Source organism: Mesobacillus sp. (assembly GCF_057785455.1).
The window spans coordinates 173,014-216,835 of sequence record NZ_JBYNSB010000001.1; the positions used below are offsets into that span (position 1 = coordinate 173,014).

At 44.0% G+C, this 43,822-nt stretch carries 40 protein-coding genes and 1 other annotated feature (1 of these 41 cut by a window edge); of the genes, 13 read left to right on the forward strand and 27 right to left on the reverse strand.

Annotation, left to right across the window (positions count from 1 at the left end; genetic code table 11):
* The 5 genes from AC3EBE_RS00820 to AC3EBE_RS00840 all read right to left on the reverse strand — a co-directional run.
* Positions 1-513, reverse strand: the 5' portion of a protein-coding gene (locus AC3EBE_RS00820) for a DUF1444 domain-containing protein (protein WP_488593134.1). The gene continues 282 nt to the left of window position 1, outside the view; only the first 513 of its 795 coding nucleotides appear in the window; its start codon is at positions 511-513; its stop codon lies off the left edge, out of view.
* 78 nt (positions 514-591) lie between these two features.
* The gene (locus tag AC3EBE_RS00825; protein WP_488593135.1) at positions 592-906 is read right to left on the reverse strand and encodes a thioredoxin family protein; all 315 of its coding nucleotides are present in this window, start codon (positions 904-906) and stop codon (positions 592-594) included.
* 160 nt (positions 907-1,066) lie between these two features.
* Positions 1,067-1,570: a hypothetical protein gene (locus AC3EBE_RS00830; protein ID WP_488593136.1), complete on the reverse strand. Its 504-nt coding sequence runs from the start codon at positions 1,568-1,570 to the stop codon at positions 1,067-1,069.
* A gap of 186 nt (positions 1,571-1,756) precedes the next feature.
* Positions 1,757-2,272, reverse strand: a complete 516-nt coding sequence (locus AC3EBE_RS00835) for a DUF84 family protein (protein WP_488593137.1) — start codon at positions 2,270-2,272, stop codon at positions 1,757-1,759.
* A 64-nt stretch (positions 2,273-2,336) separates the two neighbouring features.
* Positions 2,337-3,410 carry a M42 family metallopeptidase gene (locus tag AC3EBE_RS00840; RefSeq protein WP_488593175.1) on the reverse strand — a complete coding sequence of 358 codons (1,074 nt, stop codon included), beginning with the start codon at positions 3,408-3,410 and terminating at the stop codon, positions 2,337-2,339.
* A gap of 679 nt (positions 3,411-4,089) precedes the next feature.
* Between AC3EBE_RS00840 and AC3EBE_RS00845 the strand changes: the two genes are divergently transcribed.
* On the forward strand, positions 4,090-4,404 hold the full coding sequence (locus AC3EBE_RS00845; protein ID WP_488593138.1) for a PepSY domain-containing protein: 315 nt from the start codon (positions 4,090-4,092) through the stop codon (positions 4,402-4,404).
* 17 nt (positions 4,405-4,421) lie between these two features.
* Here AC3EBE_RS00845 and AC3EBE_RS00850 read toward each other — a convergent pair whose 3' ends face one another.
* On the reverse strand, positions 4,422-5,261 hold the full coding sequence (locus AC3EBE_RS00850) for a YtnP family quorum-quenching lactonase (RefSeq protein ID WP_488593139.1): 840 nt from the start codon (positions 5,259-5,261) through the stop codon (positions 4,422-4,424).
* A 152-nt stretch (positions 5,262-5,413) separates the two neighbouring features.
* The gene (gene trmB / locus AC3EBE_RS00855) at positions 5,414-6,061 is read right to left on the reverse strand and encodes a tRNA (guanosine(46)-N7)-methyltransferase TrmB (RefSeq protein WP_488593140.1); all 648 of its coding nucleotides are present in this window, start codon (positions 6,059-6,061) and stop codon (positions 5,414-5,416) included.
* An 807-nt stretch (positions 6,062-6,868) separates the two neighbouring features.
* Here trmB and AC3EBE_RS00860 point away from each other — a divergent pair.
* Positions 6,869-7,147, forward strand: coding sequence for a YtzH-like family protein (locus AC3EBE_RS00860; protein WP_488593141.1), 279 nt, complete (start codon positions 6,869-6,871; stop codon positions 7,145-7,147).
* A gap of 294 nt (positions 7,148-7,441) precedes the next feature.
* On the opposite strand, the gene AC3EBE_RS00865 is transcribed toward AC3EBE_RS00860, so the two are convergent.
* The 5 genes from AC3EBE_RS00865 to thpR all read right to left on the reverse strand — a co-directional run bounded on the left by AC3EBE_RS00865 (position 7,442) and on the right by thpR (position 13,220).
* Positions 7,442-8,215 carry a phosphotransferase gene (locus tag AC3EBE_RS00865; protein WP_488593142.1) on the reverse strand — a complete coding sequence of 258 codons (774 nt, stop codon included), beginning with the start codon at positions 8,213-8,215 and terminating at the stop codon, positions 7,442-7,444.
* Positions 8,216-8,508: 293 nt separating this feature from the next.
* Positions 8,509-10,659 (reverse strand): type I pullulanase, encoded by a 2,151-nt coding sequence (pulA, locus tag AC3EBE_RS00870; protein ID WP_488593143.1) that lies wholly within the window; start codon positions 10,657-10,659, stop codon positions 8,509-8,511.
* On the reverse strand, positions 10,646-11,626 hold the full coding sequence (locus AC3EBE_RS00875; protein ID WP_488593144.1) for a diacylglycerol/lipid kinase family protein: 981 nt from the start codon (positions 11,624-11,626) through the stop codon (positions 10,646-10,648). Before AC3EBE_RS00875 ends, pulA begins: the two co-directional genes overlap by 14 nt.
* Before the next feature lie 44 nt (positions 11,627-11,670).
* A complete protein-coding gene (locus AC3EBE_RS00880; RefSeq protein ID WP_488593145.1) occupies positions 11,671-12,612 on the reverse strand; it encodes an NERD domain-containing protein in 942 nt (313 codons plus the stop codon).
* Between the two features lie 29 nt (positions 12,613-12,641).
* Positions 12,642-13,220: an RNA 2',3'-cyclic phosphodiesterase gene (thpR, locus tag AC3EBE_RS00885; RefSeq protein WP_488593146.1), complete on the reverse strand. Its 579-nt coding sequence runs from the start codon at positions 13,218-13,220 to the stop codon at positions 12,642-12,644.
* Between the two features lie 244 nt (positions 13,221-13,464).
* Between thpR and cysK the strand changes: the two genes are divergently transcribed.
* Complete coding sequence (gene cysK, locus AC3EBE_RS00890) at positions 13,465-14,400, forward strand: cysteine synthase A (protein WP_488593147.1); 936 nt, start codon at positions 13,465-13,467, stop codon at positions 14,398-14,400.
* A 63-nt stretch (positions 14,401-14,463) separates the two neighbouring features.
* On the opposite strand, the gene speD is transcribed toward cysK, so the two are convergent.
* From speD to pepV, 3 genes are all read right to left on the reverse strand, one after another.
* On the reverse strand, positions 14,464-15,312 hold the full coding sequence (gene speD / locus AC3EBE_RS00895; RefSeq protein ID WP_488593148.1) for an adenosylmethionine decarboxylase: 849 nt from the start codon (positions 15,310-15,312) through the stop codon (positions 14,464-14,466).
* A gap of 265 nt (positions 15,313-15,577) precedes the next feature.
* Positions 15,578-16,432 (reverse strand): D-amino-acid transaminase, encoded by an 855-nt coding sequence (gene dat / locus AC3EBE_RS00900; RefSeq protein ID WP_488593149.1) that lies wholly within the window; start codon positions 16,430-16,432, stop codon positions 15,578-15,580.
* A 97-nt stretch (positions 16,433-16,529) separates the two neighbouring features.
* Entirely contained in the window at positions 16,530-17,945 is a 1,416-nt protein-coding gene (gene pepV / locus AC3EBE_RS00905; RefSeq protein ID WP_488593150.1) for a dipeptidase PepV, read from the reverse strand.
* Positions 17,946-18,711: 766 nt separating this feature from the next.
* Between pepV and AC3EBE_RS00910 the strand changes: the two genes are divergently transcribed.
* Complete coding sequence (locus AC3EBE_RS00910; protein ID WP_207500860.1) at positions 18,712-18,933, forward strand: DeoR family transcriptional regulator; 222 nt, start codon at positions 18,712-18,714, stop codon at positions 18,931-18,933.
* Between the two features lie 67 nt (positions 18,934-19,000).
* On the opposite strand, the gene AC3EBE_RS00915 is transcribed toward AC3EBE_RS00910, so the two are convergent.
* Positions 19,001-19,717 carry a pseudouridine synthase gene (locus AC3EBE_RS00915; RefSeq protein ID WP_488593151.1) on the reverse strand — a complete coding sequence of 239 codons (717 nt, stop codon included), beginning with the start codon at positions 19,715-19,717 and terminating at the stop codon, positions 19,001-19,003.
* A gap of 106 nt (positions 19,718-19,823) precedes the next feature.
* Here AC3EBE_RS00915 and AC3EBE_RS00920 point away from each other — a divergent pair, with 106 nt between their 5' ends.
* Complete coding sequence (locus tag AC3EBE_RS00920; protein WP_488593152.1) at positions 19,824-20,066, forward strand: hypothetical protein; 243 nt, start codon at positions 19,824-19,826, stop codon at positions 20,064-20,066.
* A 45-nt stretch (positions 20,067-20,111) separates the two neighbouring features.
* Here the strand turns inward: AC3EBE_RS00920 and AC3EBE_RS00925 are convergent, their stop codons facing one another.
* A complete protein-coding gene (locus tag AC3EBE_RS00925; RefSeq protein ID WP_488593153.1) occupies positions 20,112-21,737 on the reverse strand; it encodes a putative polysaccharide biosynthesis protein in 1,626 nt (541 codons plus the stop codon).
* A gap of 282 nt (positions 21,738-22,019) precedes the next feature.
* Between AC3EBE_RS00925 and AC3EBE_RS00930 the strand changes: the two genes are divergently transcribed.
* Positions 22,020-23,291, forward strand: a complete 1,272-nt coding sequence (locus AC3EBE_RS00930) for a BaiN/RdsA family NAD(P)/FAD-dependent oxidoreductase (RefSeq protein ID WP_488593176.1) — start codon at positions 22,020-22,022, stop codon at positions 23,289-23,291.
* 214 nt (positions 23,292-23,505) lie between these two features.
* On the opposite strand, the gene AC3EBE_RS00935 is transcribed toward AC3EBE_RS00930, so the two are convergent.
* The 6 genes from AC3EBE_RS00935 to AC3EBE_RS00960 all read right to left on the reverse strand — a co-directional run bounded on the left by AC3EBE_RS00935 (position 23,506) and on the right by AC3EBE_RS00960 (position 32,183).
* Complete coding sequence (locus AC3EBE_RS00935) at positions 23,506-23,691, reverse strand: sporulation protein Cse60 (RefSeq protein WP_488593154.1); 186 nt, start codon at positions 23,689-23,691, stop codon at positions 23,506-23,508.
* Positions 23,692-23,857: 166 nt separating this feature from the next.
* Entirely contained in the window at positions 23,858-24,169 is a 312-nt protein-coding gene (locus AC3EBE_RS00940; RefSeq protein ID WP_488593155.1) for a rhodanese-like domain-containing protein, read from the reverse strand.
* Positions 24,170-24,474: 305 nt separating this feature from the next.
* Complete coding sequence (gene leuS / locus AC3EBE_RS00945; RefSeq protein WP_488593156.1) at positions 24,475-26,889, reverse strand: leucine--tRNA ligase; 2,415 nt, start codon at positions 26,887-26,889, stop codon at positions 24,475-24,477.
* A 128-nt stretch (positions 26,890-27,017) separates the two neighbouring features.
* Positions 27,018-27,235, reverse strand: a binding site (T-box leader).
* Positions 27,236-27,670: 435 nt separating this feature from the next.
* The gene (locus tag AC3EBE_RS00950) at positions 27,671-28,996 is read right to left on the reverse strand and encodes a (Fe-S)-binding protein (RefSeq protein ID WP_488593157.1); all 1,326 of its coding nucleotides are present in this window, start codon (positions 28,994-28,996) and stop codon (positions 27,671-27,673) included.
* A complete protein-coding gene (gene glcD, locus AC3EBE_RS00955) occupies positions 28,993-30,405 on the reverse strand; it encodes a glycolate oxidase subunit GlcD (RefSeq protein ID WP_488593158.1) in 1,413 nt (470 codons plus the stop codon). The genes AC3EBE_RS00950 and glcD overlap by 4 nt, the downstream gene beginning before the upstream one ends.
* Positions 30,406-30,488: 83 nt before the next feature.
* Entirely contained in the window at positions 30,489-32,183 is a 1,695-nt protein-coding gene (locus AC3EBE_RS00960; RefSeq protein WP_488593159.1) for an L-lactate permease, read from the reverse strand.
* A gap of 319 nt (positions 32,184-32,502) precedes the next feature.
* Here AC3EBE_RS00960 and AC3EBE_RS00965 point away from each other — a divergent pair, with 319 nt between their 5' ends.
* The 4 genes from AC3EBE_RS00965 to AC3EBE_RS00980 all read left to right on the forward strand — a co-directional run bounded on the left by AC3EBE_RS00965 (position 32,503) and on the right by AC3EBE_RS00980 (position 36,310).
* Positions 32,503-33,234: a FadR/GntR family transcriptional regulator gene (locus AC3EBE_RS00965; RefSeq protein ID WP_488593160.1), complete on the forward strand. Its 732-nt coding sequence runs from the start codon at positions 32,503-32,505 to the stop codon at positions 33,232-33,234.
* A gap of 179 nt (positions 33,235-33,413) precedes the next feature.
* The gene (locus tag AC3EBE_RS00970) at positions 33,414-34,130 is read left to right on the forward strand and encodes a (Fe-S)-binding protein (RefSeq protein ID WP_488593161.1); all 717 of its coding nucleotides are present in this window, start codon (positions 33,414-33,416) and stop codon (positions 34,128-34,130) included.
* Between the two features lie 33 nt (positions 34,131-34,163).
* Positions 34,164-35,594: a LutB/LldF family L-lactate oxidation iron-sulfur protein gene (locus AC3EBE_RS00975; RefSeq protein ID WP_488593162.1), complete on the forward strand. Its 1,431-nt coding sequence runs from the start codon at positions 34,164-34,166 to the stop codon at positions 35,592-35,594.
* Positions 35,588-36,310 carry a LutC/YkgG family protein gene (locus AC3EBE_RS00980; protein ID WP_488593177.1) on the forward strand — a complete coding sequence of 241 codons (723 nt, stop codon included), beginning with the start codon at positions 35,588-35,590 and terminating at the stop codon, positions 36,308-36,310. Before AC3EBE_RS00975 ends, AC3EBE_RS00980 begins: the two co-directional genes overlap by 7 nt.
* Before the next feature lie 82 nt (positions 36,311-36,392).
* On the opposite strand, the gene AC3EBE_RS00985 is transcribed toward AC3EBE_RS00980, so the two are convergent.
* From AC3EBE_RS00985 to AC3EBE_RS00995, 3 genes are all read right to left on the reverse strand, one after another.
* On the reverse strand, positions 36,393-37,169 hold the full coding sequence (locus AC3EBE_RS00985; RefSeq protein ID WP_488593178.1) for a 3-hydroxybutyrate dehydrogenase: 777 nt from the start codon (positions 37,167-37,169) through the stop codon (positions 36,393-36,395).
* A 43-nt stretch (positions 37,170-37,212) separates the two neighbouring features.
* Positions 37,213-38,532, reverse strand: coding sequence for a GntP family permease (locus AC3EBE_RS00990; protein WP_488593163.1), 1,320 nt, complete (start codon positions 38,530-38,532; stop codon positions 37,213-37,215).
* Between the two features lie 379 nt (positions 38,533-38,911).
* The gene (locus tag AC3EBE_RS00995) at positions 38,912-40,276 is read right to left on the reverse strand and encodes a sigma-54 interaction domain-containing protein (protein WP_488593179.1); all 1,365 of its coding nucleotides are present in this window, start codon (positions 40,274-40,276) and stop codon (positions 38,912-38,914) included.
* Between the two features lie 169 nt (positions 40,277-40,445).
* Here AC3EBE_RS00995 and AC3EBE_RS01000 point away from each other — a divergent pair, with 169 nt between their 5' ends.
* Positions 40,446-41,042 carry a class I SAM-dependent methyltransferase gene (locus tag AC3EBE_RS01000; RefSeq protein ID WP_488593164.1) on the forward strand — a complete coding sequence of 199 codons (597 nt, stop codon included), beginning with the start codon at positions 40,446-40,448 and terminating at the stop codon, positions 41,040-41,042.
* Positions 41,043-41,293: 251 nt separating this feature from the next.
* Positions 41,294-41,464 carry a hypothetical protein gene (locus tag AC3EBE_RS01005; protein WP_488593165.1) on the forward strand — a complete coding sequence of 57 codons (171 nt, stop codon included), beginning with the start codon at positions 41,294-41,296 and terminating at the stop codon, positions 41,462-41,464.
* A gap of 181 nt (positions 41,465-41,645) precedes the next feature.
* Here AC3EBE_RS01005 and pdxR read toward each other — a convergent pair whose 3' ends face one another.
* Positions 41,646-43,049: a MocR-like pyridoxine biosynthesis transcription factor PdxR gene (pdxR, locus tag AC3EBE_RS01010; protein ID WP_488593166.1), complete on the reverse strand. Its 1,404-nt coding sequence runs from the start codon at positions 43,047-43,049 to the stop codon at positions 41,646-41,648.
* Between the two features lie 102 nt (positions 43,050-43,151).
* Between pdxR and AC3EBE_RS01015 the strand changes: the two genes are divergently transcribed.
* Positions 43,152-43,595, forward strand: coding sequence for a GNAT family N-acetyltransferase (locus AC3EBE_RS01015; RefSeq protein ID WP_488593167.1), 444 nt, complete (start codon positions 43,152-43,154; stop codon positions 43,593-43,595).
* The last annotated feature ends 227 nt before the right edge of the window (positions 43,596-43,822 follow it).

Here is a 43,822-nt window from a genome sequence, read left to right on the forward strand (position 1 = left end):
ATAAAAGGTATTGCCAGCAACACGGTCTTCCTTTACATCAACAGACAGCGAGCGGACATTAAACAAAGCAGTTTCCCTTACCTGCTTTTCTGACCAGCCTTCTTTGTTGAGCAGCTTAGAATCAACCAGCCTGTATGTGCTGCCAAGATCGAGTGCATAATAGATTCTTGTTTCGGCTGTATGGCCATCATAAAGAAACGGAACACCCTCTTCCGCTTCCGCAGGGAAAGACGTTGAACGTATGACAGGGAAAATATTCTTCTCCTTGCCAGACAGCTCTAGCTTGCTTTCCATTGCCTGCAGACCTTCTGTTACATAATAGACGACTTCATCTATCGCTTTTTCTTTTCGTTCATGCCATTTAGCTATAATACCAGGCAATGCAATTGTGATTCCACGCCCTGTATGTATATTTTCAATTCTGAGCTGGTCCTTTTCACGATCATAGGTGAATGACCGATCATGATGCTGCAAGCGCTCTTCCAGCTCTTTACGCATTTTTCTGCTATCCACGTTATCCCTCCATGTCCTTAGGAATATCTCTACATTTTACATGAAAGTTCCCTCCACCTCAAAGATGGAGGGAACAGATTATGCCAATCCTTCAATAAAGTTCTCGATTTCCTGCTGGGTCTTTCTGTTCTTGCTGACAAAACGGCCAAGTTCTTTTCCGTTTTCAAATGCAATGAAGCTAGGAATTCCAAAAACATCAAGCTGAATGCAGAGATCAAGGAAGTCGTCCCGATCGACTGACACGAATTGATACTCGTTGTATTTAGTTTCGATTTCTGGCAGCACAGGCTCGATTACCCGGCAATCAGGGCACCAGCCGGCTGTGAATAAAAATATATGTTTCCCATCGTTTTTCAACGCTTCAAACTGTTCCATTGATTCTAAGTTTCTCATGGCTTTTCCTCCTGAAAGAATACAATTAGATACCTTTATTGTAAACATGTGCATCCAAAAAAGGAAATAATCCGTTCTGTCATATAATGGTTATGATACCACTGGAAGCCTGCGCACGACATATTAGATCTACAAAAAAACGCCATCACAAAGGAGGCGTTTACTTTATATTTACTGAGTTGGCGATTGTCATCATCGTTGCAGCATCTTTTTGGATATCATCTGTTTCGGTAGTGAGCTTGACACCGCCGATTCCCACAATCAGCTGATAGTGATCTTCCTTTAGCTTCTTGACGAGCATATAGCCGAACTCGCCATTATCATTATATGTTTCATTGGCGTCCCACTCTTTTTGCTGCTTCATTGTAGACTCATAAACTACTTTGCTGTCCGCCTTTTCATGCTGATTATAGAAAAGGATATAAGTGCGCGAATTATTCTTAAGCAAGATATTATTAGGTTTTTCCTCTTTTATTTCCACTCCGAAAGGGAGATGATAATCTATGTCTTTTGTACTATTATTAGCAGTTTCCGCTTTCGCTTCAAAAACATTTTTTACTGCCTCATTCGCTTTCTCTTTATCTTCAGAAAATGAGGAGGAACAAGCACTAAGCAGAAAAACTCCTATTATAACAAGCCCAAATGACCTAATGAAATTTATCATACTATTTTCCTCCTTGCCAAGGACTCAACCACTCCTTTTCTATCATACCTTTCTTGGTAATTAAGTGACAAGGCTTGTACAGCAAAAAATGTTGGAAAATATACTATTTTTCTGAAATTTGTCGATTCCTTCACCACTTTAAAGCGCCGGGGGTCAGACCCCCGGTGCTTTAAAGTACTAAAGTATTCAGTTATTTCTTGCTTTATATTCGTATTGGCCTGCGAGCAGCTTCATGACGTGTGTGAACATCTCGCTGCGGTTCACTTGTCCATTGGTAAACACGCCTACTGCGCCTTCGTTTTTCCGGACATTTTGTTTCCTGGCGTATTCATCCATGACTGGGCCCAACTCTGTTCCTGCTAATACTTTTTCTGCGACCTCCTCCGGCAGCGGCAGCCTCGCACCTCCGGCAATGATTGGTTCCATTCCGTTCACAGCAAGTGCTCCCCAATTGCAGAGCATCAAGCCATGGGCTGTTGGCTGGACACCTCCCTCCAGTCCAATTCCAATATCCGCTCCGGCCTTTTCAGCGGCAGCAAGTGCCCGGTTGACTGCCCCCTGGACCGTTTCCTCGTCAGACATTGGCTGAGCACTCACCCCCGAATCAGCATCTACTGCTACAAATTCCACCTGTTGATCTTTAAAAGCCTCTTTAACTGCTGTAATTTTTGCAGGATTTTTTGAACCAATTGCTATTCTCATGATGGTATTTCCCTTCCCTTCTTTTCCATAAAAAAGAGGCAGTTTTAAGCTGCCCCCTCTGTTATTAGCTATTGCTTTTAATAGTTTCCACAGTCGTCTTATCGCATGCCTTGACCAGCTTCACGAGCAATTCTTTTGCTGCAGCATAGTCATCGACATGAATCATCGATGCCGCTGTATGGATATAACGGGAACAAATGCCAATAACCGCACTTGGAATGCCTTCATTTGAAGTATGGACTCTTCCGGCATCAGTGCCGCCCTGGGAAACGAAATATTGATAAGGGATATTATGCGTTTCAGCCATATCGAGAATGAACTCTCTCATGCCGCGGTGGGTAACCATTGAACGGTCCAGAATCCTTAACAATGTCCCTTTGCCAAGCTGGCCGAATTCATTCTTATCCCCTGACATATCATTAGCAGGACTTGCATCCAGAGCAAAGAAAATGTCCGGATCAATCATGTTCGCTGCTGTCTGTGCACCTCTTAGGCCTACTTCTTCCTGGACAGTAGCGCCTGAATATAGCATGTTTGGAAGCTGGATATCCTTTGTTTCCTTCAATAATTCAATCGCCAGCCCGCAGCCATAACGGTTATCCCATGCCTTCGCAAGAATTTTCTTCTCGTTGGCCATCGGTGTGAAAGGACAAATCGGCAAGATTTGCTGTCCCGGTTTGATGCCAATCCTGATTGCATCTTCCTTATCATCTGCTCCGATATCAATCAGCATATTCTTGATTTCCATCGGCTTGTTGCGCTTTGATTCATCCAGCAGGTGCGGAGGAATCGAACCGATTACACCAGTTACAGGCCCATTTTTCGTAATGATCTGGACGCGCTGTGCCAACAGCACCTGGCTCCACCATCCACCCAGCGTCTGGAATCTGATCATCCCGTTCTTTGTGATAGAAGTGACCATGAACCCTACTTCGTCCATATGTCCCGCAACCATGATTTTCGGGCCGTTCAGGTCACCCTTTTTCACTCCGAATACACTTCCGAGCTTATCCTGGATCAGTTCATCAGAATATTGTCCCAGCTGTTCGCGCATAAAGCTGCGGACAGCATGCTCATTACCCGGTGCACCAGGCAATTCAGTCAATGTCTTGAAAAGGCTTAATGTTTGCTCGTTCATCATTCTGCTCCTTTTAAAAAAATTTAGATTTCCTAAAGATTATGTATATAAAGTATTTTACAGATTATCGGTTATCCACGCCAGTATTTATCTATTTTTCAGGCTCTTTTCTATAACTTTGTTACTTTTAATATAGTCTGTAATAAGACTCTCTTTTCTTAAAAGGGAACCTTATAATGCTTTGTATAGGGTTTTGTAATAAATATCTGTTGATTTTCGTTCCAGGCGCTTCGCTTTCCTCTGAAGAATTATGAAAAAGCCCAAATGCCGGCTTTTTCATAAGCAAATTCTTCTTGGGGCGTGCGGTGAGCCTCCTCGTCGCTTCGCTTCTGCGGGGTCTCACCTGCCCGCTATATCCCGAAGGAGTCTGCGCGCCTTCCACCACAATCAACAGGATCATAATTCAATATTAGTGAAAAGCAACAATCTCTGCTAAAACAGCTATTTTTTATTATGGCTATGTTAAAAAAATCTGTTGATTTACGCTCCAGCACCTCAATCAACAGGATTTATTAAAATAGTTCCAATCCTTATATAGCCTGTCTAAAAGAACAAGTAAAATGCAAATCCAGATAATCGTACTTAGTCTTTCTCCTTCTGCATTTATTATCGCTTTGCTCCGTCCTGCTGATTTGATATGATGGAGTTAACTGAAATTTATGCTTGGAGGTCCGTGATCATGAATTGGAAAACCTTCTTAATTGGCGTCGGTGCCGGGCTGGCGGGCGCTTATGCTGTCAGGGAACTTGCTGCTCAAAAAGAAACAGTTTCTGCTGACAAAGTACTGCAGCAGGCAAAAGCAGCTTTTAAAAAATCAGGTCCAATCAGCGGTTCATGGATTAATATGACCGCAGAGCCATATTCAAAACACCCAATTGAATACCAGGTATACAAGGGCGGAATCTCGCGCAATGCTGACGGGAAAGTCGAGCAATATGAATTTATCGCTGATGCTGCAACCGGCGCGATCCTGGATGCATACCCTTTAAATTAAGACCTGCTGATGCAGGTCTATTTTTTTCGTTCAACAGCTTCTTGGATTTTGCCTTCGTCATCAAGCTTGATGGCACGATATACCGCATCATGGTAAAAAGTAAACCATGCTTTCCTGCTGATCCCATATTCAAGCCATTTTTCCTTGGCAAAAATAGAATCCATCGGATAATCATCATATGCCATGACCCAGAGCGGATTTTGGTGGGCATGCGTCGGCATGATGTCAGCCATATGGACAACCGTCACATCTTCATCCTCAATGATGATGATGCTATGTCCATCACTATGCCCGCCAGTGTGCACCATTTTAATTGGACCAAAAGTCCATTCTTTTTCGAAAGCCTCTACCTGAGTTTCAATTCCCTGCCAGTTCTCTTTCCAGTATGTACTTTTTGAACGGATATTAGGATGCCGCATCTCATCCCATTCTACCTGGGATGTAATGATTTTAGCATTTGGAAATACAGAGACAGTCTCTCCATCAGCCACCTTTGTCAGTCCGCAGGCATGATCGAAATGCATATGCGTCATCAACACGTAATCGATATCTCCTGGCTTAAGGCCTAATTTATTCAGATCTGATTCAAGACCGGATTCTTCGAGGACGCCAAAATTGCGCTTTTGTTTGTCATTCAGCTTTCCATTTCCCATTCCACTTTCAATGAGAAAAACTTTCCCGGCTGCCTTGAACAGGATGGGATCTGTTCTTAGCTCAATTTGGTTCTTATCATTTACTTCATACTTTCGGGACCAGAGCGGTTTTGGCACTACCCCGAACATGGCACCGCCATCAAGATGTGTGACTCCGCCGTTTAGCCATGTAAGCGCAATATTCTTCAATTCCAGCTTTTCCATTGCCATCCCCCTTTTAATTTGCATAATCAACATTACCTCGTCCATTGTACCATTTGATTTTTTAATTTTTAAATAATTCAGCTTTGGATGAATGATTTTGCCTCGTTTTTACAGAATTCAAAAAACCGGCCAAAATTATTGGCCGGCTCAGTTTATTTTTCAGATTGGAATTGTACTTCACAGCGGTAAATCCGGCTGCCTCTTGAGGAGAATTTCTCTTCGTACTCCGTCATGATATTGCCTTCATAATCGCTGTTATGGAGATCCAGGCTTACATATTTAAGCAGCATCCCATAGTGAGAGAAGCTGACAAGCGAGTATTCAAACAATCCCTGGTTATCTGTTTTGAAGTGGATTTCCCCATTCTTGATCAGGATTGCTTCATATACTTCAAGGAAGGAGTTGAAAGTCAGACGTCGCTTTTCATGGCGTGTTTTAGGCCATGGATCGGAGAAGTTCAAATATACCCGGCTGACATCGCCGCTTTCAAAATATTTAACAAGCTCTGCTCCATTTACATTCATCAGCTTAACGTTTGGCAGCTCTGCTTCGATTAAGCGGTCAAGCGCGCTGACAATGACGCTTTCCTGCAGCTCGATGCCGATGTAATTAATGTCAGGATTCGCTTTTGCCATTCCTGTAATGAACTGTCCCTTGCCTGTTCCGATTTCAATGTGGAGCGGCTGGTCCTTTTCGAATGCCTCTCCCCATTTTCCGCGGAACGATTCAGGCTCCTGAATGACATAATTGGAGTATTGCTGCAATTTATCTTTTGCCCAAGGCTTATTTCTTAATCTCATCGTTACACCTCTGTACTAGTTTCATTCGTTTCAAACGATATCATGCAACCCATATGTTTTCAAGGTGAAATTTATCTCCATCCAATAATAAAATCCGCTGATGAATTGTTATAAGAGGCCTCCCCAAGACAATTCATTCCCAAAAACGCCGGTGAATTGTTATCAGAGGCAGCTCCAAGACAATTCATTCACAAAAACGCCGGTGAATTGTTTCAAGAGGCAGCTCCAAGACAATTCATTCCCAAAAAACGCCGGTGAATTGTTATAAGAGGCAGCTCCAAGACAATTCAATCACAAAAACCATCATTGAATTGTTATAAGAGGCAGCTCCAAGACAATTCATTCGCAAAAACCACCATTGAATTGTTATAAGAGGCCTCTCCAAGACAATTCATTCCCAAAAAAAGCCGGTGAATTGTTATAAGAGGCAGCTCCAAGACAATTCATTCGCAAAAACCATCATTGAATTGTTATAAGAGGCAGCTCCAAGACAATTCATTCCCAAAAAACGCCGGTGAATTGTTATAAGAGGCCTCTCCAAGACAATTCAATCACAAAAACCACCATTGAATTGTTATAAGAGGCCTCTCCAAGACAATTCATTCGCGATAAACGCTGAGGAATTGTTTTGGCTAGATCATAAAGATAATTCATTCCGCAAAACGCTTGCGAACTGCCTCAAGCTCCCACTCATTACAAACAAGTAATGCGCTTCCAGCAGCTGTTTTAAATCGAAAACATGTATAAACACAAAAAGGAATCCACACTATAAAGGTGAATTCCTTTTAAGATGAAAGGGTGATCAGTGTGCCGTTAAGCCACCATGACCAGGTAAATTTATTAAAGGATATATTAAGCAACCAGCAGACTGACTGCTGCGGTTCGGTTGCGGAGTATCAGCAATTGGAACGTCTCATTAAATCGTTGATGGTCAACACAAATGTTGACGGAAATATTAAGTCCATTCTCCAGGACATCTATCACTACAGCCAAAACGGAATCAACGCTTCTGATTTGGAGGAGCATATCCAGACAAATCAGGGGCAATTATCCCAATGGGTAGATGATATCGGACAGTTTTCATAAAAAAAGCGGAAGCGTCTTGTTTTAAAGGAACGTCGACTAACAACGCCACGTCCTGTGGCAACGTCGACGTCAGCCCATCCTGGGCAAGTCCGACAGGCATAAGACGAACCGCGAGGACGCAGTTCCCCAGCCAGGCAACTACCCCGAATAAACTTCATGGCTGCCTTGCGACGCGGCGGTAGCCGTGGGAGCAACTAGCTTCTTCGAATATTCATCATGGGTCGGCTTATGACCCGAGGGGCTAGACGCTTGAGCTGGACACCTCTATGCGGAAATAAATATATTTTGAAAAAATTAAAAAAGTGCTTTTAAAAATTCAATCCATTTTTCCATTTCTGGAATCCGGTTTTGATTCTTATGCCATTGGATAGACGAAAGCGATTGCGCAAACGCATACCACTTCATCCTTTGCCTAAGATTTTCAGTGAGGCTGATGCCATACATTTCAAGCCAGCTTTCCCATGCTTCTTCTGGTATGTAGGAGTATAACAGAAGCCCGAGATCAATGGCGGGATCAGCAATCATTGCGCCGTCCCAGTCGATTAAATACAACTGGTTGTCTTCCGTAAGCAGCCAGTTGTTATGGTTTACATCACAATGGCAGACAACCTTCTCATGATGATCAACATTCCCTACATTTTCAGCAAGAAATTTCATTGCTTCCTTCACAGCCGGCTTTCCCCATAGTTCTTTATCCAGCTCATTATTCAATGCATCCAGGATCATTTCTGGCTGCAACGGGCTTTTTCCAAGCCTCGTCAGCATTCCAAGCAAGGGGTCTGAAGCATGGATCTTCTTCAAAAGCTTTGCCACCCGATCGTCATTCATGTCGCCAGGCTTAAGCTCCCTTCCGTTCATCCATTGCTGCGCAGTTATGACATCTCCGTTTTCTAACCTTTTTGTCCAAACAAGCTTGGGTACGATTCCTTCTGCGGAGAGTACAGCAAGAAAAGGGGACGAATTACGTTTTAAAAACAGCCTTTGTTCATCATGCTGTGCAAAATAAGCAGCACCTGTTGCGCCGCCAGCCGGAACGATTTCCCAATCCTGTCCAAATAAATGTTCCAAAGTTAGTCACCTTCAATTTATCACTATTTCCATTATGCTAAAAAACCGGAAATGTATCTATCAAATATAAATTCACTGCTGTTCTTATATCGGAAATAAAAAGACAGCTATTGATAGAAAAATACATACAATAGCTATCTTATAAATTTTATCTCCAGAGGCTTCCTTCGTCAACCCCATCCGCCTCAATTTAATATTGTGAAAAAGTTATCAGAAGTAAATCCTTCACCAAGCCGCACGAAACGATTGATATGCAAACAGCATTCGATGCGGTTTAATACCCAAGACGTCTGTTACTTCGCCATCACCATAAGTGACCAGGGCTCCAATAATACTTGATCTCCTTCAATATGCCTGATTGGTTCTGCCATTGCTTTTTCATGGTCGGCAAGAACATTCCATCTTGCATCTTCCGGCAGCTGCACAAGCTGCTGTGACTGGGAAGGGTTGAAAAATACCACTATTCCCCCCCATTCTCCAAGATGGCTGACATCGTGCAATGAATACCCAGTCAGTGGTGACTGCACTGCCAAAAAGGCTATATGCTGCCGTATTTGTTCACTGTCAGGGAACCGGAACGCTGCATTTTCTTTGCGGATTTGGATGAGTCCTTTGATGTACTCGACATTATCCAGATTTTCATCCCGGCGGTCCCAGTCCATCCAATTCACATCATCCGGAGAACGGTAGCTGTTTCCGCTCCCTTTTTTCGTCCGAAAAAACTCCTGGCCACTGTGGAGGAATGGAATTCCCTGTGAGAGAATCACCATCGAGGTTGCCAGCCTGTGCTTCTTTTTCAAAATGACCTCATCTTCATCCGGTTCTGAAATCTTCAGCTTATCCCATAAGGTATGATTGTCATGGGATTCAATGTAGTTGACGGATTGCGTTGGCTGGAGGAATAAACCATTCCTGCGTTTGCCTATGCCGGCACTTCCGGCGAAGACTTGCTTTGCCGCTTCAAGATACCGTTCATTGCCCAAAGCATAGCCCTTATCATAAATATTAAAGGTGCTTCCCTTAATGGAGTCGCGGAACCAGTCATTGAACTGTCCAATCCTTGGCAGCTTAGCCTGATTCGCGATATTCGCTTTTTGGTCAGGAGGAAGCGGTGTATTAAGGTCCCAGCCTTCGCCGATAATCAGGATGCTGCTGTCGATTTCATTCACAGCCCTCCTGACAGCGTCCATTGTTTCCACATCCAAAATCCCCATCAAATCGAAGCGGAAACCATCTATGTCATATTCTTTAAGCCAGTACAGAACTGAATCAACAATGAATTTCCTCGCCATCAGCCTTTCTGAGGCAAAATCATTCCCGACCCCTGTTCCATTGGAAGGAAGTCCATGTTCATTATGGCGGAAATAGTATCCTGGCACGATTTTTTCAAACGGAGAATCCTCACGCACATACACATGATTGTAAACAACATCCATGATGATTCTAAGCTTCTCGCCATGTACGGCTGAAATCAGCTGCTTCAGTTCTCTAATCCGGCAATAAGGATCTTCAGGCCTGGTCGCATAGCTGCCTTCAGGTGCATTGAAATGGACAGGGTTATAGCCCCAGTTGTAGGAACTCCAGCGGTCAAGCTCGTCTACCTCCTCATAATCATGGAAAGGAAGGAATTCTATGTGAGTGACGCCAAGGCTTTTAATATATGAAAGGGCAGTTGGAATCCCCTTCTTGCTGACGGTTCCGGTTTCAGCTGCGCCAAGATACAACCCCTTATTGCTTGCTCCGCTATTTGGATGAATCGTCAAATCCCTGATGTGGGTCTCGTATATGACAGCATCCGTCGGCGAGCTGAATTCCGGAAGAACCGCCTTAGGAACAACGGTTTTCACATGGTCAATAATCACGCCATATTCTCCATTCACAGTCAAAGCGACTGCATATGGGTCGACAGCCTCCCGCCATTCTAGGTTAATGCATACCAGGAAAGTATAGCGGTATAATTCCAGGTCACGATCCACCTCTACACTCCAGACGCCTTTATCCATCCGTTTCATCGAGATAAGCTCATGGCTGCTTTCTTCATCTTTGAACAGCTTTAATTTCACCTTTGAAGCAGTGGGAGCCCAAAGATTGAATACCGAACTCCCTGAAGAATAGGACACTCCAAGGTCTTTTCCGCTGTAAAAAAACATTGAGTCAAATTCTTCGGTACGGATGACAGCGCCTATTTGCAGATCCGTTTCTCCGCCGTGGTCGTCGGAAATTGTATACTGTCTGCCTATTTCCAATTCAATGCTGACAGAACAAAAGTACTTCACATCGTGCTCAAGAAAAACCTTTTCTTCAATTGCCAATGGCAAATCTACGCCTTCTCCCTTTATACGGAACTCCTTTGCGGAACCTTCAAAATAAGAATATGGCAGCAATATAGTAATATTGTGGATTCGATCGAGATAGGCGTTAAACTTTCGGTCAATGGCAATCATCTATTTTCAACTCCTCGGTATGCCCTGTAATGCCGGTCCCTGAAAAAATAGTCAATGCATCTGGACACGCCTGGATATTCAGTGGTGCAAATCCAATCACTTCCCCATCTGCGTGGGCCGGAACATCTTGCTTGGTGTTGATTGTAATGGACTTCCCGGTAAATTGTTCGACTTCCTTGAATGATGTATGTTTCCCCCAAAACACACTGATGAAAATCATCAGAAGCTTCCATCTTGATATATTATGGACAACTGTTACATCAAGAAGGCCATCGTGAGCCAGGGCAGCAGGAGCAATTTTCATGCCTCCCCCATAATATGGCTGATTCGAAACGGTTACAAACCAGGCTGCATCGTATTTGTATACTATCCCGTCCACCGTCAATTCGACGGGAGTGACTCTATATGTCAATAATTTCTTGATCAGGATGTATACATAGACCAGCCTTCCCAAAGAAAACCGATTAAGGAGCCGTTTCATTTCCGATTCATTTGCCTCTTTTGCCACAACAGCATCGAAGCCTACACCCATATTATTCATAAAGTATGTTTCCTGTAATTCATTGTGCTGAATTTTCCCGAGATCAATGGGATGGCCGGGCTGGCGAATATTTTTCGCCAATAATTGAAGGGCTTCGGCAGGCTTCTTTGGAATCGCAAACCCTCTGGAGAAATCATTCCCCGAGCCGCCAGGGATAAAGCCGATTGTAACGTGGTGAAAACCTGCCACACCGTTCACGACCTCATGAAGCGTCCCGTCTCCGCCAACTGCAACAATAACCGCGGTTTTGCCATTGGATTTCCTGGCAAGCGAGGACGCAATCTCTCTTGCGTGTCCGGGATATTCGGTAAAAAAAGCCAGGAAACTGATTTTACTGATACTCACACTCTTCTCTATGTTTCTCCAAATCTCCCTGCAGCTCCCATTTTTAGCATGGGGATTCACTATAAAATAGATTGGCTCCATTTAATCGACCTTCTTAATTTTCGTTTTTTGGTCTATTCTCCCACTCAAAGCCTTCTGACCGAAGTTGTCTGGCAATATTGCAATAGAACCTGTGCCGCTTTTAATTGCATATGCTTCAATGGGGATTTCATTCCTCTTTGTACCGTAAACCATTCATTGAAATTTCTTTTTTCAATAAACTGGACACCATATGGAGGCTGCGGATAATCAAAATAGCCATTCCGGCTCATCAGCAGCTTCTGTACAGGGAGCTCGACATCATGCAAATCGAATAGCGACTTGACGATTGTCTCCGTCCTCTCCAGCGCAATCAGCGGGTTAAGGATTTTCATTTGCTGATCCTTCGTTTTCTTTATCCAAAAACGGTCCTTGGAACCTACAAATACCGAGTCATTTTCAGCTTCGCAAATTGCAATGCAGATGGCAGCAGCTGGTGTAATCATGATGATTTCTGCCTCGACTGGTGCCTTTTTTAATAAGAAAATAGGTTTGTATAAAATGAGGAAGGTATCAGGAAATCGCTGGAGCAGGAACTTCAATGTTGCATCTGTGGCATACTCCCTGCCGATGAAGGATCTTTCTGTCAGAGTTGAACTTGCCCACTTTAACTGGAACGGCAGCAGCTGGTCCAGGAAATGATGCTTTAAATCATCTTCCGTTTTTATCCTCCCCAGCTGTTCCGGTTCCAGCGGTCCCATCAGGCTGTCCTGCTCATCTTCAGAGGGCATAGGAGCCATATCAAGCTCTGAATCCATTGTTTCAGGCTGTCTGACTATACTTTTAATTTTTTGAAAAAAAGGGTTGGACTTATCCACCGCCTGCTGCTTAATTCCTTCAGATGGCAGTTGTTGAGGCTCAGGATTTTCCCATTTATTCTTCAGGCCTGCCCATTGCTTTTTCTTGAGGCGCACGTACCTTGCCGGGTAGAGGTAAATATCCTGTGCATAACGCGATACGTAGTCCTGGAGTTTGATTAATTGTGCCATATGCAACCTTCCTTTTAACACTGCTACTCCTAATTTTCAGGATGAGAAGCAAGCGGGAATATGGTAATTGGTTCGTATTTTGGACTTTTCCCTAAATGAGTCCTGTACAAAACGACTCTGTCAGCAGTAAATTTAATTTTTTCAGACTGGAAAGGATTAATGCTTTCGAGCATTTGATATGTAAATGGTGCCTCGCCTGTCCATTTTCTCGCCAGCGTTATATGCGGGCTGAACGGGCGTGTCTCCAATTCAAAGCCTGCACTGAGACAAGAGGAGAATACCGTCTCCCTTACATTCTTCAAGCTGGATGATTCCTCAGCGCCTGCCCAGAAAATCCTTGGTGAATCCTTTCGGCCAAAAATCCCCAGGTGATCTAAGACAAGTTCAAAACCAGAATGTTTTGTCAGTGCTGATTGGATCAGCTTGCTGGATTCCTCTAATTTGGATTGGTCAGCATTCCCGAGAAAGGCCAGTGTAATATGTAGATCCTGCGGGTGAACCCATGTTTTGAAAGGCAATTCCGCCTTCAGATTTTCGATCCGGTCCTTGAGCTGTTCTTTTACCTCGTCTGGCAATTGAACTGCGTAGAAAAAATGAGCGTTTTCCATTGGTCAGCATCCTTTCCGAGTCCACTTGCATTTATTTTAGCAAATGGCATGTCCTAATGGCAGATTTTCCTTCATTTGTTTTAATCCCTACAAGTTGATAGGAATAGTTCATTTTTGTATGATAAGAGAGAAGCTTACATTATTTTTCATTTGCCTATATTTAAATATTCACGATACGTGAAATGTGAAAACATCATTATGTAAATACTAACGTAGGAACATCACAGCAAGGAGGCTGTTTGCCATGAAAGTTGTCAATGATATCGCTGCATTGATCGGAGAAACCCCTATTTTAAAATTAAATCGCCTGGCCCCTGAAGGCGGCGCTTCAGTCTATTTAAAACTGGAATATTTCAACCCTAGCAAGAGTGTAAAAGACAGGGCAGCCTACAACATGATCATCACAGCAGAAAAAGAAGGCAAATTGAAGCCCGGAGCAACAATCATCGAGCCGACGAGCGGCAATACAGGGATCGGTCTCGCTATGAATGCTGCAGCCAGAGGGTATAAAGCAATTCTTGTCATGCCAGATACCATGACGGAAGAGCGCATCAACCTGCTGAAGGCGTATGGAGCAGAGGTTGTGCTGACTCCCGGCGATGAGAAGATGCCAGGCTCGATAAAGAAAGCAGAGGAGCTTTTAAAAGAGATTCCAAACAGCTTCATGCCAATGCAGTTTGAGAATGGCGCCAATCCAGATGCCCACAGACATACAACCGCACTTGAGATCATCGAAGCCATGAAGGAATTGAACAAGCCGCTGAGCGCTTTTGTCGCAACGGCAGGAACTGGCGGCACCATCACTGGCACAGGGGAGGCATTGAAGGAAGAATATCCAGATCTGCATGTCCATGTCGTCGAGCCTGCAGGGTCTCCGGTTCTTTCCGGCGGGAAACCAGGCAAGCATAAGCTCGTAGGCACAAGCCCAGGATTCATCCCTAAAATCCTTAATCAGGACGTTTATGAAAAAATCCATAAAATCGAGGATGAAGATGCCTACGAAACAGCGCGAAGACTGGCGAAAGAAGAAGGCATCCTGGTCGGCCCTTCATCAGGGGCGGCGGCCTTTGCAGCGATCAATGTCGCAAAACAGCTGAAGCCTGATGAGGTAGTCATTTGCATCGCCTGCGATACTGGCGAAAGATACCTCTCCAGTGACCTGTTCAGATTTGAAGACTGATGGATGAAAAATATTAAAGCTGCGGGAAAGATATCCCGCAGCTTTCTTTATGAGTTATTTATTTTAATTATCCTCGTTCTCTTCTTCATCCTCAAACATTGTGCCGGAATGGAGTGTCATCCCTGAAACAATCTCTTCCATTTCTGCCTGGAGGCTCTCGGTGATTTCTTCTCTTTCCTCAGGCGACAAGGAGTCCTTAGTGTAACCGAATAGGTAGTTGTTCAGGTCGAACTCGCGGAGTTTACACTTAGTGTGGAAAATATTCTCCTGGTACACATTCACGTCAACCATATCAAATTGGCTCTTGATATTGTCAGGAATGTAGTTTTGGATTGAGCTGATATCATGGTCGATGAACAGCTTATTTCCATCCTTATCCCTTGTAAAGCCCCTTACTTTATAATCGATTGTCATGACATCAGTTTCGAAGGAGTGAATCAAATAATTCAGTGCCTTTAGCGGCGAAATCTCACCACAGGTTGATACGTCGATATCCGCCCTGAATGTACTGATGCCTTCATCGGGATGGAACTCTGGATACGTATGGACTGTGATATGGCTTTTATCCAGCTGCAGCACAACATTGTCAGGCAGAGGTCCTGGCGATTCATCATACGCTTCATCAGGAACCTCGACGACCGGACCCTCGGAAACAAGAATCGTCACACTTGCACCTTGAGGGACATAATCCTGCTTGGCCACATTCAGGACATGTGCACCTATGATGTCCGCTACATGGGTGAGGATTTTTGTCAGCCGGTCCGCATTATATTGCTCATCGATATATTCAAGATAAGCCTCCCGCTCTTCCTTCGTCTTCGTATAGCAAATATCATACATATTGAAACTCAATGATTTCGTCAGGTTATTGAAGCCATGCAATTCAATATGCTGTTCTGAAGTTATTTTCATCTGTGTTCCCCCTGTTCGGTATTCTGCTATGTGTCTGTAATCGAACAAAAGACAGTCTTAAAGCAGGTAAATGCTGATTTAAATATTTTTATGATACCCATTCCTGCCAATAAAAAACAAAGCAGCATAGAAAACCTTATCGTCTAAAGAGGAAATCTCGTTGTTCGTGCATGGGATGATTTTTGTGGATTCGTAATATACAGTTTATGTTGTTTTGAAAAAGAAAAGCCTGCAGCATGGATTTCATGCTGCAGGCTTGCTAAGGTTAAATTTGTCCGCATTGCTTTTCAATTTCTGCCTTGAATAAAACCTGAAGCTGTTTGGTCAACGGTCCCGGCTCTCCATTGCCAACCGGCTTGCCTTCTATTTCAATCACAGGCATCACTTCGACGGTTGTACCTGATGAAAAGACCTCATCAGCTGCAAACAGTTCATCAAGGGTATAGGCTCTTTCCTCAAAAGGTATTTGCTCATTTCCGCAAATTTCAAGCACCTTCTGTCTGGAAATCCCGTTCAGGATATGATTATCCGCAGGATGGGTGATGATGACTCCATCCTTGATAATCGAGATATTTGAATGGCTTCCTTCCGTTACCGTTTCGCCTCGGTGCAGGATGGCTTCGAAGCAACCACCCTCAGCCGCTTTTTGCTTGGAAAGCAGGTTGCCGAGAAGATTAAGACTCTTGATATCGCAGCGAAGCCAGCGGATATCCTCATCCAGGATTGTACGAACGCCCTTTTCCATTGCTTCCTCAGGACGAGGCACCTTTCGAGTGTATGCCACGAAAGTCGGAGCGACATCTGCTCCAGGGAACACATGGTTCCGCGGAGAAGTCCCACGCGTGAATTGCATGTACACAGTTCCCGTTTCCAGCTCGTTCTTGGTGATAAGCTCTTCCAGCTTTGCTTCCAGTTCCGCAGGAGTGTAAGGAAGCGTCAGCCTGATTTTTTCAGCACTCTCCACAAGACGCTGCAAATGCTCCCTGCCAGTAAACATCTTGCCATTATAAACCCGAATCACCTCATAAACACCATCACCAAACTGATAGCCACGATCCTCAATATCCACCTTCGCAGACACCCGATCCAACACCTGACCATCCACAATCACAAACTCCATACCTATTCCCTCCAATCCTTTATCACACCACAGCAGTGGGGGTCAGACCCCCACTGCTTTAACGCATTACTGTGCCGGGGGTCTGACCCCCGGTGCTTTAACGTGCTAATTCGTAAATGGCTTGTGCGTATATTGCTGTTGCTTTTATTAAGTCTTCGATAATCATATATTCATCTTTCTGGTGAGCGATGTCTGGTCTGCCTGGGAACAGTGGTCCGAAGGCTACGCCAGATTTGAGCGACCTTGCGTACGTGCCGCCTCCGATTGAGATTAGTTCTGCTTTTTCCCCAGTCTGCTCCTCGTACACTTTCTTCAGTGTCTGGATCAGGAAGTCCTTTTCATCAACATGATGCGGGTTTGAGTTAGAGAAATTCTCGATTACGAGTCCTTCTTCCTCCAGTACGCCATTCAGGATTCCCTTCGTTTTTTCCAGATTTGTTGTTACAGGGTAGCGCATATTCAATCCTGCGCGCCCTCCTTTTTCAGCTGAATACGATAGCTTTCCAACATTGATTGTCAAATCACCGGTGATATCATCCGAATAGGCGACGCCGAGCTCCTTGCCTCGTGAGTCCTTGCCAAGATACTTAGAAACAAACTGGAAGTATTTGTCGCTGTTTCCGTCGAGGTTCAGCTGGGAAAGGAAATTCGCCATCAAAAGGCCGGCATTCTTGCCGTTATCCGGTTCCATTCCGTGAGCCGAGACACCTTCAAGTTCGAGGATCAGCTGGCCGTTTTCGACAAATGCCTTACCCTGGAGCTCGTATTGCTTTTTATGATCCTCAAATCGCTGTACAAGATCCGTCTGGCCCTGCAGGACATTCAGGACGGCACGTGCAAAATCGGGCACCATGTTATACCGTCTGCCCGAAGAGAATTCGGCAACTTCAACATCGGATTCAGCTTTATCAGCTCCTGAAGATTTATAAACTAGATCATAATCCGCGATCCCTTTTTCAGCATAAATAATCGGGAAGTCTGCATCAGGCGCAAAACCCATCGCCGGCATTTCTTCATGCTCGAAATAGTGGTCAACACAGCGCCAATCACTTTCTTCATCGGTTCCAATGATCATGCGCACACGCTTATTAAGCGGAAGCCCCAATTCCTTAACTATTTTCATTGCATAATAGGCAGCCATCGTTGGCCCCTTATCATCAATTGCGCCGCGGGCATAGATCTTGCCATCGCGAATTTCCGCACCATACGGATCGCTTGACCAGCCATCTCCCTCAGGCACAACATCAACATGGCAAAGGATACCCACGATTTCCTCACCCTGTCCAAATTCAAGATGGCCCGCAAGATTGCCGACATTCTTGGCTGTAAAACCATCCTTTTCACCCAGGTTAAGCAGAAAGTCCAATGCCTCCTTTACACCTTCACCAAGGGGAGCTTCTGGTGCAGCATTTTCTTCATCAAGCACACTCTTGATCTTAAGCAGTTCCTGAGCGTCTTTGATCAATTCAGACTCTCTTTTTTCTACTTCCTTCATCCAATCAATTGAAGCCATTTGAACATACCTCCTATATTGCCGGCTATGTATTTCGGTTTCTCTAAAGGTGTTATTCCCTTTAAAAAAATGGTTAAGCAGCAGCGATAATATTATTGTACCTCAAATCCCTGCTTACTCCCTTTTTTAAAAACTTGAATCCATTTTACTCTTAATGAATGTGGTTCGTAAACTGTGTGGGTGAGGAATGTTTTTAACTGGAGGCAGCTATATGATTAATGACTATCTTGCGTTTCTAACAGCACTCTGACTTCCTCTACGATTAGAGGCTTCATAGGTAACCTTTTTTCTGCAGTTAGCAGATATTTTGGGCATCTGTCTGCTCCTATGGTGACCTCTTTTTCCAGTTACCTGATTTCCCTCACACCGATGGCTTTTACACATTATCCGCCCCCAATTTTCACCGCACCATCCCTCTCAAAAAAGAATAAATTGTTAATAAGCAATACTCTTTTCTAAATTTTCAAACTTCTGTCATATTTAGCCTGTTTAAAACCATATCGTTATGTATAGAGAATAATAGAAAGGAGAAATTTAATTATTAAGTTATTAATTTTTTGTAAAATACAGTGAATTATCTGGCATTTTATTTTGATTAGAGTTAAAATAGTCCAAAAGGTAGGACATCTTATATCCGCCTTTTAAAAAGGACGCTAAAGGGAGTGTCTGGAAAGAAGAAAACTACATACTTGAGGATTCGTCTTCAATCAGTTGTCGGTTGCAGGAAAATGACAAGGGGTTTAAATAAAGGATAGGGAGTGGTTGTTTGAAACCTTCGACTAACCGGATGATAAACCGCATCAAATCCATCTACATGTTCATATGTCAGAATGGTACTGTCACAACTCAAGATCTTGTAGAGGAATTTGGGATCACACCTCGTACCATCCAGAGGGATTTAAACGTCCTGGCTTATAACGACTTGGTAAAGAGTCCTAGCCGAGGTAAATGGACAACGACCCAGAAAAAAGTAAAAATGTCATCATAGCAGAAAAGTAAACTTCAAAATAGTAAAAAAGAAATCGCCGGTTTTATCAGGCGATTTCTTTTTGGTTTTATGGCTCATAGTTCATGAGCATATCCAGTTCTTCATCCGTAAGCTCGCGGTATTCACCGAGTTCAAGTGTTTCATCAAGCGGAAGCGGCCCCATCGTTAACCTTTTTAAATAGATGACTCGTTTACCGACGGCCTGGAACATCCGCTTGACCTGGTGGAACTTCCCTTCGGTTATGGTAAGCTCAATATCCGAGGTCAGCCCTGATTTTAATATGACGAGTTCTCCGGGCTTGGTTTCATAGCCGTCATCAAGGGTGACGCCTTTTCTGAACGCCTCGATATCTGCCTCCGTAACCTCTCCTTCAATTACAGCGAAATAGGTTTTAGGCACATGTTTCTTTGGAGACAGCAGTTTATGGGAAAGCTGCCCGTCATTGGTGATTAGCAATAATCCTTCGGTATCCTTATCAAGTCTGCCGACCGGGAATGGTTCGAATACCTGATCCTCTAATTCAAGCAGGTCGATGACCGTTTCATCACGATTGTCCTCTGTCGCTGAAATAACGCCAGGCGGTTTGTTCATCATTAAATAAATGAATTCTCTGTAATGGATTTCTTCCCCGTACAAAGTCACCACATCGTTTTCAGGATCAATATGCTGTTTCGCATCCTTCACCACCACTTGATTGACCTTAACGGCACCGTCCTTTAAAAGCTTCTTAACATCTTTTCTGCTTCCATATCCAAGGTTCGAAAGCACCTTATCGATTCTCATAGCGAACCTCCTTTTAGTTTAAATTGGGCAGGCGCCCACTCCATTTACTGATTTTCACATAGACTAATATCATATTTTATTATAGAGAACGAGGAGTTGACCCCTAATGAATTATCGTCAGCAAGGTCAAGGTTTGTTCATCCCGATACCAGGTGGCGGCGGTTTTCCAGGCGGTCCTAGTGGATTTCCTGGTGGATTCCCAGGCGGCGGCCAGTTTGAGCAAAGACTAAATCGCCTTGAGCGCCAGGTAGAAAGATTGAACAACCAAATCGACAGGCTCGATCGCCGGATCGATCGGATCGAGCGCCGTCTCGGCATCCGTGAAGATTCCCAGCAGTTTTATTATTAAAATGCCTATAAAAAATGGCCTCCATACTGAAGGCCATTTTTTCTATTATACCGGCAGCCTTAATTTACGCTTGATTTTGGTAACCCGGTCTCCAAATAACCTGTCCACCAGCTTTGTCCTGAATCCCAGGTAAAAATAAACTAGTGCTCCAACCGCAGCTGAAAGTACGATTAAGAGAATGGACTGGAACTTGGAAGCAGGCGACAGGAACTGGACCAGGACTCCATAGAATGCCAAGGTCACTCCGGCCATCAAGCCAGAAAACACAAGAATAAGGACAATTCTTCTTGCCACAAAGCCCATCGGATATCTGGCAAAATTCCTGATGACGAGCATATTGATGCCAATGGCGACTGTATAGCCTAAAGCCGTCGATATAACTGCGCCCTGTGTTTCAAACATCTTAATCATCGGGATGTTTAAGGCCAGCTTGACCAATAGCCCTGTCAGCAAGCTTAAAATCGTAAAGCGCTGTTCATTGATTCCCTGCAGGATTGCTGCAGTCACAGAATATAGAGCGAACAAAATGGCAACTGGCGCATATGTCATAAGAACCGTTGTGCCGAGGTCATTATTTTCATAGAATACGGTGAACATAGGTTCAGCAAGCAGTGCCATTCCGAGCGCTGCAGGTACAGTTAAATACATGAGCACCTGGAAAGTCTGGTCCAGCTGCCGCCTCATGCTTTTACGGTCATTTTCCGTAAAGGCTTTAGTGATGCTTGGAACCAGCGTAAGCGAAAAGGCAGTTGCAAGTGAAACAGGTATGATGACGAGCTTGTGCGTCTGGAAGTTCAATACCGAGAAGGCCTCGACTGCCTCATCCTTGGCGATTCCCACTGCTGTCATCGCCCTTGTAAAAGTCATCATATCAATGAATTGGAATAAAGGATTGGCAATTCCCACAAATACGAAAGGTGCTGCATACAGCAAAATCTCCTTGTAAATCGCCTTCAAGGAAACATCCATTGTTCCTTTGTCTTCTTTCAAGAGTTCATCCAGATGCGGTTTTCTTTTTACCCAGTACCACCCAAGGACAGCAAGGCTTCCAATCGCTCCGATAAAGGCAGCAAAAGTCGCTACGCTAACGGCTGTGACCATGCTTCCTTTGAAAATATTCAGTACAACATATGCCCCAGCGAGCAAGAACACAATCCGGACAATCTGTTCAACGACCTGTGAAACTGCGGAAGGCCCCATGGATTGATGCCCCTGAAAAAATCCGCGGATCAAACTCATGAACGGTACAACAATCAAGGCGAAGCTGACAGCCCTGATGACGGTTGTGACATCCTCGGCACTGATTCTTTGGCTCTTGTCATCGGAATCCATGACAATGTCAGCAAGACCCGGCGCTGTAAAATACATAACCAAAAATGCGAGGACCCCTGTCGCAAGCATAACTGCTATACCTGACTTAAAAAGCTTCCTGCCGACTGCATATTCACCAAGAGCATTATATTTGGCGATAAACTTGGAGACCGCCAGCGGAACCCCAGCCGTCGCGATACTGATAAAAATGGTATATGGAATATATGAATACGAATAAAGTGCGGTTCCGTAATCATCGACGATTGCATAGAAGGGAATAACATAGAATAAACCTAGCACCTTGGAAATAATCGTGCCAAGCGTTAATATGAACGTCCCTCTCAAAAGCTTTGATGACATAAAATCCCTTCCTAACTTCATGCTAATTCACTTGCTGAAGAACCTGACTACAAACTTGTATTTTACCACAAAAAAATTTTGAGACGATGATAATTATCATATATTTTAATCTGCATTCCCTAGTTTACTCTTCTTTTTCCGTGACTGCCAGTTTTGTATATTTCCAATTAAACTAACTTTCTGTTTGAATAACTGCATTGCTGGCAATGTTTTTAATGGGGAGATGCTATATAATGAAAAAAGCTTATCAAGCTGAAAAGTGAATGAAAAGTTGGTGTGATGATGAAATATGATGTAATCGTCCTTGGCGGCGGGCCGTCTGGTTTGATGGCAGCCATCGCGGCTGGTGAACAGGGCGCGAAGGTGCTGCTGATCGATAAAGGGGACAAGCTTGGCCGCAAGCTTGCGATTTCTGGCGGCGGCCGCTGTAACGTGACCAATCGCCTTCCTGTTGAAGAAATCATTAAACATATACCCGGAAATGGCCGGTTCCTATACAGTGCGCTCTCGATTTTCAGCAATGAAGATATCATTTCTTTTTTCGAAAATCTTGGCATCCAACTGAAGGAAGAGGACCATGGCCGGATGTTCCCTGTCACGGATAAGGCTCAATCTGTTGTTGACGCTCTTCTTTCAAAGATGAAGGAACTGAATGTCGACATTAAAACAAACAGCCCGGTAGCAGATGTCCATTACAAAGATGGCAAGGCAGATGCCGTAGAATTGAAAAATGGTGAAATGATCTACGCTGACAGTGTCATAATTGCTGTTGGAGGCAAATCCGTACCTCATACTGGCTCAACTGGTGACGGCTATGCCTGGGCGGAAAAAGCAGGCCATACAATCACAAGCCTGTTCCCAACCGAGGTGCCTGTAACATCCAGTGAACCTTTCATTAAGGAAAAAGTGCTTCAGGGACTTTCTTTGAGGGATATTGCGCTCAGTGTATTGAACCCAAAAGGCAAAGCTCTCATCACCCACAGGATGGATATGATTTTCACCCATTTCGGCGTCAGCGGACCTGCTGTTCTGCGCTGCAGCCAATTCGTCGTCAAGGCAATGGAAAAATGGAATCTCAAAGAAGCTGTCATGTCACTCGATGCCCTGCCTGATATGAAGGAAGAAGAGCTATTTCAGGAGATTAATAAGCTGATAAAAGCCGAGCCTAAAAAAGCATTGAAAAATCTGCTTAAAGGGCTGCTCCCAGAACGCTATCTCTTGTTCCTGCTTGAACGGAATGAAATCGATCCAGCCATGCAGGGAGGCCAGCTCGGCCACGAAAAAATCCGCAGCTTTGCCAAATCTGTGAAACAATTCGAGTTCAAGGTCAATGGGACATTGCCGCTGGACAAGGCCTTCGTTACAGGAGGCGGGGTCTCGGTAAAAGAAGTCGAGCCGCAGACAATGGCATCGAAAAAAGCAATGGGACTTTATTTTTGCGGGGAAATCCTCGACATTCACGGCTATACCGGAGGCTACAATATCACCTCCGCCCTTGTAACCGGTAGACTTGCAGGGACAAACGCAGCCCACTTTGCATTGAATGGATGGTAAAAAATCAAGGCTCTTTTCTCAAACTATGTTGCTATTGACTACAAAATAAGATTGAATTACTCAAGTTTCTTCCCAAACTTATCGCTTATTTTGAGAAAAGAGCTGGCTAACTTAGTACCGACATACAAAATGGCTTTTATCACGTTAAATCGGCTTTTGGATTTTAACAACAATCTTTACGAAAACAGCCAAAGTAAAACAGAGCCTGAATGATTCAGGCTCTGTAAACAATCATTGCGGAAAAACAATAAATCTGCTCTTCCTCCAATTCCTCAGGGATGACAGCGACATTGTACTTAATGTCCAAAAGCTTTTTCTCATCCAGCTTTTCAAGGAAAATGTTCATTTCTGTTTCAAGATCTTTTTCATGTTCATGATCAAATACTCTGACCTGGATCAAGGGAATGCATCCTTCCTTTTTAGGCTAATAAGAAAGTATAAATTTTTCTCAAAATTTATACCTTCTTAACGCATAAGTGCAACTACGCCTCTGTCTTCGCCCTTGGGCTCGCCAGTCGGCGAGTTTTCTTTACATCCAGTATAGTCAGATTTTCAGAATTTTATAATTATGGACGTGTAGTTTCTCCGCCCCAGCTCATCATTCCGCCAACCATGTTGCGTACTTTATAACCTTGCTCATTCAAATAGTGGCAAACATTTCCACTGCGAGCGCTAGAACGGCAAATGAAGATATATTCCTTATCCTTGTCAAGCTCGCTCAGTCTTTCAGGAATTTCGCCCATTGGGATGTGCTTAGCTCCAGGAATCATTCCAGACGCCACTTCGTCATGCTCACGCACATCGATCATTTCAGGCTTTTCGCCAGCTTCCAGCTTCTTTTGAAGTTCTTCAGTAGAAATCGTTTCAATATTGCTCATCGTTATAGCCTCCATTTAGGTAAATTTTAAAGAATCATACAATCAAGTATTTTCCCCTATTTATTATAGAAAAACTCTTTTTCATTGGCAAAAGAAAAACCTTAAGGGGTATATAGGAAAAGCGCAAGCGCCTTGATCAGCCCCGACAAGCGCTGGAGGGCCTGACAGTGAAGTCGTTCTTTGACTTCATTGGCAGGACCGAAGCGACTCGAGGGGCTAGGCGCTGGAGCTAGACAGTTTTCGAAGATTATACCTTTCTTATAAAGCGAAACAAGGGCCGTTAAAAAACGGCCCTTTTCTTATAATTAGTTTGCTACGATATTCACTAATTTTCCTGGTACTGCAATGACTTTGCGTACTGTCTTGCCATCGATTTGTTCCTTGACAGAATCATCACCCATTGCGATTTGCTCTAGAGTTTCTCTGTTTGCATCTGCCGGAACCATCATCTTCGCTTTGATCTTGCCGTTCACCTGGACAACGATTTCTACTTCGTCATCCACAAGCTTCGCTTCATCATATGCTGGCCATGCTGCATACGTAATCGACTCACCGTGACCAAGCTTCGCCCAAAGTTCTTCTGAGATATGAGGACAAATTGGAGCAAGCATCTTCACGAAGCCTTCAACGTAAGACTTAGAAAGCTCTTCCGCTTTATATGCTTCGTTGATGAAGACCATCATTTGCGAAATCGCTGTGTTAAAACGAAGTCCCTCATAGTCCTCGGTTACCTTCTTGACTGTCTGGTGGTAAACCTTTTCAAGGCTTGCGCTTTCAGTATCAGTGATTTTCTCGTTCAGGCTGCCGTTTTCATTAACAAACAAGCGCCAGATACGGTCAAGGAAGCGACGTGATCCATCAAGTCCATTTGTCGACCAGGCGATTGATGCTTCAAGAGGGCCCATGAACATTTCATAAAGTCTTAAAGTATCAGCACCATGGCTCTCGACAATCTCATCCGGATTGACGACATTGCCCTTGGATTTACTCATCTTCTCATTATTTTCACCAAGAATCATACCCTGGTTGAACAGCTTTTGGAATGGCTCCTTCGTGTGGACAACTCCTACATCGTAAAGAACCTTATGCCAGAAGCGAGCGTATAGCAAGTGAAGTACTGCGTGCTCAGCACCGCCAATATAAATATCGACCGGAAGCCATTCTTTTAATTTTTCAGCATCGGCAAGAGCCTGTTCGTTCTTCGGATCGATGTAACGAAGGTAGTACCAGCAGCTGCCACCCCACTGCGGCATTGTATTCGTTTCCCTGCGGCCCTTTTTGCCGGTATCAGGGTCAACGACATTCACCCACTCCTCGATATTCGCAAGTGGAGACTCGCCTGTTCCCGATGGCTTGATGTCCTTCGTTTTTGGAAGGACAAGCGGCAGCTGATCCTCAGGTACTGCTGACATTGTGCCATCTTCCCAGTGGATGATTGGAATCGGCTCGCCCCAGTAGCGCTGGCGGCTGAACAGCCAGTCTCTCAAGCGGTAAGTGACCTTTTTCGTTCCAATGCCCTTTTCCTCTAACCAGGCAATCATTTTGTTGATTCCATCTTCCTTATTCATGCCGTTAAGGAATTCAGAATTCACATGCTCGCCGTCGCCAGTGTAAGCTTCTTCAGCTACATTTCCGCCGGCAACGACTTCTTTGATTTCTAGGTTGAATTTTTTAGCAAATTCGTAGTCGCGCTCATCATGAGCAGGAACTGCCATGATAGCTCCTGTTCCATATGAAGCTAGTACGTAGTCAGCAATCCAGATAGGCATTTTTTCGCCATTGGCTGGGTTGATGGCATAAGCGCCAGTGAATACACCTGTTTTGTCCTTCGCAAGATCTGTACGCTCAAGATCACTTTTACTCTTGATTTCGTCAATGTATTTTTCCACTGCTGCACGCTGCTCAGCTGTCGTAATTTTATCAACCAGCTGATGTTCTGGTGCAAGGACCGCATAAGTTGCGCCGAAAAGTGTATCAGGACGAGTCGTAAAGACTGTGAACGTTCCATCGTGCCCTTCAATGTTGAAGGTAATTTCAGCACCTTCGGAACGGCCGATCCAGTTGCGCTGCATATCCTTAAGGCTCTCCGGCCAATCCAATAAATCAAGGTCCTCAAGCAAGCGGTCTGCATAGGCAGTGATTTTAAGCATCCACTGTCTCATCGGGCGGCGCTCAACCGGATGGCCGCCACGCTCACTCTTGCCATCAATAACTTCTTCGTTCGCTAAAACTGTACCAAGTGCCGGGCACCAGTTAACAGCCACTTCATCGATATAGGCAAGTCCCTTTTCATATAGCTTAAGGAAAATCCATTGAGTCCATTTATAATAGCCTGGGTCTGTCGTATTCACTTCACGGTCCCAGTCATATGAAAAACCTAATGCCTTGATCTGGCGGCGGAACGTGTTGATGTTCTTCTCGGTGAATTCAGCTGGGTCATTTCCTGTATCCAGCGCATACTGCTCTGCTGGAAGACCGAATGCATCCCAGCCCATTGGATGAAGAACGTTGAAGCCCTGCATCCTTTTCATGCGTGAAAGGATGTCTGTAGCTGTGTAGCCTTCCGGGTGGCCTACATGCAGTCCCGCCCCAGATGGATATGGAAACATATCCAAAGCGTAGAACTTCTGCTTCCCTTTATCTTCAGTCGTTTTGAAGCTTTTGTTTTCTTCCCAATACGCTTGCCATTTCTTTTCGATTTCCTGATGGTTAAAGCTCATCGAATTGACCTCCTGTGTGTATGTCGTTTATTTTTAGCGGATGGAGTTTTCAGTTTGGAAAAACTTCTGCCTTTTTTAGCAAAAATCCAGTACATTTTCCCCAGAAAATAAAAAACTCCCGTCCCTGTAAAAGGGACGAGAGGCTATGTATGATCTCCCGCGGTACCACCCAAATTAGTGTGCAACACTCGCTTCATTCATCCTTAACGCGGAAAACGGCAAGCACTACTAGAGTTCACGCTTGCGACTCAAAGGCGAGTTCATGATGGACCTGTCTGGCTTGCACCAACCGCCAGCTCTCTTGCTCAGGCTTTGCACCACTACTACTCCTTGTCAAAGTCTTTCATTATATATAGAGATATTGTAATAAAATTTCCGCCAGGATGCAAGCGGGGATGAAAGAAATGATTATGGAGGTTATTTTATGAAGGAAGCGGTTGAATGGTGTGGGTTATTTTATAGGAATCGCGGAAGAGGACCTTCTTAACCATTTCCTTTGGATCGCGCTGAAAGTCACGGCGTTTAGCCGGGGCCGGGTAATTTTGGATAAATAAATTGAAAAAAGTCCGTTTGAATTTCCAGTTTGCGGGATTTCGACAAATATTTGCGGAATAAACTTGAAAAATTGCGGAATGATAAAGCAAGACATTTATTAAAATCCCTTAATCTTAATTCAACAGGAACCACAAGAAACAGGGTCTACCACCCACCGAAAGATTTCTACAAATAAAAACCCCATCCGCAAAATAAATCACGAATGGAGTGTATCAATAAAAACAACCTATCCCTTCACTGCTTCAAGCAGTAAATCAACAATATGCACACCTCTCATACTGCCCGATAACCCTTCACGCTCGATTCCAAGCTTCATCTGGAGCAGACAGCCTGGATTTGCCGTAACGATCGTTGTTGCATGGGTAGCCTTGGCGTTAACCATTTTGGAATCCAGCAGCTGCATGGACATTTCGCTTTCAACTATATTATAGATTCCGGCTGAACCACAGCAGCGGTCGGCATTCTGCATTTCGCGGAATTCAATCCCTTTAATTGCCTGCAGCAGCGTCCTTGGTGCAGATGCGGTCTTCATTACGTTGCGGAGATGGCATGAGTCCTGATAGGTGATAACCTGGTGTGGAAGCTCGAGCTTCACTTTTTCATGGAAGCCTACCTCTACGAGGATTTGCGAGACATCCTTGATTTTATCGGCAAATGCCTGTGCGCGTCCCTTCCATTCCGGATCATCCTTGAGGAGATGGTCATAGTCGACCAGGAATGCGCCGCAGCCGCCTGCATTCGTGATGATAAAATCGACCCCTGTATCCTCGAATGCTTTGATATTCCTGCGTGCCAGTGCCTTTGCATCTTCCTTTTCACCGCTGTGTCCATGCAGCGCTCCACAGCAGGCCTGTTCTTTCGGAATAACAATTTCACAGCCCGCAAGCTGCAGGAGCTTCATTGTCGCATTATTTGTTTCTAGGAACATCGTATCCATCAGGCAGCCGCTGAAGAAAGCAACTTTATGTTTTACTACACCAATCGCTTCCAGGTGTTCAGGGCGATTCTTCATTTCCTTCATTGTCGGCACATTTGGCAGTACCTTTTCCATCGTCGCAAGTGATTCTGGGAATAGCTTCATGATCCCCGTACCGCGGGCAACCTTTTGCAGTCCTGAACGCTGATAAAAGCCAATCAGCCCGGTAAGGCTGCGCATTCTATTCTGATTCGGGAAAAGCCCTTTGAATATTGCTTTTCGGACAACCCTGACAGGCATCGAGAATTTCTTGTTCTGGTTCACGATATCCCTTGCTTCTTCAAGTAAATGACCATAATTTACGCCTGATGGGCAAACCGGTTCACATGCCCGGCAGCCGAGGCAAAGATCGAGTGACCTTTCAAAATCCTCATCAGGCTCGATCAGGCCATCGACCACTGCCTTCATTAAAGCAATCCGCCCGCGCGGCGAATGGGATTCCTGATAGCCTGATTCGATATAGGTCGGGCAGGTTGGCAGGCAAAAGCCGCAGCGCATGCAGTTCAAAAGCTCATTCTGGTTCATTTTCTCCTGGAATTGTGTCTGAATTCTCTGCTGTTCTTGAACTGTTGTCATCTTGAAACCACCACTCGTTTCCTGCTGTCCTTCGCAAAAATTTTACCTGGATTCATGATATTGTTAGGATCAAGTGCTGCCTTTACAGCTTTCATGGCAGCGACCCCTTCCTTGCCAAGCTTCAATTCGAGGTATGGTGCTTTCATGACTCCGACACCGTGTTCCCCTGTGATTGTTCCGCCAAATTCAATCGCTTTTTCAAAGATTTCCTCAAACGCCTTTTCCACTCTTTCCATTTCCTCATGGTTGCGGGAGTCGGTCGGGCAGGTAGGGTGCAGGTTCCCGTCGCCTGCATGGCCAAATGTACAGATATTCAGGTTATACTTCACAGCGATTTCATTTATGGCATTTACCATTCTCGCAATCTCGGATCTTGGTACTGTCGCATCCTCAAGAATGGTTGTCGGCTTCAATCGGGCGAGTGCGGACAAGGCGCTGCGGCGTGCAGTTCTCAATGCTTCCGCCTCTGCTTCTGACTGGGCAACCTGAACGGAAACAGCCTTTTCTTCCTTGCAAACCTCGGCAATCCGGGCCATATCCCTTTGCACAACTTCCAATGGTCCATCCTGCTCGATCAGCAAGACAGCTTGTACATCGGTTGGCAGGCCGATCTTGGCAAAGTCCTCAACTACCCGCAATGTTGGCTGGTCAAGGAACTCAAGTGTCGCCGGGATGATTTTGCTGGCGATGATTTTCGAGACAGATTTAGCAGCTGCTTCCAGATCCTGATAGAGTGCAAGCATTGTCTGCTTCGTTTCAGGAATCGGAATTAATTTTAAAATAGCCTCTGTAATGATACCCAGAGTCCCTTCCGACCCGACAAACAATCTAGTAAAATCATAGCCTGCTACATCCTTGGCAAGCTTGCCTCCAGTCCGGATGATGTCTCCATTTGGCAGAACAGCTTCAAGGCCGATGACATAATCCCTTGTCACGCCATATTTCAGACCACGCAGCCCGCCTGAATTTTCATTAATATTGCCGCCGATGGTTGATATTTTCATAGAACCTGGATCTGGCGGAAAAAACAGTCCCTTCGCTTCAACTGCGTTGATTAAATCAAGCGTAACGACTCCCGGCTGGACAGTTGCCGTCAGATTTTCCTCATCCACCTCAAGGATTTTATTCATGTGTTTAAAAAGAAGCACGATTCCCCCTTCAGTCGGGCATGTGCCTGCGCACAGATTAGTGCCTGAGCCTCGAGGAACGATCGGGATTTTATGCTCATTGCATAGCTTCACAATCTCGGAAATTTCCTGTTTATTCCTCGGGCTGACTACCGCATAAGGCATGGATTGAAAGTTTGGTGTAGCATCATATGAATAAACGAGCCCCCCCGTTTTCGAGTCATCAAAATTCGCTGCTGAGACAATGGAAATGATCTGTTCTTTTACCGTATTAGAAAGCATCGTTTTTCCCCCTTTAATTGTATCCGGTGAAATGAAGCCAGGCTTCCTATCATTATGACAGAAGCCTGGCAGTATTTGTATGTTTATGGAATCATCCAAGATAGAACGCTATTTTGCAAGAATGTGATAATACCGACGAGCGTGACCAGGAACAAGCTGTGCTTGATGGTAAAACGGAACAGGTCCGATTCTTTACCAGCCAATCCTACTGCAGCACAGGCAACTGCAATCGACTGCGGTGAAATCATCTTGCCTGCAACACCCCCGGACGAGTTAGCCGCTACGGCAAGGACTGGATCCATGCCAATCGATGTGGCAGTTATCTTTTGCAGATTGCCAAACAACAGGTTGGCAGATGTATCTGATCCCGTGATGAAAACCCCAAGCCAGCCAAGGAATGGCGAGAAGAATGGGAATAATACCGCTCCTGTTTTTGCCAGAGTCATGCCAAGCGTCGTGCTCATTCCAGATGCGTTTGTTACGTATGCGAACCCTACTACAGATCCAATCGTCAATACAGGGAATTTTAATTCATTCAGCGTTTCGCCAAACGCCGATGCCCAGTCTTTCCAGGAGATGCCGACAATGAATTTAGTAATGATCGCAGCGATCAGGATAGCCGTGCCTGCTGCGCCGAGAACCTCAAGCTTATAGACGGCTGCAACAGGGTCGCCCGCTGCATTAATGACTTTGTTATTCAAAAATGGTACTTCAGGAACATATGTAAGTGCATGGCCGATTGGGTTGATTGCCTTTAACAGCACATTGCTGCCTTCATAATGTCCTGTCAGTGCCAGTTTGATTGCCGGGATACCCCAAACAGAAATAATGGCAGTCAATACAAGGAATGGAGACCATGCCTTGAACACCTGTGCTCCAGTGTTCTGCACCTGCTTTTTCGCACGTACATTTACTGCAGCTGTTGCTGCCAGCTCTTCTTCGGCAGCAAATTTGAAGATTGTCTTTGGCTTCCAGAATTTAAGGAAAACCGCAAGCGCAAATAATGACACTAGTGCTGATAAAATATCCGGAAGCTCCGGTCCAACGAAGTTTGAAGTCAGATATTGTGTAAGTGCGAATGAAACGCCAGATACAAGGATCGCTGGCATGACTTCAAATGCACGTTTAAACCCAGCCATAATGACGATCAAATAAAATGGAATGAATACAGATAAAAACGGCAGCTGGCGTCCGACCATTTTGGAGACTTCCATTGCGGGAATTCCAGTTGGCCCTTCAACAGCGATGATTGGAATCCCAATTGCACCGAAAGCAACTGGTGCAGTATTCGCAATCAAGCAAAGACCTGCAGCATAAAGCGGATTAAATCCCAACCCTACAAGCAGTGCAGCCGAAATGGCTACCGGCGCTCCAAATCCTGCAGCGCCTTCAAGGAAGGCACCAAATGAGAACGCTACCAAAAGTGCCTGCAAACGGCGGTCTTCAGTAATCGAAAGCACGGAGTTTCTAATAATGTCAAATTGTCCAGTTTTTACTGTCAATTTATACAGGAATACAGAAGTGATAATGATCCAGCCTATTGGCAAAATTCCATATACCGCTCCCTGTGATGCAGACATCAATGCCATCCCAGCAGGCATCTTATAGGCAGCCACTGCTACGACCAAAGCGACAGCAAGGGTTGTCAGTCCTGCGATATGGCCTTTCATGCGCTTTACTGCCAGCGCCCAGAAGAAATATAAAATCGGAATCAGTGCGACGATAGCGGATAATGCAAGACTATCTCCTACCGCTGTGAAATTTTGTGTGAACGACATACTTTCCCCCCTAAAGTGTGTGTTTTAGCAATGAACTATTCCCCAATTATTTGTCATCACTTATCAAGAAATCGCTTACATAATATGATAAGGTCATCTGATGACTAGGTCATTAACATGACGTTAATTTGAATTATAGTGTGCCATCGACAAAATTTTCAATATCTTTTTTGAAATTTAGTAAAATATAATTATCTCTCTATGTGATATTTTTAACTGAAATTTACCACTTTGCATCCATTAAAAGTTTTAATCACCTTCCCCTTCACAAGAAAAATTGTATAATGAGTGGTAAGAGAACAAACTTGGAGGCTTTACTTTGCAATATAAAAAAATCAAACCTAAAAAGATATATGAAGAAGTGGCCGAAGCGATCCATGGCATGATTCGCTCCGGACAATTACAGCCTGGAGACAAGCTTGATTCAGTACAGCAGCTGGCCGAAAACTTCCAGGTAGGCCGTTCCGCAATCAGGGAAGCACTGACCGCCTTAAGGGCAATGGGACTTATTGAAATTCGTCAGGGCGAAGGAACCTATGTAAAGGCATTTGAATCGGAGCAGATCAGTTTCCCGTTATCCACTGCAATTCTGATGAACCCAGAGGATACAGCCCATCTGCTCGAGGTTCGTAAAATCCTTGAAGCCGGGACAGTCTTCTCGGCTGCAAAGAAGCGAAATGACATCCAGCTGCAGGCTATGGAAGCTGCATTGGACGAAATGAAAAAGGCAAATGGAAATGAAGAGCTTGGTGAAAAAGCGGACTTGCAATTCCACCTCGCAATAGCCGAAAGCTCACAAAATCCGTTATTAATCAGCCTGATGAATCATGTTTCCGGCTTGATGGGAGAAACGATGAAGGAAACCCGCCGATTGTGGCTATATTCAAAACAAACTACGACGGACCGCCTGCATGATGAGCACTATTCTATTTACCAGGCGATTAAGGAGCAGGACGCAGAAAAAGCGAGGAACCTGATGCTCGCGCATATTGAAAATGTTGAGGACATCCTTCATAAATACATCAGCCAGTCAAAGACAAAATCCTTATAGATGATTTGCCGCTCCTTTTCAGGGTGCGGCATTTATTTTGAAAAAAAATCCTGAAACCCCTTTCAAAAAAATATATTTTTATAGTAGTATTAAATTTAATTAGGGTACGCAGGTTTCAGGTCATCAGATGACCTGTTAATCGAATGCGTATATCATTCGTCAAGGAAAGAGGTTAGACAATGAAGGTAACTCTGTTTGCAACTTGTTTAGTCGATATGTTCCAAAGCAATGCGGGAAAAGCGACAGTGGAGCTGCTTGAGCGGCTTGGGTGCGAGATTGAATTTCCAGAATCACAGGTCTGCTGCGGACAGCCTGCTTATAACAGCGGTTATGTCAAAGAAGCGAAAGAAGCGATGAAATCGATGATTGATACTTTCATAGATGCTGAATACGTGGTGTCCCCTTCCGGCTCATGCATCACGATGTTCCACGAATATCCTCATGTATTTAAGGGTGACCCTGTTTGGGGGCCAAAGGCAAAGAAGCTTGCCGAGAAATCCTATGAGCTGACCCAGTTCATCGTTGATGTTCTAAAAATTGAAGATGTCGGCGCCCGTTTTGAAGGAAAGGTTACATACCATACCTCCTGCCATATGACCAGGCTTCTTGGAGTTAAAAAAGCTCCTATGACTCTATTAAGCAATGTAAAAGGCCTGGAATTCACCGAGCTTCCTGGTAAGGAGCAGTGCTGTGGTTTCGGTGGGACATTCGCCGTTAAGATGGCGCAGATTTCAGAGCAGATGGTTGATGAAAAAGTGCTCCATGTCGAAGAAACAGGAGCTGAGTACTTAATTGGAGCCGACGCTGCCTGCCTGATGAATATCGGCGGCAGAATTGAAAGACAGGGTAAGCCGATTAAGGTACTCCATATCGCTGAAGTATTGAACAGCCGTTAATCACATACATGAAGGAAAAGGAGGGAATTTTTCATGGCAATGAAAATCGGGACGGAGAATTTTAAAGAACGCGTAGAACATGGCATCAATGATTCCTTCATGCGCGGCGCAGTTGCCGGTGCCCAGAACAGCATGGGCGTGCGCAGGCAGACAGCGGCCGAAGAGCTGGGAAACTGGGAAGAGTGGCGCAGCCATGGTGAGGAAATCAGGCAGCATGTCCTTGCAAACCTCGATTATTACCTGGAGCAGCTTAGCGAAAACGTAGCGAAACGCGGAGGCCATGTTTTCTTCGCACAGACTGCTGAACAGGCAAATGATTATATTAAGGGCGTTGTCGCGAAAAAGAATGCAAAAAAAGTCGTGAAGGCAAAATCAATGGTGACTGAGGAAATCAGCCTTAATAAGACTCTTGAAGAAGCCGGCTGTACGGTCGTTGAAACCGATTTGGGCGAATACATCCTCCAGGTGGATGACCATGATCCGCCATCGCACATTGTTGTACCTGCCCTGCATAAAAACAAGGAGCAAATCAGGGACGTTTTTACAGAGAAGCTCGGCTACCAAAAGACCGAGAAGCCTGAAGAGCTAGCATGGCACGCACGCGAAATGCTGCGCCAGGAATACCTGACAGCCGATATCGGCATTACAGGCTGCAATTTCGCCGTTGCAGAAACGGGCTCCTTCAGCCTGGTCACGAATGAAGGGAATGCTGATTTGGTCACTTCCCTGCCGAAAACACAAATCACAGTAATGGGAATGGAGCGCCTTGTGCCGACATTCGAAGAGATGGAAGTGCTTGTCAGTCTGCTGACAAGGAGTGCAGTCGGCCAGAAGCTGACAAGCTATATCACTGTATTGACGGGGCCCCGTCAAGAGCTGGATGTTGATGGGCCGGAGGAATTCCATCTTGTCATCGTCGATAACGGCCGTTCAAAAATCCTTGGCGGCGAGTTCCAATCTGTCCTGCAATGCATCCGCTGTGCTGCTTGCATCAATGTTTGCCCGGTCTATCGCCACGTTGGCGGACATTCTTACGGATCGATTTACTCCGGACCGATTGGCGCTGTCCTGTCACCGCTGCTTGGCGGATATGATGATTATAAGGAGCTCCCTTACGCCTCCACTCTTTGCGGAGCATGTACGGATGTCTGCCCTGTAAAAATTCCGCTGCACCAGCTTTTGCATAAGCACCGACAGGTCATTGTCGAGCAGGAAGGCAAAGCACCGATGTCGGAGAAACTTGTCATGAAGGCGTTCGGACTTGGAGCTGCTTCACCTATGCTGTATAAACTCGGTACTAAGGTGGCACCTGCAGCAATGAATCCATTCACGGTCGGTGACAGAATCTCGAATGGGCCTGGCCCATTGAAGGCATGGACCGAAATCAGGGAGTTCCCTGCTCCTAATAAAGAAAGATTCAGAGACTGGTTTAAAAACCGGGAAAAAGGAGGCAAAGAATCATGACAGGCACAATCCAAAACCGGGAAGCTTTTTTAAACCAAATTGCCAGTTCACTTGGAAGAGATCGTTTATCCAATGGCGTCAATGTTCCTGAGTGGAAGCACCGCCCCCAGGACCAGGTTTTAAAGGATGCGACGCCGGATGAACTGGTTGAAATCCTAAAAACCCAGTGTCTCAAAATCCATACAAGCCTGGTCATGACGAATTCTGAAAAGCTATCCGAAACACTAAATGAAGTTGTGGCAAACTACGGAGGCGGACCAGTCGTTACCTGGAAGGATGAGCGTTTTTCAAAATGGGGACTCGATCCACTCATGAAAAAGGATTGGCCTTCACAAGAAATTGAAGTATACGAGTGGGATCATACAAAAGGTGAAGAAAATATCCGCCAGGCGGAGAAAGCGAATGTCGGAATTACGATCAGCGAAATGACCCTTGCTGAATCCGGTACTGTCGTTCTCTTTTCGGATAAAGACAAAGGACGGACAGTCAGCTTCCTGCCAGCGACCTATATTGCGCTTGTGCCGAAGAGCACCATCGTTCCAAGGATTACCCAGGCAGCCCGCAAGCTGCGGGAATTGCATCATTCAGGCAAACAAGTGGCATCTTGCGTCAACTTCATTACCGGCCCGAGCAACTCAGCCGATATCGAACTGAATCTTGTCGTAGGCGTACACGGCCCAGTTAAAGCAACATATATTGTTATTGATGATCTGTAAGTATCTTCATGCCAGAAACCAACCAAAGCTTTTCATAAAAAATGAGCCGGTCTCCCAAAGGAGATGCCGGCTCATTTCTTTTCTATTGAATCGTATAGCCTCCGTCAATGACGGCTGCCTGACCTGTGATTCCTTTTGCAGCATCACTGGCAAGATATAATACATAATTAGCGATTTCGTCTACAGCCAGCAGGCGTTTTTGCGGAACGAGCGGAAAGATGACTTCCTCGAGTACTTTTTCAAGTGGTACATTCCGTGTCTCCGCTAGGCTTGAGAGCTGATTCCTTACCAGCGGGGTATCTACATATCCAGGACAAACTGCATTTACAGTAATGCCATGTTCAGCAGCTTCCAAAGCCGCAACCTTGGTAAGGCCAATAACCCCGTGCTTGGCGCTGTTATAGGCCGCTTTTCCCGCAAAGCCTACAAGCCCGTTGATGGATGCCATGTTGATCACACGGCCATTGCCCTGCTTTTTCATGACTGGCAAGGCATGCTTCAAAGCGATAAAAGGTGCGGTCAGCATTACTTTGATGAGCAGTTCGAATTTTTCCGTCGGGAAATCCTCGATCATTGAGACATACTGCAAGCCGGCATTGTTAATGAGGACATCAAGTCTTCCATACTGTTCGACGCACTTTGCCACAGCAGCAGCAATGTCCTCTTCATTTGTGACATCGCATTTTCGGCCAGAAGCTTCAAAGCCAAGCTCCCGCAGGCTGGCTGCCGCTTTCTCGACGGCATCCTCCTGAAGGTCAGTTAGAAATACCTTGCCTCCTTGTTCTGCAAAGCTTCTGCCAATCTCATAACCAATGCCCTGGGCGGCCCCGGTTATGAGCACTACTTTATCTTTTACCATCATCAATCTCCTTTCTATAAAACTCAAAATCTATGGCGTAAAATTAAATCCCTAATCCGAACGAGAATAGAATGATTGCAAGTGCCAATCCAAGAAGTGGAACAATAACCGTTACAGCACCTACAGGGTTATAGGCATCCTGATGGGACTCCCCGCAGATTGCCCGAACTGTTGTAACTACATAGCCATTATGCGGCAGTGAATCCAGAGCTCCAGATGAAATGGCTGCAACCCGGTGAAGTGCCTCTGGATTAACACCCATATCCATATAGTGCGGAGCAAGAAGCGGCAATGCGATTACCTGGCCGCCAGAAGCTGAACCAGTCATACCAGCGATTACACTTACAGCAACCGCAGCACCGATTAGCGGACTTCCCGGAATGCTTGTCATCGCGTCAACGGCTGTTTGGAATGCAGGCACCGCCTTGGCTACACCGCCAAAGCCAACTACAGCCGCCGTGTTGCCAATCGCAATCAGTGCACCAAGAGTCCCTTCTGAAAGTGCTTCCCAGAAATTCTTGAAGTACTTTCTGTTCAATACATAAGTAGCAATCACGCCGCCAAGCAGAGCGATGATCAGGGCTGATTGTTTCAGTGAATCATGGAAAATGAACGCAATGACAAGTACGACAAGCAATGGGATCAGTCCCATCAACGGGTTTGGAAGCTGCCTTTTTTCATGGACAGGGTCGGAATCCCTTGAAACAAACTTCTCGCCGCGTTCCACTGCCTTTGTGATCATACGCTTCAGCCACCAGTAACCAAAGATCATCATGAAGACAGCGACAATCAAGCTGACCTCCCATCCGGCATATGGTGACGTATTCAGGAATTCAATCGGAATCCAGTTTTGGATTTCCGGAGATCCTGCCGAAGTCATCGTAAAGGTAACCGAGCCAAATGCCAGAGCAGCAGGGATAAATCTTCTCGGCAAATCCGCCTGTCTGAACAAGCTTAATGCCATTGGATAAACGGAAAAAGCAACGACGAACAAGCTGACACCGCCATAGGTCAAAACAGCACAGGCAATGACGATGGCCAGAACTGCATATTTCATGCCAAACTTCCCAACGATATACTCAGACACACTATCAGCCGCACCGCTATCCTCCATAACCTTCCCAAAGATAGCGCCGAGCAAGAACATCAGATACCAGGATGTCACGAATCCTGAGAAACCAGCCATATAGTTCCCGACAAAGTTGGCAGCCCCTTCTTCTGCCAGTTGCGGAAATAACGGCATTCCGCTAAAAAGTGCTACAAATAACGCGGAGATTGGGCCAACAATAAGCAGGTTCATCCCTCTCATCGTCAGAAAAATCAACAAAGCCAATCCGCCAATCAAACCAATCATACTTAGCATTCAATTTCCCCCTTGTTTTAATTTTTTGCTGGTGCAAATTACTTTGCAAATAATTGAAGCTCCCACCCACTTCCGTTAGGAATGTCAACGCTTACATTTTTGCTTTTAAACTGATGAAAAAATTGCTGATTAATCTTAATGCAACTTTCGTGCCAACTTGAGAACTTGGCTATATCGCGAATTTATTGTGAATTTTCAGTAAAATAAATCCGGAAATTCGGACTTTAGCTATTCTGAATTTACACTTGTTAATAGTTTTACTTTTTTAAGCCCTGTCCTTTTCTAATTGATTTTTTACGTTTTCAACAGTGATAACCATCTTAGGATTTAATAGAAAAAACAAAGTCCGAAAAACCGGACAGCATTCCGGATTTTCGGACTAGAGCAAACCGAACTTATTGAGCTTTTCATATAGAGTAGACCTGCTGATTCCTAATTCTTTTGCCATTAAGGATTTATCATTATGATTCCGGTCCAGGCTTTGCTTCAATACCCACTTTTCTGTTTCTTCCAGGATCTCCTTCAGATTTTTAGTCTGAAAGCGATAAAAAACATTCTGTGTTTTCAGGTAATCAGGCAGTGAATCCAGCGTAATCCTTTCTCCCACGGTTAAATGGACAGCGGCCTCAATCACATTCTCCAGCTCCCTGATATTGCCCGGCCAGCTATAAGCTTTTAGCACGGACATCACCTCTTGGTCCATTCCTGAAATTCGCTTGCCGAGCCGGTTTGTTACCTTGTCAATAAAATGCGAAATCAGCATATCCAGGTCCTCCGGCCGTTCCCTTAAAGGAGGGACACTGAAAGGAACAACATTGATACGGTAAAATAAATCCTCACGGAAGCGTTTATCTTCAATCATATTTTCCAGCGGCCTGTTTGTCGCGGCAATTATCCGGACATTGACGGAGACCGATTTTGTTGATCCAATCGGTTCAATTTCCCCGTCCTGGAGTGCTCTTAACAGCTTGACCTGCATGCTCAGCGGCATATCGCCAATTTCATCAAGAAACAAAGTTCCCCCGTCTGCCAGTTGAAATTTCCCCTTTTTCCCGCCTTTCTTGGCCCCAGTGAACGCTCCCTCCTCGTATCCGAACAGCTCCGATTCCAGCAGGTTCTCTGGAATGGCACCACAATTTACTTTTATAAAAGGCTTCTGATTCCTGCTGCTGAGCTGATGGATGCTGTGAGCAAACAATTCCTTTCCCGTTCCGCTCTCGCCTCTAATCAGCACAGAAATATCACTGTTGGCAACCATTTTCACCTTTTCTTTCAGACTGACAATCTGTTTCGATTCTCCTAAAATATCATCGAGTGAATATTTAATGCCTGAATCAAGCTTCTGCAGATATGGCTGCATCCTGGTCAGCAGACTTTTTACATGGCTGTCCATTTTCATCCATTCCTGCGTATCCCTGAAAAATACTGTTCCAAACGCAGCAATGACCTCACCATTTTTGATAATCGGGACACGGTTGGCAATCATGTAATTTCCCTTTATGTACTGAAGGTCGGCCAATTCCTCCTTGCCTGTTTCTGCGACAATATGCATCCTGGTGTTCTCGATTACTTCCGTCACATGCCTGCCGATCGTTTCCTCACGATTCACCTCAAGGAACTCGCAATAATTGTGATTGATATAAATGATCCGGCCTTCCCTGTTGACCACCACCAGCCACTCTAAAGCGTTCTCCACGATAATTTCAATTATGTCAGCCGGTATGTGCAATAAATTAGCATTCATCATCCGTCACCTTGTTTTTCTTTTTATTTTATCATACTTTTCTGATAACTAAGTTTTTCGAGCAGATGAATTTAACTAAGAAGCTTCTGGAAAGTATGGAATTGATGGTCTTGAACTTTGCTATAATAACCACAATACAGATTAAAGTTGGATACAAAGGGAGTAGTTTATGGAAAATAACGTTTTTGAACAAATGGCAAAAAGATATGATACCAAGGAAAGAATACAATTAGCTAAGGTTATAGTGAAGGAAGTAAAGACAGAACTAGAAAATAGTCTGTCGAAATCTTTAATAGACTATGGAAGTGGAACCGGTTTAATCAGCCTGGAATTATCGCATTTAGTAGATTCCATTTTGTTGGTGGATTCCTCAGAACAAATGCTGGAGGTAGCAGAAGAAAAAATTTCCCGCAAAGGGATTGCTAACTCAAAAGTACTGCATTCAGATTTCACTCAAAAAACTCCTGATCTTAAGGCAGACATCATCTTAATGTCCCTCGTCCTTCTTCATATTCCGGATACTAAAAAAATATTGCAAGAGTTATTCAGCATCCTAAATGACGGCGGCAAGCTAATTATTGTTGATTTTGACAAAAACGAAAACATCCAGCATCCGAAAATTCATAACGGTTTCTCACATGAAGAACTGAAAAAAACCTTATCCGATGTTGGATTTAAATCAATCGAAATCAAAACCTTCTATCATGGTCATTCTATCTTTATGAAGCAGGATGCTTCAATGTTTATATCCAGGAGTATAAAGTAAGATCTTGTGTGTTTTAAAAAAGGACTACTAATCAATCTTACAGTTTAGCGGCAAATCGTCGGACCTGGATCTAACATTATTAAGAAAGATAAATGGATCTGCTTTTTTATCTCCATGCTGAATATAAGATTAAAGTATACAATTGTTCATAAAATTGCAACATCTCCCCCCTTTTTCTGTGACTTATATCACTCAGAAACCTCTAAGGATTTTTTAAAATAGCCTTAAGTTCACTAAAAGGGGGAAATACCATGTTTGTAGCTTGGTTGATTACAATCAGTGTATTTTTAATTTGTATCTATGCATCAATAGTGATTATTGAAGGCGTAAAAGAAAAAGATCAATATGATTTGGCAATCTTACAATCACAATATAAAAATATAGCCATAAACAATAATGTGATAAAGAAAAAAACAGCATAATAAAGGATAAAAATAAAGGATAGATGCACAGGAGAGTATACCTGGCTGCATCTATCCTTTTTCATTACAAATGACCCTTTTTTCAATGATTTTTGCCTCTTTATTTTTTTCTGCTTATTCAACTAAAGCACCCGTTTGTTTAAGTGTAAACCTTCACAAACTCATTAAAAATTGGCATTACTTAGAGCTTCCAGGCTTCTTTTAATAACTTAATTCCTGTATTGATTTCAGTTTCCGTTAATCCTCCAAATCCAAGTAAGATTCTTGGCCCTACGCTTTCTGTTGCTCCGTCATAATATATTGATAATGGATAAACCTTTACACCAACATTCATCGCAGCATTAATTAACTCGTCTTCCTCCATATTGTTTCTTACTTCCAAAACAATATGAAGACCTGATTTTTCACCGATTACGGTTACGCTATGTCCAATATATTTGTTTATGGCTAACATTAGGGTACTATGCTTTTTACGATAAAGGGTTCTCATTTTGTTTAAATGGCTCTGCCAAAACCCTTCCTTCATAAAACGATAAAGAGTATCCTGGTGAATACGAGAAACGGTCTGTTTATAAATAGTAAATTGCTCCTTATATTTTTTCATAAGTTGAGATGGTAAAACCATATAGCTAATCCGTATGGAGGGAATTAAAGACTTTGAAAATGTCCCTAAGTAAATCACACTTTCTTTTGTACTCAACCCTTGTAAGGACGGAATTGGCTTCCCTTTATATCGATACTCACCATCATAGTCATCTTCAATAATATATCCGTTCTTTTCTTCTGCCCATTTGATTAAATCCATTCTACGTGAAATGGGCATTATCATTCCATAAGGAAATTGATGAGACGGAGTTACATATACAACACTTGCATCCGTTTTTTTTAACTGGCTTATATTAATCCCATCTTCATCGAGAGGAATAGGAACCGTACGGACGCCTAGATCTTGTAATGTTATTCTCGTTCTATGGAAGCCAGGGTTCTCAAGAGCATAGATGTATTCTTTACCGATAATCATAGACAATAATCCAATAAGTACCTGTGTACCAGCACCAATTATGATTTGGTCCGCAGAGCTTCTAACACCTCTGGAAGCATAAATATGGGCTGCAATTTGTTCACGAAGGGGCTGCTCCCCTTGTGGACTTCCATTATAAAATAGTTCTCCTTGATCCGCGTATAATGCTTGAACGGTTAATTTCCTCCAACTGGCATATGGAAAGTGTTCTAAATCAACCTTACCTGAATTAAAATCAATTCTGGTATTTACTTGTGCTTTCTTTGTATTTGACTCCAATATTTCTAAACCACTTTGGATAATGATTAAATCATTATCTAGGGTTGTAACAAACAATCCTTTTCGAGGTTTACTTTCTACATACCCCTCCGCACTTAATTGCTCGTATGCAGACTGAATTGTGTTTAAACTTAATCCAAGGTAATTAGATAAATTTCGTTTTGAGGGTAATTTTTCTTTTGGTTTTATCCTTCCAGATAAAATTTCTTGTTTTATGTAATCGGCTAGTTGTATGTACATAGGTTTGTCATTTTTACTATCCAAAACAGGTGTAATTTCAATCATACTTTCCTCTCCCACAACGGCTGGAACCATTAAAATCATCATATCTGGTACTTCCGATTATACCAGATTGCGTTTAAATTAATGGTAAAGGAGATGAACAAGATGGTAAATGAAAAATCAATCTTAATAAAGGAATTGATGAACGAGAAGGAATGGAAAGAAGCCTATCCAGTAATGAAACAATTACGTACCCATTTGAATGAAAAGGAATTCGTTCAATTAGTTAAAGAGGCTTCACAAAAGGAAAATTATAAAATTGCCGCTTTATATGATAATGAAAAAATTGTAGCTGTAACAGGCTTTATGCCTATGATTACTTTATATAATGGTAGGTTTATTTGGGTTTGTGATTTAGTTACAGATTCAGATAGTCGATCAAAAGGATATGGCAAAGCACTTCTAAATTATGTACATAATTGGTCAAAGGACAATGGCTATGATATTGTCTCACTTTCATCAGGATTACAACGAATAGATGCTCACCGCTTCTATGAAAATAAGATGGAATATGACAAGGTTAGCTATGTATTTTTAAAAAGACTTTAAATCAAAATGATGTAAAAAAGACCTGTAAGGGTCTTTTTTTACACAAAGAAAAGTGGTTCTTAATTATCTATTCTTGCTCAACTAACCTCCCTCAATAAATGAAGCCAAAACGCCGATTTACTCATGTTTTCTTAGAATTTCATAGTCGTTTACCTTTCGGTAACTGACCTTATAAATGGAGGAACTTCACTTGAAAGGATATTTTTGGACAGAGTAAGAAAAAAGAG

Excerpts from the sequence above, each read along its gene's own strand:
- AC3EBE_RS00825 (WP_488593135.1), bottom strand. The coding sequence starts at position 906 with ATGAGAAACTTAGAATCAATGGAACAGTTTGAAGCGTTGAAAAACGAT.
- AC3EBE_RS00830 (WP_488593136.1), bottom strand. The coding sequence starts at position 1,570 with ATGATAAATTTCATTAGGTCATTTGGGCTTGTTATAATAGGAGTTTTT.
- AC3EBE_RS00835 (WP_488593137.1), bottom strand. The coding sequence starts at position 2,272 with ATGAGAATAGCAATTGGTTCAAAAAATCCTGCAAAAATTACAGCAGTT.
- AC3EBE_RS00840 (WP_488593175.1), bottom strand. The coding sequence starts at position 3,410 with ATGAACGAGCAAACATTAAGCCTTTTCAAGACATTGACTGAATTGCCT.
- AC3EBE_RS00845 (WP_488593138.1), top strand. The coding sequence starts at position 4,090 with ATGAATTGGAAAACCTTCTTAATTGGCGTCGGTGCCGGGCTGGCGGGC.
- AC3EBE_RS00850 (WP_488593139.1), bottom strand. The coding sequence starts at position 5,261 with ATGGAAAAGCTGGAATTGAAGAATATTGCGCTTACATGGCTAAACGGC.
- trmB (WP_488593140.1), bottom strand. The coding sequence starts at position 6,061 with ATGAGATTAAGAAATAAGCCTTGGGCAAAAGATAAATTGCAGCAATAC.
- pulA (WP_488593143.1), bottom strand. The coding sequence starts at position 10,659 with ATGATTGCCATTGACCGAAAGTTTAACGCCTATCTCGATCGAATCCAC.
- AC3EBE_RS00875 (WP_488593144.1), bottom strand. The coding sequence starts at position 11,626 with ATGGAGCCAATCTATTTTATAGTGAATCCCCATGCTAAAAATGGGAGC.
- AC3EBE_RS00880 (WP_488593145.1), bottom strand. The coding sequence starts at position 12,612 with ATGGCACAATTAATCAAACTCCAGGACTACGTATCGCGTTATGCACAG.
- thpR (WP_488593146.1), bottom strand. The coding sequence starts at position 13,220 with ATGGAAAACGCTCATTTTTTCTACGCAGTTCAATTGCCAGACGAGGTA.
- cysK (WP_488593147.1), top strand. The coding sequence starts at position 13,465 with ATGAAAGTTGTCAATGATATCGCTGCATTGATCGGAGAAACCCCTATT.
- speD (WP_488593148.1), bottom strand. The coding sequence starts at position 15,312 with ATGAAAATAACTTCAGAACAGCATATTGAATTGCATGGCTTCAATAAC.
- dat (WP_488593149.1), bottom strand. The coding sequence starts at position 16,432 with ATGGAGTTTGTGATTGTGGATGGTCAGGTGTTGGATCGGGTGTCTGCG.
- pepV (WP_488593150.1), bottom strand. The coding sequence starts at position 17,945 with ATGGCTTCAATTGATTGGATGAAGGAAGTAGAAAAAAGAGAGTCTGAA.
- AC3EBE_RS00915 (WP_488593151.1), bottom strand. The coding sequence starts at position 19,717 with ATGAGAATCGATAAGGTGCTTTCGAACCTTGGATATGGAAGCAGAAAA.
- AC3EBE_RS00920 (WP_488593152.1), top strand. The coding sequence starts at position 19,824 with ATGAATTATCGTCAGCAAGGTCAAGGTTTGTTCATCCCGATACCAGGT.
- AC3EBE_RS00925 (WP_488593153.1), bottom strand. The coding sequence starts at position 21,737 with ATGTCATCAAAGCTTTTGAGAGGGACGTTCATATTAACGCTTGGCACG.
- AC3EBE_RS00930 (WP_488593176.1), top strand. The coding sequence starts at position 22,020 with ATGAAATATGATGTAATCGTCCTTGGCGGCGGGCCGTCTGGTTTGATG.
- AC3EBE_RS00940 (WP_488593155.1), bottom strand. The coding sequence starts at position 24,169 with ATGAGCAATATTGAAACGATTTCTACTGAAGAACTTCAAAAGAAGCTG.
- leuS (WP_488593156.1), bottom strand. The coding sequence starts at position 26,889 with ATGAGCTTTAACCATCAGGAAATCGAAAAGAAATGGCAAGCGTATTGG.
- AC3EBE_RS00950 (WP_488593157.1), bottom strand. The coding sequence starts at position 28,996 with ATGACAACAGTTCAAGAACAGCAGAGAATTCAGACACAATTCCAGGAG.
- glcD (WP_488593158.1), bottom strand. The coding sequence starts at position 30,405 with ATGCTTTCTAATACGGTAAAAGAACAGATCATTTCCATTGTCTCAGCA.
- AC3EBE_RS00960 (WP_488593159.1), bottom strand. The coding sequence starts at position 32,183 with ATGTCGTTCACACAAAATTTCACAGCGGTAGGAGATAGTCTTGCATTA.
- AC3EBE_RS00970 (WP_488593161.1), top strand. The coding sequence starts at position 33,414 with ATGAAGGTAACTCTGTTTGCAACTTGTTTAGTCGATATGTTCCAAAGC.
- AC3EBE_RS00975 (WP_488593162.1), top strand. The coding sequence starts at position 34,164 with ATGGCAATGAAAATCGGGACGGAGAATTTTAAAGAACGCGTAGAACAT.
- AC3EBE_RS00985 (WP_488593178.1), bottom strand. The coding sequence starts at position 37,169 with ATGGTAAAAGATAAAGTAGTGCTCATAACCGGGGCCGCCCAGGGCATT.
- AC3EBE_RS00990 (WP_488593163.1), bottom strand. The coding sequence starts at position 38,532 with ATGCTAAGTATGATTGGTTTGATTGGCGGATTGGCTTTGTTGATTTTT.
- AC3EBE_RS00995 (WP_488593179.1), bottom strand. The coding sequence starts at position 40,276 with ATGAATGCTAATTTATTGCACATACCGGCTGACATAATTGAAATTATC.
- AC3EBE_RS01000 (WP_488593164.1), top strand. The coding sequence starts at position 40,446 with ATGGAAAATAACGTTTTTGAACAAATGGCAAAAAGATATGATACCAAG.
- AC3EBE_RS01005 (WP_488593165.1), top strand. The coding sequence starts at position 41,294 with ATGTTTGTAGCTTGGTTGATTACAATCAGTGTATTTTTAATTTGTATC.
- pdxR (WP_488593166.1), bottom strand. The coding sequence starts at position 43,049 with ATGATTGAAATTACACCTGTTTTGGATAGTAAAAATGACAAACCTATG.
- AC3EBE_RS01015 (WP_488593167.1), top strand. The coding sequence starts at position 43,152 with ATGGTAAATGAAAAATCAATCTTAATAAAGGAATTGATGAACGAGAAG.